The organism is Bacillus sp. CPT56D-587-MTF, from assembly GCF_058792335.1.
The window spans coordinates 1,349,958-1,406,973 of the sequence record NZ_JBYTEF010000001.1; the positions used below are offsets into that span (position 1 = coordinate 1,349,958).

The 57,016-nt window shown below is 34.7% G+C and carries 63 protein-coding genes and 8 pseudogenes (2 of these 71 only partly in view); 56 read left to right on the plus strand and 15 right to left on the minus strand.

The features are described 5' to 3' along the window. From flgK to AC3WVZ_RS07160, 20 genes are all read left to right on the plus strand, one after another. Window positions 1–365 carry the 3' end of a flagellar hook-associated protein FlgK gene (flgK, locus tag AC3WVZ_RS07065; RefSeq protein ID WP_001239715.1) on the plus strand. Its footprint begins 934 nt before the window's first position, so the window shows 365 of its 1,299 coding nt (coding positions 935–1,299); the start codon falls outside the window, past its left edge; its stop codon occupies window positions 363–365. Window positions 366–406: 41 nt separating this feature from the next. Continuing rightward, window positions 407–1,270 carry a flagellar hook-associated protein 3 gene (locus AC3WVZ_RS07070; protein WP_233936219.1) on the plus strand — a complete coding sequence of 288 codons (864 nt, stop codon included), beginning with the start codon at window positions 407–409 and terminating at the stop codon, window positions 1,268–1,270. Between the two features lie 19 nt (window positions 1,271–1,289). After that, complete coding sequence (locus tag AC3WVZ_RS07075) at window positions 1,290–2,672, plus strand: flagellar hook-associated protein 2 (RefSeq protein WP_059303962.1); 1,383 nt, start codon at window positions 1,290–1,292, stop codon at window positions 2,670–2,672. Window positions 2,673–2,694: 22 nt separating this feature from the next. Next, window positions 2,695–3,063, plus strand: a complete 369-nt coding sequence (locus AC3WVZ_RS07080) for a flagellar export chaperone FliS (protein WP_001149516.1) — start codon at window positions 2,695–2,697, stop codon at window positions 3,061–3,063. Continuing rightward, window positions 3,053–3,325: a hypothetical protein gene (locus AC3WVZ_RS07085; protein WP_001058088.1), complete on the plus strand. Its 273-nt coding sequence runs from the start codon at window positions 3,053–3,055 to the stop codon at window positions 3,323–3,325. Before AC3WVZ_RS07080 ends, AC3WVZ_RS07085 begins: the two co-directional genes overlap by 11 nt. Before the next feature lie 317 nt (window positions 3,326–3,642). After that, the gene (gene flgB / locus AC3WVZ_RS07090; protein ID WP_373687790.1) at window positions 3,643–4,101 is read left to right on the plus strand and encodes a flagellar basal body rod protein FlgB; all 459 of its coding nucleotides are present in this window, start codon (window positions 3,643–3,645) and stop codon (window positions 4,099–4,101) included. Between the two features lie 21 nt (window positions 4,102–4,122). Beyond that, window positions 4,123–4,536, plus strand: coding sequence for a flagellar basal body rod protein FlgC (gene flgC / locus AC3WVZ_RS07095; RefSeq protein WP_000484680.1), 414 nt, complete (start codon window positions 4,123–4,125; stop codon window positions 4,534–4,536). Window positions 4,537–4,552: 16 nt separating this feature from the next. Beyond that, entirely contained in the window at window positions 4,553–4,852 is a 300-nt protein-coding gene (gene fliE / locus AC3WVZ_RS07100) for a flagellar hook-basal body complex protein FliE (protein ID WP_000701670.1), read from the plus strand. Between the two features lie 22 nt (window positions 4,853–4,874). Further along, a complete protein-coding gene (locus tag AC3WVZ_RS07105; RefSeq protein WP_000413931.1) occupies window positions 4,875–6,449 on the plus strand; it encodes a flagellar M-ring protein FliF C-terminal domain-containing protein in 1,575 nt (524 codons plus the stop codon). A 13-nt stretch (window positions 6,450–6,462) separates the two neighbouring features. Beyond that, window positions 6,463–7,470, plus strand: a complete 1,008-nt coding sequence (locus AC3WVZ_RS07110; RefSeq protein WP_233936220.1) for a flagellar motor switch protein FliG — start codon at window positions 6,463–6,465, stop codon at window positions 7,468–7,470. Beyond that, window positions 7,457–8,146 (plus strand): FliH/SctL family protein, encoded by a 690-nt coding sequence (locus AC3WVZ_RS07115; RefSeq protein WP_000051695.1) that lies wholly within the window; start codon window positions 7,457–7,459, stop codon window positions 8,144–8,146. The genes AC3WVZ_RS07110 and AC3WVZ_RS07115 overlap by 14 nt, the downstream gene beginning before the upstream one ends. After that, window positions 8,143–9,447 (plus strand): flagellar protein export ATPase FliI, encoded by a 1,305-nt coding sequence (gene fliI, locus AC3WVZ_RS07120; protein WP_017672970.1) that lies wholly within the window; start codon window positions 8,143–8,145, stop codon window positions 9,445–9,447. Before AC3WVZ_RS07115 ends, fliI begins: the two co-directional genes overlap by 4 nt. A gap of 115 nt (window positions 9,448–9,562) precedes the next feature. After that, window positions 9,563–9,973, plus strand: coding sequence for a hypothetical protein (locus AC3WVZ_RS07125; RefSeq protein ID WP_000360859.1), 411 nt, complete (start codon window positions 9,563–9,565; stop codon window positions 9,971–9,973). A gap of 10 nt (window positions 9,974–9,983) precedes the next feature. Beyond that, window positions 9,984–11,093 (plus strand): flagellar hook-length control protein FliK, encoded by a 1,110-nt coding sequence (locus AC3WVZ_RS07130; RefSeq protein ID WP_000616450.1) that lies wholly within the window; start codon window positions 9,984–9,986, stop codon window positions 11,091–11,093. 3 nt (window positions 11,094–11,096) lie between these two features. Further along, complete coding sequence (locus tag AC3WVZ_RS07135; RefSeq protein WP_001143463.1) at window positions 11,097–11,675, plus strand: flagellar hook assembly protein FlgD; 579 nt, start codon at window positions 11,097–11,099, stop codon at window positions 11,673–11,675. Window positions 11,676–11,691: 16 nt separating this feature from the next. Beyond that, the gene (locus tag AC3WVZ_RS07140) at window positions 11,692–12,915 is read left to right on the plus strand and encodes a flagellar hook protein FlgE (protein ID WP_000588320.1); all 1,224 of its coding nucleotides are present in this window, start codon (window positions 11,692–11,694) and stop codon (window positions 12,913–12,915) included. 49 nt (window positions 12,916–12,964) lie between these two features. Next, complete coding sequence (locus tag AC3WVZ_RS07145) at window positions 12,965–13,300, plus strand: DUF3964 family protein (protein ID WP_086409076.1); 336 nt, start codon at window positions 12,965–12,967, stop codon at window positions 13,298–13,300. Window positions 13,301–13,514: 214 nt separating this feature from the next. After that, a complete protein-coding gene (locus tag AC3WVZ_RS07150; protein ID WP_000068301.1) occupies window positions 13,515–14,000 on the plus strand; it encodes a hypothetical protein in 486 nt (161 codons plus the stop codon). 123 nt (window positions 14,001–14,123) lie between these two features. Beyond that, window positions 14,124–15,032: a chemotaxis protein gene (locus AC3WVZ_RS07155; protein WP_000075943.1), complete on the plus strand. Its 909-nt coding sequence runs from the start codon at window positions 14,124–14,126 to the stop codon at window positions 15,030–15,032. A 722-nt stretch (window positions 15,033–15,754) separates the two neighbouring features. After that, window positions 15,755–16,702, plus strand: a complete 948-nt coding sequence (locus AC3WVZ_RS07160; RefSeq protein WP_049108342.1) for a DNA-binding domain-containing protein — start codon at window positions 15,755–15,757, stop codon at window positions 16,700–16,702. Between the two features lie 95 nt (window positions 16,703–16,797). Here AC3WVZ_RS07160 and AC3WVZ_RS07165 read toward each other — a convergent pair whose 3' ends face one another. Together AC3WVZ_RS07165 and AC3WVZ_RS07170 are read right to left on the minus strand one after the other, a co-directional pair. After that, window positions 16,798–17,598, minus strand: coding sequence for a flagellin N-terminal helical domain-containing protein (locus AC3WVZ_RS07165; RefSeq protein ID WP_233936222.1), 801 nt, complete (start codon window positions 17,596–17,598; stop codon window positions 16,798–16,800). Window positions 17,599–17,837: 239 nt separating this feature from the next. Beyond that, a complete protein-coding gene (locus tag AC3WVZ_RS07170) occupies window positions 17,838–18,983 on the minus strand; it encodes a flagellin N-terminal helical domain-containing protein (RefSeq protein WP_233936224.1) in 1,146 nt (381 codons plus the stop codon). Window positions 18,984–19,240: 257 nt separating this feature from the next. Between AC3WVZ_RS07170 and AC3WVZ_RS07175 the strand changes: the two genes are divergently transcribed. The 17 genes from AC3WVZ_RS07175 to AC3WVZ_RS07255 all read left to right on the plus strand — a co-directional run bounded on the left by AC3WVZ_RS07175 (window position 19,241) and on the right by AC3WVZ_RS07255 (window position 31,943). Then, a complete protein-coding gene (locus tag AC3WVZ_RS07175) occupies window positions 19,241–20,026 on the plus strand; it encodes a lytic transglycosylase domain-containing protein (RefSeq protein ID WP_048656977.1) in 786 nt (261 codons plus the stop codon). A 62-nt stretch (window positions 20,027–20,088) separates the two neighbouring features. Continuing rightward, window positions 20,089–20,313 (plus strand): flagellar motor switch protein FliN, encoded by a 225-nt coding sequence (locus AC3WVZ_RS07180; RefSeq protein WP_000775712.1) that lies wholly within the window; start codon window positions 20,089–20,091, stop codon window positions 20,311–20,313. A gap of 14 nt (window positions 20,314–20,327) precedes the next feature. After that, window positions 20,328–21,146, plus strand: a complete 819-nt coding sequence (fliM, locus tag AC3WVZ_RS07185; protein ID WP_233936225.1) for a flagellar motor switch protein FliM — start codon at window positions 20,328–20,330, stop codon at window positions 21,144–21,146. Between the two features lie 10 nt (window positions 21,147–21,156). Continuing rightward, complete coding sequence (gene fliN, locus AC3WVZ_RS07190) at window positions 21,157–21,516, plus strand: flagellar motor switch protein FliN (protein WP_000680010.1); 360 nt, start codon at window positions 21,157–21,159, stop codon at window positions 21,514–21,516. A gap of 12 nt (window positions 21,517–21,528) precedes the next feature. Further along, the gene (locus tag AC3WVZ_RS07195) at window positions 21,529–21,849 is read left to right on the plus strand and encodes a hypothetical protein (protein ID WP_000121178.1); all 321 of its coding nucleotides are present in this window, start codon (window positions 21,529–21,531) and stop codon (window positions 21,847–21,849) included. Then, the gene (locus AC3WVZ_RS07200; RefSeq protein ID WP_233936227.1) at window positions 21,846–22,604 is read left to right on the plus strand and encodes a flagellar type III secretion system pore protein FliP; all 759 of its coding nucleotides are present in this window, start codon (window positions 21,846–21,848) and stop codon (window positions 22,602–22,604) included. Before AC3WVZ_RS07195 ends, AC3WVZ_RS07200 begins: the two co-directional genes overlap by 4 nt. Before the next feature lie 33 nt (window positions 22,605–22,637). Then, window positions 22,638–22,913, plus strand: coding sequence for a flagellar biosynthetic protein FliQ (locus tag AC3WVZ_RS07205; protein ID WP_001098085.1), 276 nt, complete (start codon window positions 22,638–22,640; stop codon window positions 22,911–22,913). Between the two features lie 15 nt (window positions 22,914–22,928). Continuing rightward, the gene (locus AC3WVZ_RS07210) at window positions 22,929–23,690 is read left to right on the plus strand and encodes a flagellar biosynthetic protein FliR (RefSeq protein WP_233936228.1); all 762 of its coding nucleotides are present in this window, start codon (window positions 22,929–22,931) and stop codon (window positions 23,688–23,690) included. A 10-nt stretch (window positions 23,691–23,700) separates the two neighbouring features. Further along, a complete protein-coding gene (gene flhB, locus AC3WVZ_RS07215) occupies window positions 23,701–24,747 on the plus strand; it encodes a flagellar type III secretion system protein FlhB (protein WP_233936229.1) in 1,047 nt (348 codons plus the stop codon). A 23-nt stretch (window positions 24,748–24,770) separates the two neighbouring features. After that, on the plus strand, window positions 24,771–26,837 hold the full coding sequence (gene flhA / locus AC3WVZ_RS07220) for a flagellar biosynthesis protein FlhA (RefSeq protein WP_000472534.1): 2,067 nt from the start codon (window positions 24,771–24,773) through the stop codon (window positions 26,835–26,837). 14 nt (window positions 26,838–26,851) lie between these two features. Continuing rightward, the gene (gene flhF, locus AC3WVZ_RS07225; RefSeq protein WP_103622772.1) at window positions 26,852–28,162 is read left to right on the plus strand and encodes a flagellar biosynthesis GTPase FlhF; all 1,311 of its coding nucleotides are present in this window, start codon (window positions 26,852–26,854) and stop codon (window positions 28,160–28,162) included. 42 nt (window positions 28,163–28,204) lie between these two features. Further along, window positions 28,205–29,008 (plus strand): flagellar basal-body rod protein FlgG, encoded by an 804-nt coding sequence (locus AC3WVZ_RS07230; RefSeq protein ID WP_001013939.1) that lies wholly within the window; start codon window positions 28,205–28,207, stop codon window positions 29,006–29,008. A 117-nt stretch (window positions 29,009–29,125) separates the two neighbouring features. Further along, the gene (locus tag AC3WVZ_RS07235) at window positions 29,126–29,836 is read left to right on the plus strand and encodes an alanyl-tRNA editing protein (protein ID WP_000205380.1); all 711 of its coding nucleotides are present in this window, start codon (window positions 29,126–29,128) and stop codon (window positions 29,834–29,836) included. 17 nt (window positions 29,837–29,853) lie between these two features. Then, a complete protein-coding gene (locus AC3WVZ_RS07240; RefSeq protein WP_000343360.1) occupies window positions 29,854–30,690 on the plus strand; it encodes a TrmB family transcriptional regulator in 837 nt (278 codons plus the stop codon). After that, entirely contained in the window at window positions 30,683–31,408 is a 726-nt protein-coding gene (locus tag AC3WVZ_RS07245; RefSeq protein WP_048656975.1) for an AzlC family ABC transporter permease, read from the plus strand. The genes AC3WVZ_RS07240 and AC3WVZ_RS07245 overlap by 8 nt, the downstream gene beginning before the upstream one ends. Further along, a complete protein-coding gene (locus AC3WVZ_RS07250) occupies window positions 31,399–31,710 on the plus strand; it encodes an AzlD domain-containing protein (RefSeq protein WP_000425954.1) in 312 nt (103 codons plus the stop codon). The genes AC3WVZ_RS07245 and AC3WVZ_RS07250 overlap by 10 nt, the downstream gene beginning before the upstream one ends. 62 nt (window positions 31,711–31,772) lie before the next feature. Further along, entirely contained in the window at window positions 31,773–31,943 is a 171-nt protein-coding gene (locus AC3WVZ_RS07255) for a DUF3951 domain-containing protein (RefSeq protein WP_000602244.1), read from the plus strand. A 25-nt stretch (window positions 31,944–31,968) separates the two neighbouring features. On the opposite strand, the gene AC3WVZ_RS07260 is transcribed toward AC3WVZ_RS07255, so the two are convergent. The 5 genes from AC3WVZ_RS07260 to AC3WVZ_RS07280 all read right to left on the minus strand — a co-directional run bounded on the left by AC3WVZ_RS07260 (window position 31,969) and on the right by AC3WVZ_RS07280 (window position 34,917). Beyond that, the gene (locus AC3WVZ_RS07260; protein ID WP_100655241.1) at window positions 31,969–32,328 is read right to left on the minus strand and encodes a hypothetical protein; all 360 of its coding nucleotides are present in this window, start codon (window positions 32,326–32,328) and stop codon (window positions 31,969–31,971) included. Continuing rightward, window positions 32,329–32,934: a dienelactone hydrolase family protein gene (locus AC3WVZ_RS07265; protein WP_139019929.1), complete on the minus strand. Its 606-nt coding sequence runs from the start codon at window positions 32,932–32,934 to the stop codon at window positions 32,329–32,331. Window positions 32,935–32,936: 2 nt separating this feature from the next. Beyond that, window positions 32,937–33,272: an antibiotic biosynthesis monooxygenase family protein gene (locus AC3WVZ_RS07270; protein ID WP_063536049.1), complete on the minus strand. Its 336-nt coding sequence runs from the start codon at window positions 33,270–33,272 to the stop codon at window positions 32,937–32,939. A gap of 184 nt (window positions 33,273–33,456) precedes the next feature. Next, complete coding sequence (locus AC3WVZ_RS07275; RefSeq protein ID WP_001025734.1) at window positions 33,457–33,636, minus strand: H-type small acid-soluble spore protein; 180 nt, start codon at window positions 33,634–33,636, stop codon at window positions 33,457–33,459. A gap of 66 nt (window positions 33,637–33,702) precedes the next feature. After that, complete coding sequence (locus tag AC3WVZ_RS07280; RefSeq protein ID WP_000212380.1) at window positions 33,703–34,917, minus strand: transcriptional regulator; 1,215 nt, start codon at window positions 34,915–34,917, stop codon at window positions 33,703–33,705. A 119-nt stretch (window positions 34,918–35,036) separates the two neighbouring features. On the opposite strand from AC3WVZ_RS07280, the gene AC3WVZ_RS07285 reads away from it, so the two are divergent. Then, the gene (locus tag AC3WVZ_RS07285) at window positions 35,037–36,305 is read left to right on the plus strand and encodes an MFS transporter (RefSeq protein WP_063220006.1); all 1,269 of its coding nucleotides are present in this window, start codon (window positions 35,037–35,039) and stop codon (window positions 36,303–36,305) included. A 113-nt stretch (window positions 36,306–36,418) separates the two neighbouring features. Next, a complete protein-coding gene (locus AC3WVZ_RS07290) occupies window positions 36,419–36,943 on the plus strand; it encodes a COG3014 family protein (protein WP_000736443.1) in 525 nt (174 codons plus the stop codon). A gap of 40 nt (window positions 36,944–36,983) precedes the next feature. Here the strand turns inward: AC3WVZ_RS07290 and AC3WVZ_RS07295 are convergent, their stop codons facing one another. Beyond that, window positions 36,984–38,093, minus strand: coding sequence for a LysR substrate-binding domain-containing protein (locus AC3WVZ_RS07295; RefSeq protein ID WP_492310905.1), 1,110 nt, complete (start codon window positions 38,091–38,093; stop codon window positions 36,984–36,986). Window positions 38,094–38,195: 102 nt separating this feature from the next. On the opposite strand from AC3WVZ_RS07295, the pseudogene AC3WVZ_RS07300 reads away from it, so the two are divergent. From AC3WVZ_RS07300 to AC3WVZ_RS07310, 3 genes and pseudogenes are all read left to right on the plus strand, one after another. Further along, window positions 38,196–40,415, plus strand: a pseudogene (locus tag AC3WVZ_RS07300) (Tn3 family transposase); the annotation flags it as partial. A 107-nt stretch (window positions 40,416–40,522) separates the two neighbouring features. Beyond that, entirely contained in the window at window positions 40,523–40,768 is a 246-nt protein-coding gene (locus tag AC3WVZ_RS07305; protein WP_197234766.1) for a hypothetical protein, read from the plus strand. 231 nt (window positions 40,769–40,999) lie between these two features. Continuing rightward, a complete protein-coding gene (locus AC3WVZ_RS07310) occupies window positions 41,000–41,608 on the plus strand; it encodes a hypothetical protein (protein ID WP_233936231.1) in 609 nt (202 codons plus the stop codon). A 639-nt stretch (window positions 41,609–42,247) separates the two neighbouring features. Here the strand turns inward: AC3WVZ_RS07310 and AC3WVZ_RS07315 are convergent. The 3 genes and pseudogenes from AC3WVZ_RS07315 to AC3WVZ_RS07325 form a co-directional block, all read right to left on the minus strand. Further along, window positions 42,248–42,478 (minus strand): annotated as a pseudogene (locus tag AC3WVZ_RS07315) (transposase domain-containing protein); the annotation flags it as partial. 76 nt (window positions 42,479–42,554) lie between these two features. Then, window positions 42,555–44,159 (minus strand): collagen-like repeat preface domain-containing protein, encoded by a 1,605-nt coding sequence (locus tag AC3WVZ_RS07320; protein WP_233936232.1) that lies wholly within the window; start codon window positions 44,157–44,159, stop codon window positions 42,555–42,557. Window positions 44,160–44,191: 32 nt separating this feature from the next. After that, window positions 44,192–44,362 carry a hypothetical protein gene (locus AC3WVZ_RS07325; protein ID WP_176116729.1) on the minus strand — a complete coding sequence of 57 codons (171 nt, stop codon included), beginning with the start codon at window positions 44,360–44,362 and terminating at the stop codon, window positions 44,192–44,194. A 335-nt stretch (window positions 44,363–44,697) separates the two neighbouring features. Between AC3WVZ_RS07325 and AC3WVZ_RS07330 the strand changes: the two are divergent. Then, window positions 44,698–45,342, plus strand: a pseudogene (locus tag AC3WVZ_RS07330) (IS110 family transposase); the annotation flags it as partial. A 38-nt stretch (window positions 45,343–45,380) separates the two neighbouring features. Here AC3WVZ_RS07330 and AC3WVZ_RS07335 read toward each other — a convergent pair. Together AC3WVZ_RS07335 and AC3WVZ_RS07340 are read right to left on the minus strand one after the other, a co-directional pair. Next, window positions 45,381–45,684 (minus strand): annotated as a pseudogene (locus AC3WVZ_RS07335) (ATP-binding cassette domain-containing protein); the annotation flags it as partial. Window positions 45,685–45,759: 75 nt separating this feature from the next. Continuing rightward, complete coding sequence (locus AC3WVZ_RS07340; protein ID WP_078188090.1) at window positions 45,760–46,020, minus strand: DNA-binding protein; 261 nt, start codon at window positions 46,018–46,020, stop codon at window positions 45,760–45,762. A gap of 65 nt (window positions 46,021–46,085) precedes the next feature. Between AC3WVZ_RS07340 and AC3WVZ_RS07345 the strand changes: the two genes are divergently transcribed. From AC3WVZ_RS07345 to AC3WVZ_RS07370, 6 genes and pseudogenes are all read left to right on the plus strand, one after another. Then, a complete protein-coding gene (locus AC3WVZ_RS07345) occupies window positions 46,086–46,229 on the plus strand; it encodes a hypothetical protein (protein WP_176116727.1) in 144 nt (47 codons plus the stop codon). Window positions 46,230–46,322: 93 nt separating this feature from the next. Further along, window positions 46,323–47,756, plus strand: a complete 1,434-nt coding sequence (locus AC3WVZ_RS07350; protein WP_233936233.1) for an IS4 family transposase — start codon at window positions 46,323–46,325, stop codon at window positions 47,754–47,756. Window positions 47,757–48,169: 413 nt separating this feature from the next. After that, window positions 48,170–49,150 carry a CgeB family protein gene (locus AC3WVZ_RS07355; RefSeq protein ID WP_233936235.1) on the plus strand — a complete coding sequence of 327 codons (981 nt, stop codon included), beginning with the start codon at window positions 48,170–48,172 and terminating at the stop codon, window positions 49,148–49,150. 16 nt (window positions 49,151–49,166) lie between these two features. Then, window positions 49,167–49,370 (plus strand): annotated as a pseudogene (locus AC3WVZ_RS07360) (sulfotransferase family 2 domain-containing protein); the annotation flags it as partial. Window positions 49,371–49,474: 104 nt separating this feature from the next. Beyond that, the gene (locus AC3WVZ_RS07365) at window positions 49,475–50,182 is read left to right on the plus strand and encodes an IS6 family transposase (RefSeq protein ID WP_233936236.1); all 708 of its coding nucleotides are present in this window, start codon (window positions 49,475–49,477) and stop codon (window positions 50,180–50,182) included. Between the two features lie 63 nt (window positions 50,183–50,245). Next, window positions 50,246–50,542, plus strand: a pseudogene (locus tag AC3WVZ_RS07370) (Tn3 family transposase); the annotation flags it as partial. Between the two features lie 44 nt (window positions 50,543–50,586). Here AC3WVZ_RS07370 and AC3WVZ_RS07375 read toward each other — a convergent pair. Then, window positions 50,587–51,294 carry an IS6 family transposase gene (locus AC3WVZ_RS07375; protein WP_100910607.1) on the minus strand — a complete coding sequence of 236 codons (708 nt, stop codon included), beginning with the start codon at window positions 51,292–51,294 and terminating at the stop codon, window positions 50,587–50,589. A gap of 92 nt (window positions 51,295–51,386) precedes the next feature. Here AC3WVZ_RS07375 and AC3WVZ_RS07380 point away from each other — a divergent pair. The 4 genes and pseudogenes from AC3WVZ_RS07380 to AC3WVZ_RS07395 all read left to right on the plus strand — a co-directional run. Next, a pseudogene (locus AC3WVZ_RS07380) lies at window positions 51,387–51,815 on the plus strand (extracellular solute-binding protein); the annotation flags it as partial. A 12-nt stretch (window positions 51,816–51,827) separates the two neighbouring features. After that, complete coding sequence (locus AC3WVZ_RS07385; protein ID WP_205172289.1) at window positions 51,828–53,498, plus strand: ABC transporter permease; 1,671 nt, start codon at window positions 51,828–51,830, stop codon at window positions 53,496–53,498. After that, a pseudogene (locus AC3WVZ_RS07390) lies at window positions 53,495–54,758 on the plus strand (MBL fold metallo-hydrolase). Before AC3WVZ_RS07385 ends, AC3WVZ_RS07390 begins: the two are co-directional and overlap by 4 nt. 20 nt (window positions 54,759–54,778) lie before the next feature. Continuing rightward, complete coding sequence (locus AC3WVZ_RS07395; protein WP_000755313.1) at window positions 54,779–55,612, plus strand: hypothetical protein; 834 nt, start codon at window positions 54,779–54,781, stop codon at window positions 55,610–55,612. 49 nt (window positions 55,613–55,661) lie between these two features. Here the strand turns inward: AC3WVZ_RS07395 and AC3WVZ_RS07400 are convergent, their stop codons facing one another. Continuing rightward, on the minus strand, window positions 55,662–56,084 hold the full coding sequence (locus tag AC3WVZ_RS07400) for a YfmQ family protein (RefSeq protein WP_000214581.1): 423 nt from the start codon (window positions 56,082–56,084) through the stop codon (window positions 55,662–55,664). A 41-nt stretch (window positions 56,085–56,125) separates the two neighbouring features. Between AC3WVZ_RS07400 and AC3WVZ_RS07405 the strand changes: the two genes are divergently transcribed. From AC3WVZ_RS07405 to AC3WVZ_RS07415, 3 genes are all read left to right on the plus strand, one after another. Further along, complete coding sequence (locus AC3WVZ_RS07405) at window positions 56,126–56,242, plus strand: hypothetical protein (RefSeq protein ID WP_001987133.1); 117 nt, start codon at window positions 56,126–56,128, stop codon at window positions 56,240–56,242. A gap of 65 nt (window positions 56,243–56,307) precedes the next feature. Continuing rightward, entirely contained in the window at window positions 56,308–56,469 is a 162-nt protein-coding gene (locus AC3WVZ_RS07410; RefSeq protein WP_000108701.1) for a hypothetical protein, read from the plus strand. Window positions 56,470–56,646: 177 nt separating this feature from the next. Continuing rightward, window positions 56,647–57,016, plus strand: the 5' portion of a protein-coding gene (locus tag AC3WVZ_RS07415) for a serine hydrolase (RefSeq protein WP_001214670.1). Its footprint extends 722 nt past the window's final position; only the first 370 of its 1,092 coding nucleotides appear in the window; the start codon lies at window positions 56,647–56,649; the stop codon falls past the right edge of the window.

The following is a 57,016-nucleotide window of genomic DNA, read 5'->3' on the forward strand; positions in this document are numbered from 1 at the left end:
CGAAGGATATGAAGTTAAATCCAGAATTCCAAAAAGATGTTTCGAAAATGAAAATGTCTGCTGAAACAGCAAATAAACTAGCAGCAGTTACAGATGACGATTATAAAGAAGGGCTTTCTTATAAACAAGCATTAGACCAATTTATAGTTCGTGTTGCATCTGATAAAAGTGCAGTAAATGGTTATCAAAAAATTCATGGCGACTTACTAGAAGGTATTCAACAAGAAAAAATGAGCGTTGAAGGTGTAAATATGGAAGAGGAAATGGTAAATTTAATGGCCTTCCAAAAATATTTCGTCGCAAACTCTAAAGCTATTACTACGATGAATGAAGTGTTTGATAGTCTATTTTCGATTATTCGATAAGTGATAATAATTGATTGGAAATATATAAGGAGGAGATAGAAATGAGAGAATCTACATTTCAAAATGCAAACTGGGCAAAGAATCAGTTAATGGATTTGAATGTGCAACAACAATACCATAGAAACCAAGTAACTTCAGGAAAGAAAAATCTTCTTATGAGTGAAGATCCACTTGCAGCGAGTAAATCATTTGCGATTCAACATTCATTGGCGAATATTGAACAAATGCAAAAAGATTTAGCTGACTCAAAAAATGTATTAACACAAACTGAGAATACTTTACAAGGTATTTTTAAATCTTTAACGAGAGCAGATCAATTAACGGTACAGGCATTAAATGAGCCAAATGGTGAAAAAGAATTGAAAGCCATCGGTGCAGAGATTGATCAAATTTTAAAACAAGTTGTATATTTAGCGAATACGAAAGAGCAAGGTCGTTATATTTTCGGTGGTGATAGTGCAGAAAAGTCACCATTTACAGAAGATGGTACGTACCAGGGCGGAAAAAATGATGTGAACTGGCAATTAAATGATGGTTATGAATTAAAGGCATTTCGTAACGGAGAAGCATTATTATCCCCGGTTATAAAAACGTTAAAACAGATGAGCGAAGCGATGCAAAAAGGTGACCAAAAAGCGTTACAACCGTTATTAGGAGAAAATAAGAAAAACTTAGATGGCATCATTAACCGTACAACTGAAGTTGGTTCAACAATGAACACAATGGAGACGTTTAAAACAATTTTAAGTGAGCAAAATTTAGCGCTTCAAGAAAACCGTAAAGAAATTGAGGATGTTGATTTAGCGGTCGCAATTTCTGACTTGGCATATATAAATGCAACGTATGAAGCGACGCTTAAAGCGGTTAGTACGATGAGTAAAACGAGTATTTTAGACTACATGTAATCTATAAGGAGTGAGAAAAATGGCAGGAACAACGATGACAGGTATTGGTGGTAGACAACAAATTTGGAACCTCGGAAATAATATGATCGATACTTCTAACTTCGTCGAATTAGAAATGAATGCTTTAGATATGAGGAAAACACCATATACGAAAGAAAAGAATGACCTTACAAATGATAAACTACTATATACAAGTTTAAAATCAGAATTTAGTTCTTTTACACAAACTTTTAAAAACTTAGCGGCTTTTAAAGGAAATGAGAAAAAAGTAACGACAACACAAGACGGTTATATTAATGTAAAAGCTGATGGTGGTGCGATTGCAGGAACTTTTAATATGACGATTACACAGCTTGCACAGCGTCATCAAATAGCTTCAAATGAAATTAAAGATATAAATGCAAAGCTTCCTAAAGATGAAACATTAAAACTAGGTGGTAAAGAACTAAAAGTAACAACTGATATGACATATAAAGATTTAATTAATAAGATTAATGATGGAGATTATGGCGTATCAGCTTATACACTTGGAAATAAAATTTTCATGACCTCGAAAAAAGAGGGAACAGATGGACAGATTAAGTTTGAGGCGAACACATCTACACTATTTCAAGATATGGGTTTAGCTAAGGCGGATGGCACAGCGCTCAATACAATCAATGAAGCACAAAATGCTATGTATACTATTAATGGTATCAAAGGGGAAGGTTCTACTAATACAATTGAAGCTCTTCCTGGTGTGAAAATTGAGTTGTTAAAGGTAACTGAGCCAAAAGTAGAAGGAGCGCCAGATGCTGGTACAACAACAGATCCAAAAGCAAAAGGTATAGATCTGAAATTTACAGTAAGTGATTCAAACGTAACAGATGCATCGAATGTTATTAAAAAAATGGTAGCTGATTATAATAAAGCTGTTTCTACAGTAGATATCTTTGCTGGAAAAGGTGGAGCTTTCCAAGGTCAAGCTATTATGCAAAGTGTACGTCAGGCAATGAACAATGTCGTAACATTTTCTCAAGATGGCAATTATTTATTCACATTTGGTATTCAATTAAAGCAAGATGGAACGATGGAAGTTAATGATGAAAAATTAACACAAGCATTAAAAGAAAAACCCGATGCAGCGAAGCAATTTTTCTTTAGCTCTAACGGTTTAGGAAAAATGATGGAAGAACCGCTTGATAAACTATTCGGTGATAAAGGTGTGGTCGGCGAGAGAGTTAAAAACATTGACTCACGTGTAAGTGATTTAGATAAAAAGATTAAAGATATTGAGACGCAAAACTTGCAAAAGCAAGATGAAATTGTGAAGAAGTATCAAAAGCTAGAGAGTACATTGGCGGCGCTTGATAGCCAACTAAAAACAATTAAAGCAATGACAAAACAAAAAAGTGATGATTAATGAAAGTTGAGGAAGTGATCGTATGCAAGCATGGCAACGTTATATGCAAAATGATATTATGACGAGTAATCCGATTAAAAATACAATTTTTATTTATGAAAGATGTATTGTAGAGTTTCGTAATTTAGAAGAACTTTTACATACTTTTAAACTACAAGAAGGGGACGCACTTCTTGAAAAATTAGAACGTATTTTTGAAGAACTAAAACTTCAATTAAATCCTGAAATTACGAAAGATTTATATGATAGTCTCTATGGTTTATATGATTGGATTAGCATTCAAATTCAAACGATGAAAGTAACTCGTGAAGCGAAAGATATTGATGCAATTGTGAAAGTGTTACAAGATTTAATAGACGGTTACCGCGGAGCACTTGAAAATGAACAATGATATTTATCGGACGTTTGTCAGCTGTTTTAATGAAATCGGTGAATTGCAAGTGTCAGACAGAGAGTTTGCTGAGAAGAGTGAGATGTTAAATCGCTGGATGATGACATTGGATGAAGAAACGCGTGCGCAAGTTGCAGCAGAAGTAAGCCCGTTCATTATTAAGGCAGCTCAGCATATTCGGGATAAGCAAAAGATTTTGGAAGAAATGATTATGACAAATGATGGGCGAATGAAGGCTAATTCATTTTACGGTAAATATTAATAATAACGTTTGGAAACAGATTCCCCTTTTAAAAGGGGGTCTATTCCTTCGTTTACATAAAGAACTCCGCTGATTGAGGTTTCATTTTATGACTGTGATGAAAAAATAATAGTAATCTAAATAATAGAAAAATGGACTTTAGTTTGTAGTTTATATATTGAAATGTTCTATAGATTACTATGTGTATACAGTTTTTTGTATTCTTTTTTATATTTTTGTATTTTTCTAAAGACAACAATGAAAAAATGGAATAAAATATGTAAGGGTACATAATAGTAAATATTTTAATAAACGCATATAAGAAAATAAATAATGAAGTGAAACTTCTATCAGTGGATCATTACGTTAGAAAAGGAAGGGTGTGGAATATGCCAGATTTAGTGAGTGATGTAAGCCATTATATGAATTATTTAGTGACGAAACGAAATACTGTTTCTAGTAATATTGCAAATGCGAATACACCTGGCTATAAAGCACAAGATGTAACATTTGCTGAGCAGATGAATAAAAGTAGTGCCTTATATAAAAATAATGCGGCTGATTTAAAGAGCAATCCAGATTTATATCAAACGAATGAAATGCACTTACCGACAGTAAATACGAAAAATACATATGCAAAGATTCAAACAAAATCAATGCAAAGGAATAAAGACGGAAATAGTGTGGATGTAACGACAGAAATGCTAGATTTAATGAAAGCAAATCAGTTATACGGTATTTCAATAAACGCAATTAATACACAATATGCAATTAACCAAGCGGCACGCGGACGTTAAAAGTAGAAGGAGAGACAACGGATGTTTCAGGCAATTAATGCAAGTGGCTCAGGGCTAACGACAGCGAGAAAGTGGATGGAAGTTACTTCTAACAATATTGTAAATGCAAATACGACGGCGGCTCCGGGGGCAGATTTATATGAGCGTCGTAGTGTGGTGTTAGAATCAAACAATAGTTTTGCAAGTATGTTAGATGGGGCTCCTACTAATGGAGTAAAAATAAAAAGTATTGAAGCAGACAAAACGGAAAATTTAGTGTATGATCCGACGCATCCGCACGCAAATGAAGAAGGATATGTACGTTATCCAAATATTGATGTAACTGCTGAAATGACGAATGTAATGGTTGCTCAAAAAATGTATGAAGCGAATACGAGTGTATTAAATGCGAATAAAAAAATGCTTGATAAAGATTTAGAAATCGGCCGAGGATAAGGGGGAAAATCGTAATATGAAAATTCAACCAATGTTACATACACAACCATTTGGAGCAATTCAGTCAATTGGTGCACCGAAAACTTCTCAAACATCGGTAGCTCCGGAGAAAAAGTTTATTGATTTATTGGAAGATATGAATCAAACGCAAAACAATGCACAAACAGCAGTATATGATTTACTAACTAAAGGGGTAGGAGAAACACATGACGTTTTAATTCAGCAAAAGAAAGCTGAGTCTCAAATGAAAACGGCTGCTCTCGTACGTGATAATCTTATTGAAAATTATAAGTCACTAATTAATATGCAAATTTAGGAAAGTGGACGGGTGTGTTTAAATGGAAAAGATGAAAAATGTTATCCAATCGTTAAAAACGTGGCATAAGTTAGTAATCGGTGCTGCGCTTTTAGCGATTGTAACAGGAGCACTTTTATACTTCACCTTGCCAGATAAATATGTTGTTGTATATCAAAATTTAAATGATGCAGATAAACAAGAGATTACAGCAGAATTATCGAAGTTAGGTGTCGATTACCAATTAGCGGCCGATGGTTCAATTCGTGTGCAAAAGAATGATGCTCCATGGGTTCGAAAAGAAATGAATGGGATGGGCCTACCGTTTAATTCGAAAAGCGGTGAAGAAATTTTATTAGAAAGCTCTCTCGGTTCAAGTGAACAAGATAAAAAAATGAAGCAAATTGTCGGTACGAAGAAGCAATTGGAACAAGATATTGTAAGAAACTTTGCGACAGTTGAAACGGCAAATGTTCAAATTACATTGCCTGAAAAAGAGACGATTTTTGATGAAGAAAAAGCGAAAGGAACAGCGGCGATTACGGTTGGAGTGAAACGTGGACAATTGTTAACGGCTGATCAAGTTGCAGGTATACAGCAAATGATTAGTGCAGCGGTTCCTGGTGTGAAAGCAGAAGAAGTAAGTGTTATTGATAGTAAAAAAGGTGTTATCTCAAAAGGAGCAGATGAAGCACATTCTAGTAGTTCCTCTTCTTATGAGAAAGAAGTAGAGATGCAGCACCAACTTGAAGGTAAATTAAAGCAAGATATTGATGCAACGTTAATGACGATGTTTAAACCGAATGAATATAAAGTGAATACGAAAGTATCTGTAAACTACGATGAAGTTACACGTCAGTCAGAGAAGTATGGTGATAAAGGTGTACTTCGTAGTAAACAAGAGCAAGAAGAAAGCTCTACTGCGCAAGAAGGGGCAGATACGAAGCAAGGTGCTGGTATTACAGCGAACGGTGAAGTGCCAAACTACGGTACGAACAATAATCAAAATGGTAAAGTTGTCTACGATAATAAAAATGGCAACAAAATCGAAAACTATGAAATAGATAAAACAGTTGAAACAATTAAGAAACACCCAGAATTAACGAAAACAAATGTTGTTGTATGGGTAGATAATGATACGTTAGTAAAACGAAGAATTGATATGACAACTTTTAAAGAAGCAATTGGAACAGCGGCAGGACTTCAAGCTGATCCGAACGGTAACTTTATAAATGGTCAAGTTAACGTTGTAACTGTTCAGTTCGATCAGCCGAAAGCTGAAAAAGAGAAAGAGCCAGAAAAAAGTGGTATGAACTGGTGGTTATTCGGTGGAATTACAGCTGGCTTATTAGCAATCGGTGGTCTAGTATGGTTCTTATTAGCAAGACGTAAGAGAAAGAAAGAAGAAGAGGAATATGAAGAATACTTAGCAGAAGATGAAATTGCTGCAAGTAATGAAAGTATCTTGGAAATTCCTGAAGAAAAAATAGTGCCAGAGCCAAAACCTGAACCAGAAGAACCGAAAGAACCAACGTTAGATGAACAAGTGCAGGATGCTACGAAAGAACATGTAGAAGGTACTGCAAAAGTAATTAAAAAATGGTTAAACGGACAGTAAGGGAGGAACAACGATGTTAGATGAAATCTCCTCCAAAGAAAAAGCTGCCATCCTCATTCGTACATTAGACGAAGGGGTGGCAGCAAAAGTCATTGAATATATGACAGCTGAGGAAAAAGAAGTATTACTTCGTGAAATTGCGAAGTTTCGTGTATATAAACCAGAAACGTTAGAGAATGTACTAGGAGAGTTCTTATATGAACTAAATGTAAAAGAATTGAACTTAGTCACTCCAGATAAAGAGTATATTCGTCGTATATTTAAAAACATGCCAGAAGACGAACTGGAAAAATTATTGGAAGACCTTTGGTATAACAAAGATAATCCATTTGAATTCTTAAATTCACTTACAGATTTAGAACCACTTCTTACAGTGCTTAATGATGAGTCACCACAAACAATTGCAATTATCGCTTCTTATATTAAACCGCAACTTGCGTCTCAATTAATTGAGAGATTGCCAGATCATAAGCGAGTAGAAACGGTAATGGGGATTGCGAAACTAGAACAAGTTGATGGTGAATTAATTAATCAAATTGGTGAGTTGTTAAAAACGAAATTGAATAATATGGCATTTAGTGCAATTAATAAAACTGATGGCTTGAAAACAATCGTAAACATTTTAAATAATGTTTCACGAGGCGTTGAAAAAACAGTCTTTCAAAAACTGGATGAAGTCGATTATGAGTTATCTGAGAAAATTAAAGAAAATATGTTTGTCTTTGAAGACTTACTTGGTCTTGAAGATCTTGCGCTTCGCCGTGTATTAGAAGAAATTACAGATAACGGTGTTCTTGCGAAAGCACTTAAAATTGCAAAAGAAGAAATTAAAGAGAAATTATTTACATGTATGTCTTCAAACCGTAAAGAGATGATTCTAGAAGAATTAGATGGCTTAGGACCGCTTAATAAGATGACGGATGCTGAAAAAGCGCAGCAAACGATCACTGGTACAGTGAAAAAGCTAGAGAAAGAAGGAAGAATTATCGTTCAAAGAGGTGAAGAGGATGTCCTTATTTAAAAACAGAATTCCGAAGAATTCTGTTTCTTTTTCTGAAGAAACGTATGAATTACAATTTCCAAAACCAGCTTCAGTCCAAATAGAAGAGGAAGAATTACAAGCAGATCATGCAGAGCTTCGCGCCCAGCAAGAATCATTACATATGGAAATGAATCAGCTAAGGCAAGAGCAGCAAATGCTAGAACGAGAGCGTCAGCAGTTATTACAAGATAAAGAACAATTTCAAATGCATATTCATGAACAAATGGAACAGATGGAAGCAGCGCGTGTGCAGTTTCAAAAAGAACAACAAGAAATAGCATATGAATGGACAGAGTTATTATGGGATCAATCATTTCATTTAGCAGAAAAAATCGTGAATCAAGCGGTAGATTCACGATTGCTTGATGTGCTACCTATTTTAACTGGCATCGTGCAAACATTGCCAACTTCGTTTGAAAAATTAATCATTACAGTACATCCAGAAACGTTTGAACGTATTCAAGAAGAGAAGGAGAATACGAAAGAATATTGGTTACTACAATTAGTAGAATGGAAATATGATTTCTCCCTGCAGTTTGGTGAATTTGTTCTGGAAGAAGAGAAAGAGTTCTTTGAATTTAAATTTGCACCTATATTTGCGAAACTTCGTCAGAAATGGGAAGAAGAGAAGTTATTTGAGGAGCAAAATGTATGAGCCGCCTGTTAATGAATGAGAACGAAAAATGGAATAAGTTCATTGAAACACCGCTGTATACGAAAGTAGGCAAAGTTCATAGTGTACAAGAACAGTTTTTCGTAGCAAAAGGGCCGAAAGCGAAGATCGGAGATGTTTGCTTCGTTGGAGAACATAACGTCTTATGTGAAGTGATTGCTATTGAAAAAGAAAATAATATGCTACTTCCATTTGAACAGACAGAAAAAGTATGTTATGGAGATTCAGTGACACTAGTTTCAGAGGATGTTGTTGTACCACGTGGTAATCACTTGCTCGGAAAAGTGTTAAGTGCAAATGGTGAAGTGTTAAATGAGAAAGCTGAAAACATTCCATTACAGAAAATAAAACTAGATGCACCGCCTATACATGCATTTGAACGTGAAGAGATTACCGATGTATTTGAAACAGGAATAAAATCAATTGATTCTATGCTAACAATTGGTATCGGTCAAAAGATTGGTATTTTTGCTGGGTCAGGTGTTGGTAAATCTACTTTACTTGGAATGATAGCAAAAAATGCAAAAGCTGATATAAACGTTATTAGTTTAGTAGGAGAACGTGGCCGGGAAGTAAAAGACTTTATTCGAAAAGAGTTAGGCGAGGAAGGTATGCGAAAAAGCGTCGTTGTTGTAGCGACGTCAGATGAAAGTCATCTTATGCAACTTCGTGCAGCGAAACTCGCAACGTCTATTGCTGAATACTTCCGTGATCAAGGTAATAACGTATTACTTATGATGGACTCTGTTACTCGTTTTGCCGATGCACGAAGAAGTGTTGATATTGCTGTTAAAGAGTTACCGATTGGTGGTAAAACACTATTAATGGAAAGTTATATGAAGAAGCTGTTAGAGCGGTCCGGTAAAACACAAAAGGGATCTATAACAGGTATTTATACGGTGCTTGTTGATGGGGACGATTTAAATGGTCCTGTACCAGATTTAGCACGTGGTATTTTAGATGGACATATCGTATTAAAGCGTGAGCTTGCAACGCTTAGTCATTATCCTGCAATTTCAGTATTAGATTCAGTAAGTAGGATTATGGAAGAAATCGTTTCACCACATCATTGGCAACTTGCAAATGAAATGAGAAAGATTTTATCAATTTATAAAGAAAATGAATTGTATTTTAAGTTAGGAACGATTCAAGAAAATGAAGAAAATGCTTATATTTTTGAATGTAAAAATAAAGTAGAAGGCATAAATACATTTTTAAAGCAAGGCCGATCGGATAGTTTCCCATTTGATGATATCGTTGAAGCGATACACCATATAGTATAAGGCCTCTGCCCAAGAGGTCTTATTTTTTTGTTTTTTAATATTTCACAGATTTTTTTGAAAAAAACTATATAATAGAAAAAGAGAACGTTATAATAGGAAGGGGCTATGAAAACAGGTGGATAAACAGCAGTACGACACAATAAAATTGCAAATAAATCAAGAAAAAGAGCATATTTTAAAAGAAGTGTATGAATTAACAGCTGAAAAAAGAAAAATAGAACAAAAAAAAGAATATGATTTATATGTTGTGAAATCGCGTAGTAAAGTCGTACAAACTGGGCAACGTATTATGGCTGGCATGCTTTCTTCACATACGTTTTCACCTGAAAGAATAGAAGAATGGAATCGAAAAATTAAAAAAACAGAAGGTTTTATTCAAAAAAATGAAAGCCTTTTAGAGCAAGTAAAAGAAAAAGAACGTGTCATTGATGAGATGTATCAAGAAGATTGCAGAAAGCTTGCGAAAGCACAAGAAAAGCTGGAAGAAAAAATGCTTCTGGATTTGAAAATGTGTATGAATGGATGAGGTGAATGTAGTGATACAGTCTGTATTACCGGTGCAACAAAGTTTACCTCCGCAAAAAGAAAAAGGGCTAGAAGTACAATCGAAAAATGAAGATTCTTCATTCGATCGTACGATGAGAATCGAAAATAAAAAGCAGCCGAAAACGGAGAAAACGAAACGAGAAGAAGCACCAAAAGAAGAGAAAAAAGAATATAACCTTTCTAAACCATCGGTAACGAAAGAAGAACCAATTGTAAAGAAAGAAGAAAAAAAAGAGACAGAACAGTTGTTATTAGCTGTATCTGAGCAAATGGTTGCAATTGAGCAATTACATGTGCAGCCGGAATTGTTATATCAATACATACAAAAAATACAAGAGCTATATAAAGAATATGGCAATATTAAACTTAATGAATTACCTGCAGCTGAATTACAACAATTACAAGAACTTCTTTCAAATATGAATATCAAAAATGCTATATGTTTAGAAGATACAATGCAAATGGTATTAGACAAAATGAAGATGCCAGAGCAAACGATGCAAGCATTGAAGGTTGTAGAAACAGAAACTTGTAATATTGCAAAGGAACAAGAAGAGTCTAAAGAGGTAGATCTTCCGAAACTTGAGAGCGATGATGCAAAGGTAGAGTTGCCAGAAGTTGATGCATTAAACGATTCGAGCTCTGCAGGTGCAGAATTATTAAATAAAACGACGAGTACCGAACAAGTAGGGAAATCAAATAGTGGTGCTGAGAAAGTTTCATTACCTGACTTAGGAAAGAAAATGGAAGCGCAAGTAGAAGCGCTGCAAAAATTTGTAGTGAAACAAGAACGTGTTTTATTCCAGTTAAATCCAGAAAAACTTGGTACATTAACAGTGTTTATGAAAAAACACGGAGATCAAATTGACGTTCACGTAGAAATGGAAAAACACGATGCGAAAAAACGTGTTGAAATCATTTTTGATGAATTGAGATTAAAGTTAAAAGAAAAAGAAATCAATATTCAAATTAGCTATTCAGATAAAGATGAAAATCGTAAAGAACAGCGAGAACAAGAGCAAAGGCAAAAACAAAAATTAGCAAATACAAATCATGAAAAACAACAATCAACAGAATTTGCGGGATTATTGGAGGAATAAAGCGTGCCAACAGTTGGATTAAATACAACGAGTACAAATCATATTCCGTTACAAGCAGGAGCGCAAAAAAGTAATGTACCTGTTAATGGTGTACAATCGCCAGTGCAACAAAGTAATGGAGTTTCAGCAGGAGCGCAAAAGACTCCTGGGGTAATGGGGAAAGATGATTTCCTAAAATTATTTTTATCAAGTTTCCAACATCAAGATCCATTTAATGCGATGGATATGAATCAAATGATGAATCAGACAGCGCAGTTATCTCTTATGGAACAAGTACAGAATATGACGAAAGCAGTAGATAAGCTGCAATCAACGATGTATTCAACAGCACTTGATGGTGGAATGAAGTTTTTAGGGAAATACGTAAGAGGTGTTGACGGCGAAGGAAACAAAGTAACTGGTCAAGTAGAGACAGTTCGCCTTGCAGAAAATAACGATGTGCAGCTCGTTATTAATAATAAAGTTGTATCTCTTCGTTTCGTTGAGAGAGTGTCTGATAAACCGATTGGAGAAACGAATCCAGAAGACGCAAAGAAAGACGATCAAAAAGTAACTGAAGAAGTAAAAACTACAAATTCATAAGGAGTGTCCATACGTTATGATTAAAGCGTTATATACAAGTATCACAGGAATGAATGCAACACAAAATGCATTAAGTGTAACTTCAAATAATATTGCCAATGCACAAACAGTAGGTTATAAAAAACAAAAAGCAATGTTTGATGATTTACTATATAACAATTCGATTGGTGCAAAAGGTGACGGTAAATACGCCGGAACAAATCCGAAAAGTATTGGTAATGGTGTGAAAATGAGTGGTACAGTTACGGATTATAGTGATGGTACAATTACGTTAACAGGTGGCAAAACACAAGCCGCAATGGAAGGTAATGGTTTCTTCGTTGTAGGTGATTCAAAAGGCGGAAATATGGAATTTACTCGTAAAGGTACGTTTGGGATATCTTCAGATTACTATATTACGAATACTGAAGGTCAATACGTGTTTGCATACCCTGCAAATGAGGCAACTGGTGAAGTTGATTTATCTGGAATTCCAGGACCGTTGCAAATTCCAATGGGAACAGCAATTGGTGGTATTCGAACATCGAAAGGGACAATTAAAGGGAATATTCCAACTGGTGAAAAACAAATTACACAAGATTTACCTGTATATGATAATGCGGGAAATACATGGACAATGCGTGTAGAGTTTAAACAAACGAGTGAACATAACTATACATATAAAGTACAAATGCGCAATGACTCGAAAAAAGAAACAGAGTTTAAAGATGTTCCAGGTGCAGGTGGTAATATGACATTTGATGCTGTTGGAAATCCAAATCCGAAAGAGCAAGGAGCCAATATTCCATTTGATGGCGGCTCTATAAAATTAGATTTAAGCCATTTAACCAATCATCCAACAGATAAAACATTATCAGTAACAGACGTAGATGGTAGAGCAGCAGCAACGGTTAAAGATTGCTTCATTGCTGACGGTGGATACGTAATGGTAAAATATTCTGATGGAAGTATGAAATCTGCAGGTCAATTAGCTGTTGCGATGTTCCCGAACGAAGGCGGACTAATGAAAACAGGTAATGGTAACTATACAGCAACGAATACAACAGGTATTTTAGCTCTTGGTGCATCTGGTCAAAACGGTGCAGGTAAAGTACGCGGTGGTGCACAAGAAGGTGCAAACGTAGATTTATCTGTAGAATTCGTTGACTTAATGTTATACCAACGCGGATTCCAAGGAAATGCGAAAGTAATTAAAGTTTCAGATGAAGTATTAAATGAAGTTGTAAACTTAATTCGATAATATATCGTAAGGAAAAAATGTAATGGAGTAGAAAGGGTTTTTTATTCGTATGACAAGACAAGAGCGAATTTTACAATTGCCTTTTTTCGAAAATAAACGTGAACTTGCCGAGCAAGTATTAAAAATAGAACGAGAAGAGCATGTATATTTACCAGATCAATTTGAAATTAAGCAAGTGCCTCCGTATTCATTTGGTGAAAAACAAGCAATCATTGGCCGTATCCATGAGTTTTATTTCATAAGTGTTGGTAGCGATAGCGTTTGGAAGTATCAACTGTTTAAGGATGAGATGAAGTGTCGTGAGTTTTTTGTTATGTTGCCAAATATTACGAATCAGCAAATAGCGTTTTGGTTTAATAACATAGAGTTATTGAAAGGTTCTTAAAAGCACTTTTTAGGTTTTGAGAGAGGACCTGGCGATGTTTTGGAGCGGTTAGTGCCTAATAGAGTCCCGACCGATGTGTAAGACCAGAGATATGTAGAGTTACTAGAGTAGTATGGTAGTGTAAGAAGTGGTAATATAAAAGAGTTTTAAGTTAATTTAAGGTAGTTGTAGTATACAATTAGACTGAATTTCTATAAAAGGAGAGGTGAGGAGGATGGCGCAAAATAAGTATCGCGTTACATTCATTTCGCCGAGTGAGGTTGAGCAGCGGACTGTAATGGCGGCGAATAGTTTGCCAGATTTAATTCGTAAAGTAGAAAGTATTATCGCAGATCCAAACGGTTATTTTGTGAATGATAAAAAAAATAATTGTTATTTTAAAGTGATTAAAGAAAATGTTACGTTTATTCAATATGAGTTACTATTTTCGGATAAGGAAATTCATATTGAAAAATTAAAACATATAGCACCGGTAGTATTAAAGCGATTATTCGAAAAAATAAATGACCCGGAATTATATGCACTCGCGCTACTTGATGTTGATATAGCAACGAAAGAATATGTGCTAGCAGAAATGAATTCTGAGCTGAGAATAAGAGTAGAGACCGAGCTTTCGAAAAAATGGGAAGCAATGCCGACGGAAATTGTAGGAGCACAAGAAGTGTTATTAGAGGCACTTGCTTCGTTTATACAAGATTAATTGTTTTTTAATAAAATGAATCGTTCGACTATCTATATTTTTTATATAGGTAGTTGACTTTTTCGCTTTTATAAAGCTTAATAATTAGATATACGGAATTAATGGAAGGGGAGCGACACCTTTATGTCACAAGCACAAAGTATTTTATTAGAAAGCGGAACAAATGAATTAGAGATTGTTACGTACACTGTTGGTGAAAACCTATTTAGTATTAATGTAATGAAAGTACGTGAAATCATTAATCCATTCCCTGTTACAACTGTGCCAGAATCTCATCATGCAGTTGAAGGTGTTGTTCAAGTACGTGGTGAAATTTTACCTGTTATTAACTTGGCAATGGCTCTTAATTTAAAGTCAACAAAGCCACTTGATCAAACGAAATTTATCATCTCAGAATTAAACCAAATGAAAGTCATTTTCCGCGTTGATGAAGTGCATCGTATTCAACGTATTTCGTGGGAACAAATTGATGAACCAGCTTCATTATCTATGGGACTAGAAGAAACGACATCTGGTATTGTAAAACTAGATGGCAAAATCATCTTACTATTAGATTATGAAAAAATTGTATGTGAAATTAGCGGCACTGGTTATGACAATAAATCAATTGCAGGGTTAGAACAAAAAACAGATCGAGCTGAAAAAGTAATTTATATTGCAGAAGATTCAGCGATGCTTCGCCAAATATTAGAAGAAACATTATCATCAGCTGGATATACGAAAATGAACTTCTTCAGCAATGGTGCAGAAGCGTTAGCACAAATTGAAAAATTAGCGAAAGAGCAAGGTGAAAAAATGTTTGAACATATTCACCTGCTAATTACGGATATTGAAATGCCAAAAATGGATGGACATCATTTAACGAAAGTGGTTAAGGATAGTGAAGTAATGAATCGTTTACCAGTCATTATTTTCTCTTCATTAATTACAAATGAATTATTCCATAAAGGTGAAGCTGTAGGAGCAAATGCTCAAGTAAGTAAGCCAGATATTCAAGAGCTAATTGGTTTAGTTGATAAGTTAGTGCTTTAAAAACTTCTATTTAGCCAGAATAGAAGCTCTAGCTAAGTGTTGAGCGGTCAGTGCTTAATAGAGCCCTATGCGATGTTGAGATATAGGTAACTAGAAGAGCTGGTGTATAACATTTTTCTATTTAGTAGGAATAGAGGAAGTACTTATGTAAGGAAGTTTTCAGTGCTTAATAGAGTCTCATGCGATGTGAGTTCAGAGGTATGAAGTAGTTTTAGGTAAGAAGAAGTGAGACTTCGATTGAGGATTTGAAGACTGGGTTTATAACTCTATTCTGTTAGAGAGAGGAAGGAATTAGCCAATGCTACATATGGCTAATTCCTTTTTAGTATTCTATACTTTAAGCTGGTAGAAAAATGAAAGGTTTCTGGGGTGTTTGGTGCTGTATGTATGAAAATTCTTCATTTGAAGATTTTTGATTTAAAAATATAAGCAAACGCATTTTCAATGGTTATTTTATTAATATTTCGTGGTAGCGCAAATTTTTTCGGTGAAAAAATATTCAAAATACCATATAATATAATTAAATGTAATTAATATGCAATTTTGCATATTAATAAAAAACATTTTCCAAATTTTTATACTTTCTATACATTTTTGTATGTTTATTATTTGACAGATAATTTCGAACTGTTATAATATGGATATGTAAAAATTGCTATTTTCTTAAAAGACATGGGAGTCAGATGAGAATTGTGAAAGGATGAGGGGGAGTGGCACAGATTATGTATCACCACACAGCAATTAATGTATTAGGTCTTTTACAAAACATGTCAAATAATAAAATGAACGATATGCAACTAGAGGTGGAATTTAAAAAAATAGAAAAAGAATTCCAAGTAAAGTATGAAGAATTAGTTGATTTACATAATAGAATGGTATTATTTCAAATAGATATAGAAAAAAATGGCGGGATGCGAGCATATGAAAAATCAGCAATTACATGGCTGAAGTCTGAACTAGAGCTACTGTATGAAGTGTATCAATTTTGTCAACGTCACGGTTTAAACATTTTAAATATTTCAAAATACGTAAGTAAAAATGAACTAAATCTTTTTCCAAAAACAGAAAGTCAATTGCAAAATACGTATTATAAATTGAAAAAACGTGAAATACCGTTTGAAAATATTGAAAAACAAAAACCAGGACGAAAGCGAAAATATATACCAGTAAAAGAAACAATCGTTGCAAGAAAACAAAAAAATGAGTACGAATTAAAAGAAGAAATCCAGCATAAAGAGGATGAAAAAAATCTTGTAACAGTTATATCTGGTATCGTTGATAACTTTGAAACAATTAATCAATGTAGTGAAAGGAAAGAAGACGAACTACATCAGTTTATGGAAGGTATTTATAAGCTTTCTAGCATGGCAGCAGGGCGTTCTAGAGAAGCAAAGAATACACGTAGCTTAGAAGGTGAATTGCAGTCGTTACAACTAGAAAATGAAAGGCTAAAACGAGAGAAAGAAGAGCTTGTACAAGATATTAAAGGTATGACGCAGCTTTTAATTCATTTCATTACAAGTTCTGATATCGATCAAATTCGTAAATTACCAACTTTCGTACAAGATTGTAAAATGGAATTACATAAACTAGGGCTATATAATGCACAAGACGGTAAAATGAAAATAATGGTTGACCGTAGCGGACAAGTTATGACGGTAACACAGTAATAAAATTTGGGTACAAAATAAAAGGGAGATACATAGTTTATATGTATTTCCCTTTTGTTTTGTATGGAATCGTTCCAAAAATGGAAGATTAATTTTTATGATTGTAGTAGTTTAAAGACCATTTTCGGAATTTGGTTCGCTTGTGAAACCATACTAATTGCAACTTCAGTCAATAATTTGAACTTTAAAAAATCACTCATCTCCTGCGCCATGTCTGCATCTTCAATTCGTGATGCAGCATCTGTTAACGCCATACTTTGGTTATTTAAATTTTCAATATTAAACTGTAAACGATTTATCATTGCACCAAGGTCGGCACGATGAAGTGACACACTTTGCAAAGCCTCTTCAATTTTAAGGAGCGCCGCTCTGGCTTCTTGTTCTGTTGAAATCTTGATGTCGTGTTGTGTAGGAGAAGGAGGAATATGTTTCGTCATATTTATCGTATGATCGATATCGTCTAATGTAATAGGGCGGTTTTGACCGTCAAATACAGATAAATCATTAAACTCAGTCGTCTCGCCAATATAGCCAATTTGTTCTGTTAAAGACTGAAACTCTTTATTCAGCGAATGACGGTTTTTATTTGAATTTGTACCGTTCGCAGATTGAACGGCTAAATCACGCATACGCTGTAAAATATTTGTCACAGTTTGAAGGGCAGCTTCCGCCGTGCGAAGCATCGATATCGCATCCTCATTATTACGAATCGCCACGCGCATACCACTTGCTCTCGCATGCATACGAGTCACAACTGCAACATTAGCGGGATTATCCGAAGCGTTGTTCAACTTCTTATCAGTCGCCAAATGCTCCATTGCAACATTCATACGCTTCTCATTCTCATACAACGACTGCCTAGCATTCATACTCAAAACATTCGTACCAATACGCATAATAGACACTCCTTATAGATTGATATAGTCAGTGTTCTAAAGCTAATAAAAGGTCATGAAAAAATAAAAAGGCTTATGCTTATTTGCTATTTGTGTTTTAGCATAAGAGGGGATCAAGATAAGCACTAACCGCTTCTATGCACTGCAGATGCTCTCTTCCATCAAAAAAAAGAAGTTTTTATAAAAAATAAACCTCTCCGCAAGCAGAGAGGTTTATTCAGGAAACTAACTCAAATGGCTTATTGTAATAATTTAGAAACCATTTGTGGAGTTTGGTTTGCTTGAGAAAGCATGCTGATTCCAGCTTCGTTCAAGATTTTGAACTTAGTCATTTCAGACATTTCTTTCGCCATGTCAGCGTCTTCGATTTGAGAAGCAGCTGCAGCCATAGAAGAAGACTGGCTCTTCAGGTTATTTACGTTAAAGTCAAGACGGTTTAATGTAGCACCAAGAGTTGCACGGTTAGAAGCAATTGACTCAAGAGCTGAATCAATTGCTTTGATAGCTCCAGAAGCATTTTGTACTCCTTTTTCAATTTCGTCTCCTACTTTAGGAGCAACAAATGCTGTACCAATTGCCTTAGCTTTGTCTAAAGTTGTATCTTTAGCATATTCTGCAATTGCATTATCAACGGCTTCGGTCTGTGCCTTAGACATTAGAGGTTTAACTTTTTCATATGCCCCCTTAAATGCATCAACAGCGTTTTTAATTTCTCCTGCAGTAGAACCAGTGCCCGGAGTTGTTGGAGCTGTTAGTTTTGAGAATGCTTCTTTTGCTGTAGTAATATCCGCTTGAACAGCCTTGATATCATCATCAGTAAGTTTAACTTTAGTAGTTTCTGTTGTGCTTAACCCAGAAATTGTAATTTCGTCAATTTTCAATGCTTTAGTAGAAGAATCAGCTAAATTGATGTTAATTTGTTTAGTTGTGTCTGCATTATCTAGAGTTTGAATAGCAATAGTTTTGTTTTCGCCATTTAATAATTTTTTGTCATTAAACTCTGTATTTTTAGAAATGTAATCGATTTGTTCTTTTAATGCAGAAAATTCTTTATCTAGTGCTTTTTGGTTGTCATCAGTATTCGTACCATTTGCAGATTGGTTAGCAAGGTCACGCATACGAAGTAAGATGTTAGATACTGAGTTCATTGCTGAGTCAGCTGTACGGATTAAAGACATACCGTCTTGTGTGTTGTTAGCTGCTACTCCTAATCCACTTTCACGAGCACGCATACGAGTTGCGATTGCAAGACCTGCTGCATCGTCAGAAGCGTTGTTGATACGTTTACCGCTTGATAAACGGTCCGTAGCGTTGCTCATTTTAGCTTGGTTTTGGCGCATGTACTCTTGAGTACGCATGCTGTTAATGTTTGTATTAATTCTCATGTTAAGAAACCCCCATTTTTTTATATTGACTTTTCTGCAAATTGAAAAACGGTAATATACGAAAAAATCAATTTCGAGATTTATTGTAATCCTTGCCACAACGGGTGTCAACTAAAAATTCGAATTAATAAATATAAAAAAATAACAGTTTAACAATATATTCATTTTTTTATTACATAATTATTAAAAGGATTATTGCAAACTTTAAAAAAAAACTCTAATATTAGATTATCTTTGTTTACCGAAAAGGTGATATTATGATAGTTGGAAATATAGTAAAAGAAGTGCTTGCATATAAAAAAGGGCAAATTCAGCAAAAGCTAAGTAGTCCACAAGCATTCGTTAGTAGTCGTTTTCAAGAGAAGTTGCAGAGTGAGCCTGCGAAGGAGACGAAAGAAACTACGCAGCCGGCAAAAGTAGAAGATATGAGTCAGCCGGTACAATCTACGAAAATAGAAGCGGTTGTTAATAAACCCGTAGAAACTATTAATAAAGTAGAGGAAGCGAGTAAGTCTGAAGAAAAGGCTGAAACGAAGAAAGCAGATGAAGTGCAAGTTGCGCAAAAAGAGTTTGAACGACGTTTCCCAGAAACGAAAAATGAGGCTGTTGATACGTGGGAATTAACGAAGAAGTATAATATTCAAAAAATACGTTCTTCCAATGAAGGGAAGTATGAGGATATTATTGATCGTGTAAGTCGTACATATGGAATTCCGAAAACGTTAATTCAAAAAATGATTGAAGTAGAGTCTAATTTTAATCCGAAAACGGTATCACATGCAGGTGCGATGGGTCTTATGCAGCTTATGCCAGCGAATGTGAAGGAGATGGGTGTGAAGAATCCATTTTCACCAGCTGAAAGTATTGAAGGTGGCGTGAAAGAGTTAAGCGGTTATTTAAAGAAAAATAACGGCGACTTAGTATTGGCGCTTGCTTCTTATAATGCTGGTCCTGGTAATGTGAGAAAGTACGGAGGCGTACCGCCATTTAAAGAAACGCAAGGATATATTAAAAAAATATTAAATATCGACGTTTCAAAATAAGAAGTTTCATATATAGAGAGAACATGAAATTTTCGTGAACATGATATGGGAGTTGGCTAGATTTGAAATTACAAGATGATATTCCGTTAACAATTTATTTTGAAATCGGAAATACGAAAAAGAAAATTGAAGATCTGCTTCATATTACGAAAGGTACATTGTATCGTCTTGAAAATTCAACGAAAAATACGGTGCGTCTTATGCTTGAGAATGAAGAGATTGGAACCGGAAAGATTTTGACGAAGAATGGAAAGATGTACGTTGAAATCGTTGAATTGAAAAGGTAGGGAAGGGGATTGTCATGAGTGGCGAAAAATTAAGCCAAGAGCAAATTGATGCCCTGCTGAAGGCGGTAAATGAAGGCGAGGAAATGCCAGCTTTCGCACAAGAAGCAGGAAAGCAAGAGAAATTTCAAGAGTATGATTTTAATAGACCAGAGAAGTTCGGTGTTGAGCATTTACGTAGTTTGCAAGCGATTGCTTCTACGTTTGGGAAACAGACGTCACAGACGTTATCAGCGCGTATGCGTATTCCAATTGAACTAGAGCCTTCAACGGTTGAGCAAGTTCCATTTACGAGTGAGTATGTGGAGAAAATGCCGAAAGATTATTATTTATATTGCGTGATTGATCTCGGTTTGCCAGAGCTTGGAGAAATTGTTATTGAGATTGAACCGAAATTTGTAACGACAGAAACAGATCCGAATGCATTAAAGATTACGACAGCGAGCGATATCATTTCATTACTTAACGTAAATATGAAAACAGAGTTTTGGAATACGACGGTGCGTATCGGAATTCCATTCTTATCTGTTGAAGAAATTATGGATAAGTTAACGTCTGAAAATATTGTCGAACATTCTTCAGACAAGCGTAAAAAGTATACGTCTGAAGTGGAAATGAAAGTAAATCAAGTGTACAAACCTGTTCACGTTGCAATTGGTGAGCAGAAAATGACAATGAGTGAGATTGAACAAATTGAAGAAGGCGATATTATTCCGCTTCATACGAAAGTTTCGGATGAATTACTTGGTTATGTAGATGGAAAGCATAAATTTAATTGTTTTATTGGAAAAGATGGAACGCGTAAGGCGCTCCTATTTAAAAGTTTTGTAGAGTAGGAGGATCCATATGAAGCATGAAGTATCTCCCGTGTCATTAATGGGATTAGAAGATTTTGCAGGAAAGCGAAATGAAGCAGGCAAAGCACATATCGATACTGTTTCAGATATTTCGATTGAACTTGGTGTAAAGCTTGGAAAGTCATCTATTACGCTTGGTGATGTAAAGCAGTTAAAAGTTGGCGATGTTCTTGAAGTAGAGAAAAACTTAGGACATAAAGTAGATGTGTATTTAAGTAATATGAAAGTCGGTATCGGTGAAGCAATCGTAATGGACGAGAAATTCGGTATTATCATTTCTGAAATTGAAGCTGATAAAAAACAAGCGGCGCTTATGAAAGCGCAAAGTCAAATGCAAGATAAAGAGTAGAGGAGGAGTCATATGTCGTATATGACGACCTTATTTCAAGTCGTTTTACTGTTTGGTGCGCTCGGTTACGGTGCATATTATATGACGAAAAAGACGCGCAAACAGCAGTTTTTTAAGCAGGGTGAAAATGGCCATATTCAAGTAAAAGACGGCGTGTATTTAAATCATCAAACGAGTGCCTTTTTATTTGAAGTGGACGGAAAGCAAGTGTTCACTGTTATTAGTAATAACGGTGTGCAGTCTGTGCAATTAACCGGAACAGGAAATCAGTTTCAACAAGCACTAGAAGACGCGGTGAAGACTGAAACGAAAAAAGTAGAGGATCCATCATGAGAATAAAGAAACAGTTATCATTATTAGCCGTTATTTTCGTATTTTCTATCGTTTTTTCAATTATTTTTGTAAATCCAGCGTATGCGGCCCCGAACGGTTTTATTAATTTCGAAAATGGAAAAGAGTTTACGAGTAATTCAAGTGTACAACTATTTGCGCTCGTTACCCTTTTATCATTATCTTCTTCTATCGTTCTATTATTTACACATTTTACTTATTTTATGATCGTTCTAGGGATTACACGTCAAGGACTTGGGGTAATGAATTTACCACCAAACCAAGTGTTTGTTGGACTTGCATTATTTTTATCACTCTTTACGATGCAGCCTGTACTCGGGCAACTGAAGAGCGATGTGTGGGATCCGATGACGAAAGAGAAAATAACAGTAAGCCAAGCTGCGGAAACGACAGCTCCTATTATGAAAGAATATATGTCAAAGCATACGTATAAGCATGATTTAAAAATGATGCTGAAAGTACGCGGAGAAGAGTTGCCAAAAGATTTGAAAGATCTTTCCTTATTTACACTCGTACCATCCTTTACGTTAACGCAAATTCAAAAGGGTTTACTAACAGGGATGTTCATTTATTTAGCGTTTGTATTTATAGATTTGATTATTAGTACACTTTTAATGTACCTCGGGATGATGATGGTACCGCCGATGATTTTAAGTTTACCGTTTAAAATACTCGTTTTCGTATATTTAGGTGGATATACAAAAATCGTCGACATTATGTTTAAAACGGTCGCCTGAAGCGTTTGATGCTATGTGATAGGAGTCATATAAATGAATACGTCACCAATTATAGATATTTTTCAAACCTTTTTTTATAAAGGGGTTATGATTTTAATGCCGGTTGCCGGCGTAAGCATGATTGTCGTTATTATCATCGCTGTCATTATGGCGATGATGCAAATTCAAGAGCAAACGCTGACGTTTTTACCGAAAATGGCGAGTATTGTGCTCGTTATTATCATTTTAGGTCCGTGGATGTTTCAAGAGTTAACGACGCTTATTTTAGATTTATTTGATAAAATCCCATCGCTATTGCGTTCGTACTAAGATAGGTGAACTGAAATGAATATGGAATTATGGGCGGCGACGTTTTTTGCGTTTTGCCGCATTACTTCATTTTTATATTTTTTACCGTTTTTCTCAGGTCGATCCATTCCAGCAATGGCGAAGGGTACAGTTGGACTTGCTCTTTCAATTACAGTGGCTGATCAAGTGGATGTCTCTCACATCAAGACAGTTTGGGACGTTGCAGCTTATGCAGGAACGCAAATTGTAATTGGATTATCACTTTCAAAAATCGTAGAAATGCTGTGGAACATTCCGAAAATGGCCGGGCATATTTTAGACTTTGATATCGGTTTATCACAAGCAAGTTTGTTTGATGTAAATGCGGGCTCACAGTCTACTTTACTATCAACCATTTTTGATATATTTTTTCTCATTATTTTTATTTCACTTGGCGGCATTAATTATTTCGTTGCCACGATTTTAAAGTCGTTTCAATATACAGAGGCGATTTCAAAATTGTTGACGACTAGTTTCTTAGATAGTCTACTCGCAACGCTATTATTTGCGATCACATCAGCGGTTGAAATTGCTCTTCCGCTTATGGGAAGTTTATTCATCATTAACTTTGTTCTAATTTTAATTGCAAAAAACGCTCCGCAATTAAACGTTTTTATGAATGCATATGTAATTAAAATTACATGTGGTATTTTGTTTATTGCGATGAGTGTACCGATGCTCGGTTATGTGTTTAAAAATATGACGGATGTATTACTTGAAGAATATACGAAACTATTTAACTTTTTCTTAACGAAGTAGGGGGACGCGCATGGCAAAGGATAATAAAACAGAAAAGGCCACCCCGCAGAAGCGTAAAAAATCGCGTGAAGAAGGGAATATTGCCCGGAGTAAAGATTTAAATAATTTATTTTCCATTCTCGTATTAGCAGTTGTCGTTTATTTCTTCGGAGATTGGCTAGGGTATGAGATTGCGAATTCCGTAGCGGTGCTGTTTGATCAAATTGGAAAAAATACAGATTCAACCGAGTATTTTTATTTAATGGGGATTTTATTACTGAAAGTATCGGCTCCGATATTAATACTCGTATACGCTTTTCATTTATTCAATTATATGATTCAAGTCGGGTTCCTATTTTCTTCTAAAGTCATTAAACCGAAAGCATCACGTATTAATCCGAAAAACTATTTTACGAGACTGTTTAGTCGTAAAAGTTTAGTAGATATTTTGAAATCACTGTTTTATATGGGATTAATCGGTTACGTCGCTTACGTTCTTTTTAAAAAGAATTTAGAGAAAATCGTGAGCATGATTGGATTTAACTGGACTGCGTCACTTACTGAAATTATTAGGGAAATTAAATTTATTTTCTTAGCAATTTTAATTATTTTAATCGTTCTTTATATTATTGATTTCATTTATCAAAAATGGGAGTACGAGCAAGATATTAAGATGAAAAAAGAAGAAGTGAAACAAGAGCATAAAGATAATGAAGGGGACCCGCAAGTTAAAGGGAAACGAAAAAACTTTATGCATGCAATCTTGCAAGGAACAATTGCGAAGAAGATGGATGGCGCAACGTTTATTGTAAACAACCCGACTCATATTTCGGTCGTACTTCGTTACAATAAACACGTTGATGCAGCACCAATTGTCGTTGCAAAAGGGGAAGATGAGCTCGTATTATATATACGAACGCTTGCCCGTGAACAAGAAATACCAATGGTGGAAAACCGTCCGCTTGCTCGTTCTTTATATTATCAAGTCGAGGAAGATATGGCGATTCCAGAAGATTTATATGTAGCTGTAATTGAAGTTATGCGCTATTTAATTCAGACGAACGAACTTGAAGTATAATAGCGCGTTTGGAGGAGATCTCTTTGTTTAAGATAGATTCTGCAAGAACCTATTTTTCTATCTTTTTAGCAGCGTCATTCGTAGTGGCGCTCTTAATTCCACTTCCACCATTTATACTTGATATCATTATCGTTTTTCTACTAAGTATGTCAGTACTTATTTATATGCGAGCGACAAGTATTAACGAGTGGGATGAATTAAAGTCATTTCCGACGATGTTGTTATTAATCGGGATTTTCCGCGTATCGATTAACGTTTCGACGACGCGAGCGATTTTGACAGACGGAAATGCCGGTCATGTTATTGAAGAGTTCGGCCAGTTCGTAATTGGCGGAAACTTATTAATTGGTATCGTTATTTTTACAGTATTAATCATATTCCAGTTTATCGTTGCAAACGGTGCATCGCGTACAGCTGAAGTAGCAGCTCGTTTTACACTTGATTCTTTACCAGGGAAACAAATGTCTATCGATGCTGATTTAAACCAGCGTATTATTTCAGAAAAAGATGCACAAGCAAAACGAAAAAAATTAAATATGGAAACAGAGTTTTACGGAGCGATGGATGGTGCCGGGAAGTTCATTAAAGGGGACGTTATTTTCGGGATTGTCATTTTATTCGTAAACATTATTTTCGGTTTAATTGTCGGAATGATGCAGCAAGGAATGAGCTTTGCAGATGCGGCTCTTCATTATACACAGTTAACTGTCGGTGACGGAATCGTAAACCAAATTGGATCGCTTATGCTTGCGATTTCAACTGGTATTATCGTAACGCGTGTATTTGATGGTTCACCGGATACGGTAACGGAAGGAATCTTTAAAGAGTTATTAGCACATGAAGTTGTTGTATATGCGCTCGGTGGTTTGTTTATCGCAATGGGTATTTTTACTCCGCTACCGTTTCTACCATTCGCACTCGTTGGCGGAACGATTATCTTCTTAGGCATTCGTAATAAAAATCGAATAAAGAAAGAAAAAGAAGACGAGCTTCAAAAAGAAATAGAAATGATTCAAGGCGAAGATGAGCAACTGCAACAAGTGGAAGATTCATTTGGAGTATTTACGGATAAATATCCAATTATAGTAGAACTCGGTTTAGATTTAGCAGCACTTGTAAAGCAGAAAATTAACGGGGAAACAGCGCGTGATAAAGTTGTTCTTATGAGGAAGTCAATTATTACTGACCTTGGTATTAACGTTCCTGGAATTAACTTTAAAGATAATACGAGCTTTAGGCCACGCGGACGTTACATTATTCGAATTAAAGGTGCGAAGGCGGCTGAAGGTGTTTTAAAATCAGGTTATTTATTAGCACTGAAAACACCAAACGTAATGGCTGATTTAGATGCAGAGCCAGCGAAAGATCCAATTTTCGGTGAAGATGGATATTGGATTTTAGAGCATATGGTGCAAGATGCACAAATGAAAGGCTATCAAGTGTTAGAGCCACTTAGCATATTAATTACACATTTAGATGTTGTCGTTAGACGTAATCTTCACGAATTAATTCAGCGCCAACATGTAAAAGATTTAATTAATTCGCTTGAAAATGATAATGGCGTTCTATTAGAAGAGATTAAGAAGAAAGAAATTGATTTATCACTCGTTCAAAATGTTATTAAACAACTTCTAAAAGAAGGTATTTCTATTCGTGATTTACCAACAATTATTGAAGGTATTATTGACGGCAAAGAAATTTATCAAAACCACGTTGACGGTGTGACATCATTTGTTCGTGAATGTATTTCAAAAGTTATTTGTGAAAATGCGAAAAATCCAGACGGAAAAATATATGCAGCGCTCTTCTCTGATTCAATTGAGTTAGATGCGGATGTTGTGAATAATTCATATCAAGGTTACTTATTAAACTGGGATTTAGATTTAGAAACACGTGTCGTTGAGCAAGTGCAGCGCGTCTTTAAACAAGCACGTTTAATGGGAAGAGAACCAGTGTTATTAACACGTAGAAAAGATTTTAGATTTGCGATTGTAAGACTGCTAGAACGTTATCAAGTGGAAGCACAAGTACTTTGTATTAGCGAATTAGCACCAGAAATTGTTGTGGATCAAATTGCCTATATTGAATAGTAGGGGGTGAAGTAATGGAAAGTACAGAAAAGAAAGAAGCGTTAATGCGAATAAAAGCAGCTTCGAAAAATGAATTGTATCGAAAGTTATTTGACCAATATGGTACAGATTATTATTACGTTGTCGATGAAAGTGTAAAACGAAATATACCGTTTTTCTGGAAAAAGGATTATGAAATGTTAGTTGCTTTTCCAGAAGAAAAACAGGAAGAAGTGAATGAAGGTACAGCACAATTTCATGAACAGTTAATGGATGTCGTGAATGATCCTTCAGAACAAATTGTGAAGGCGAATGGAATTCAATCAGTACTGCACAATTTAGAAAACGTAACGACTTCTATGTCATACGCGGCAATGCAAACAGGAAATAGTGAAGAATGGGCAAGAAAAAAAGAAAAACTATTAAAGCTGTTTGAAAAAGGGATTGTCGTGGTGAAACAGACGAAAGAAACGGAAGTACCGAAAAAGAAAAAAGTTGTGAAACAAGTCGTTCCACTAAAGAAAGAAGAAGTAGTTCCAAAGAAAGAAAATCAAGAATCTGTACCGTTTATTATTCAAAAAGTAATTCGGATGCTAGAACAAAACGATGTAGAACAATATTTCATTTATGCATATGCTGAAAAGTTAAAAATAAAGTTTGAAAATGCAACGATGATTACGGAAGAAGAAGTTATTAGGTACATATTGGAAGATATGAAATCTCATTTCAATACGGAAAACGTCTTTGAAAAAGAAGTACAAACAATTGCATTAATCGGTCCAACTGGTGTTGGTAAAACGACGACGCTTGCGAAAATGGCATGGCAATTTCACGGTAAGAACAAAACAGTTGGTTTTATAACGACAGATCATTCGCGCATAGGGACAGTGCAGCAATTGCAAGATAACGTAAAGACAATTGGATCGGAAGTAATTGCTGTACGTGATGAAGCTGCAATGACAAGAGCGCTTACGTATTTTAAAGAAGAAGCACGCGTCGATTATATTTTAATTGATACAGCAGGGAAAAATTATCGTACGTCAGAAACAGTGGAAGAAATGATTGAAACGATGGGACAAGTAGAACCAGATTATATTTGTTTAACGTTATCAGCTTCAATGAAAAGTAAAGATATGATTGAAATTATTACAAACTTTAAAGATATTCATATAGATGGTATTGTGTTTACGAAATTTGATGAAACAGCAAGTAGTGGCGAATTGTTGAAAATTCCAGCAGTATCATCAGCTCCTATTGTATTAATGACAGATGGCCAAGACATAAAGAAAAATATACATATCGCTACAGCTGAACATTTAGCAAAACAAATGTTACAAACATCGTAGAAAAGAGGTGAAGAATAAGGCGCTTGCCTTATTCAAACGAATATGAACGGTCTTTATATAGGTTCTATGGGCATGATGAATTACATGCAGCGCATTAATGTTCATTCGAATAACGTTGCAAATGCTCAAACGACAGGATTTAAAGCAGAAAATATGACGTCTAAAGTATTTGATGTACAAGACACATATCGCCGCGGAGATGGGGCGGTAACAAATATCGGTTCGGTCGATTATGCTGTAGTACCAGCTGCAACACATGTGAATTTAGTACAAGGAAATATACAAATGACAAATAGCGCTACAGATTTCTTTTTAGATGACGGCGCAGCCGGCACAACATCATTTTTCGTTACTTCTAAAAATGATGAAACGTTTTTAACGAGAGATGGTAGTTTCACATTAAATAGTGATCGTTATTTACAAACATCTTCAGGTGCTTATGTTATGGATGTCAATAATGAGCGTATTCGTATTCCTGAAAATGTTGAGTTCTTCGTATCTAATAATGGAGAAATTTATAGAGAAGTTAACGATGGAACTTTGCAAAAACCAGATATTAAGAGAATAGTAATTGCACAGTTACAAACAAAAACAGTAGATGCAGAAACGAATGCTCGTCTCGTGCAACGTGAAAATAAAAGCTTTACACTAGCAGAAGGAAACATTGCTAATTTACCGAACGGAACAGGAATAGTAAAAAATCATATGCTAGAAAATTCAAATGTAGATATGACGAAAGAGATGGCCGATCTTATGACAGATCAAAAGATGATTCAAGCATCACAGCGCGTTATGACGTCATTTGATAAAATTTATGAAAAAGAAGCAAATGAAATATTGAGATAGTGGACTCCTAATAAAGGGGTCTTTTATTATTTTTAAATTTCAGAATTATCAATTGACTTTGTGGAGCTTCTTTTTTATATTAGTAGGTATAACTATAACTACTAAAGAGGTGAGAGTATGACAACGGCATTATATTTAGAAGATGCATACAAAACGAGTTGCGAAACAGAAGTGATAAAAGTAGAAGGGAATAAAGTATTTGTAAAGGAAACAGTTTTTTATCCAACTGGTGGAGGGCAAGAATGTGATACGGGTGTCATTGTACAAGATGGGTCTGTATTTGAAGTTGAAAAAGTAAAGAAGGAGCAAGGAGAAATAGTTCACTATATAAAAGATGAAGCTCAAGTAAAATTAGGTCCAGTTAAATTAGAGATAAATTGGGAAAGACGTCATAATTTAATGCGTCATCACTCTTTACTGCATCTTATCGGAGCTGTTGTTTATGAAAAGTATGGAGCTCTATGCACCGGAAATCAAATTTATCCTGATAAAGCACGTATCGATTTTAATGAGTTACAAGAGTTATCGAGCGTGGAAGTAGAAGAAATTGTTGAGGAAGTGAATAAACTTATTAAGCAAAATAAAGAAATTTCCACTCGTTATATGAGCCGCGAAGAAGCAGAAAATGCTGTAGGAATGATTAAAACAGCAATAAATCTCCTGCCAACTACTATCCAAGAAATCCGCATTGTTACAATTGAAAATTTAGACGAACAAGCTTGTGGAGGCACACATGTGAAAAATACGAGTGAAATAGGAACACTTGTTATTGATAAAGTAAAAAGTAAAGGGAAGCAAAATCGTCGTTTTGAAGTAAGGGCGATTTAGATTGTGAGGGGTTACCGATGGATGAAATTATAAAGGAGTTACAAAAGTTAGGATTTTCCCAGTATGAATGTAAAGCGTATATTGGATTGTTAAAACATTCCCCAGTAACAGGCTATGAAGTGAGTAAACAAACAGGAGTACCTCGTTCTATGATTTACGAGGTACTCGGTAAGTTAATGGATAAAGGAGCGGTGCATATTGTACCTTCTGAACCAGTTAAATATGTACCAGTACCAGCTACCGAATTAATGAATCGAATGCGAAAAGACTTTGAAAAGTCCTTTGAATTTTTAGATGAGAAACTAAATTGTTTAGAACAAGAGCGACAAATAGATGTAATTTCGCATATTCGCTCAAATGATCGTGTTTTAAAAGAAATATGCAATATAATTAGTAGAGCTAAGGAAGAATTATGGATTTCTGTATGGGAAGATCAAGTGCATGAAATTGAGCCATACATTCATCAAAAGGAAGAGGAAGGCGTACATATATTTTCAATCTTATTTGGAGCTCCAGAAACAAAAATAGGAGCGACGTTTCATCATAATTATATGACGCCCCACGTCGTTGAAAAGAGAATGGGTGGTCATTTAACTGTTATTGCTCGTGATGGAGAGGAAGTATTAATTGCGAACTTCTCAAATGATAGCACTTCATGGGCCGTTACAACGTATGACCCAGCGCTAGTTCTCGTTGCGACAGAGTATGTGCGGCACGATATTATGGTTGAAGAAATCACAAAGGAATTTGGAGCTGATAAGTTAGATACGTTATGGCGTGAAAATATAGATTTAGTTCATGTCGTAACAGGAAAACGAACTTTAGAAGGAATGGAGGATGATAGAGATGAGTAAAGCTCAGGCACATGTAGCTTTGCAGAGCGATGATACATTTCAGCAAGGAGTAAAAGATTGTTTACCAACTGTATTTGGTTATTTGAGCATCGGTATAGCAGCTGGTGTAATTGCAAAAACAGCAGGTTTTTCTATCATTGAAATTGCATTTATGTCCACTTTAATTTATGCAGGTTCTGCCCAATTTATATTAGCTGGTATGTATGCAGCCGGTGCTCCTGCTTCCGCAATTATTTTTACTGTATTTTTTGTTAATTTACGCCATTTATTAATGAGCGCAGCGCTTGCACCGTACTTTACGAAAATTCCTCTATTTAAAAACTTAATCATCGGTTCGCAAATTACAGATGAAACTTTCGGCGTTGCAGTGCAGCATGCAGCGCAAAAAGGATATTTAGGTGAAAGATGGATGATTGGGCTTAACGTAACAGCGTATTTAAATTGGATACTTGCTACCATTATTGGTGGGCTATTTGGTGAGTGGATACCAGATCCACATACATATGGGATGGATTATGCATTACCAGCGATGTTTATCGGATTATTTGTTCTTCAGCTCATAAGTAGTAAACCAAAACTAGTAATTCATTTAAGTGTTGCAATTGTATCGATTATTATCGCATACGTTTCACACCTATTTATGCCAGATAGTATAGCGGTTATTATCGCAACATTACTAGCTGCGACGATTGGAGTGGTGATTGAAAAATGGAAATGAGATTAGATGTATTATTACTTTTACTAGCAGCAGGAGCTGTTACACTCGTGCCACGTATTTTACCTCTACTCGTATTTAGCAAACTACAAATTCCTGAATGGGGTTTAAAATGGTTAAATTACATACCAATTGCGATATTAGCAGCGCTTTTAGCACAAGTTTTATTTATGCATGAGACGATGCAGTGGGATTACCTTATCGCAGCAATTCCAACATTTCTTGTAGCGATATATACTCGTAGTTTATTAGGTACAGTATTAACGGGAGTGGTTGTGATTATTTTGTTACGTTTCTTTTTCTAAAAAGGATTACGCTCATATAATAGCGAAAAGTGTAATAACATGAAAAATATAGGGGTGGTGTTATGATACTTTTAACGATAGGAGCAATTTTGTTAACGTTGTTTATTTTCTTTATTATCGGTTTCGTTACGTTTATGATGTTTGTTGATAAGGCGACACCTCAAATATATTATACACCTTGTGAATCAGTGACAGTGAAAACTAAAGGTAAACATAGAAGGAAGAAAAGTTGAAAGTTGGCTTTTCTTCCTTCTTCTATTACATCCCCGAAATAACTAACAACAATAATCCAAATAAAAAACTAGTCAAGGAAAGAAAACCGATACATATGGAGAATACACGATTATTTTCCCATTCACGCCAGAAAGTTATAAAACCTAAAATACAAAGGAAAAACCAAATGGGTAGGAATAGGAACTCACTAATTTTCTTTGGAAGTAACGCATAAAAAGTTGATAAATATAAAATCCAATTTGTAAAAAATAAAATGCAAACGATAATAGATTGTAAGTAGAGGCGGTTGAAAAATATCCCTTTTTTTACGGTTATAAAAATGATAGTTAGCGCTGAGATAAAGGAAATGAGTATGAAAATAAGTAAGAGTAATGTAAGTGTCATTTACATCTCCTTTATAAGAGTGTTTTTTACAAGAAATGAATCTATTAAATTGTATGCTTGTTTTGTAGAGTGCTCGTTATATTTTTCAGTGTACGGATTTAGAAATCCATGCTCACCGTGTAGTTGTTTTATTTTTAATAAAGGGTTATTCTGTTGCTGCAATGTTTGAATGAAAGAGGATACTGAAAAACTAGCTTCTTTTTCAGGGAATATAAGTAGTGTAGCGCATGTAGGCTTTATGTGAACATAGTCGCGTATACGAGAACCGTAACATCCGATAATAAAATTTATTTTCGGATCGTTACTACATAGCCATGAGATGGTAGCTCCAACACTAAAGCCGATAAGTCCAATATGTGTATAACTACTAGAAAGATGAGAAATGAATTCTTCAATTTGCTTTTTTCCATCATCAAATCCAATATGATTTACAAAATGTTCATATGCTTTTTCTTCATCATGATAATGAAATGCATGTTGCGATTGTAGAAGGTTAGGACAGAATACATCTATATGAGATGAAGTAAAGTGCTGGATAACGTGATGCATATGGTCGTTCACACCATATATTTCATGAACAATAACGAGAGCTAATTTTTCTTTCATAGTTATATTGTGCCTCTTTGAAACTTAAATTCTTTCTCAACAAGGCAAATACGCAGATGGAAGTTTTCATACCATTGCTCACGACCTCTTTTTTTCGCTTCTTTATGTAAGGTGTTCTTCTTCCAATTTTCAATCGCATCAAGTGATTCCCAATAAGAAATTGTTATTCCGAGTCCAGAATTACCTCTTGCACTTTCTACACTTAAAAATCCAGGTTGTTGCTTTGCAAGTTTCTCCATTTCTTCGGCAACGGTATTATAGTCTGTTGTATCATTTGATAAATTAGAAGTGAATATAACTGCATAATAAGGCTTGTTTTTTTCTAAAGTAGATGCCATTATTTTTCCTCCTTAATGTATAGTACGAATGATTAATCCATAGTTTGTATTTTAGCAGGTCACAAAAAGAAAAGAAGTAGAAAATTCTTATTTTTTCAGCTCATGTAAAATAAAGGGTTGAAGAAATTTATAATAAGTAATCTGAAAGAAGAAAAATGCCACTTCAAAAGAGAAGTGGCATTTCTTATATTTCCTCTAAGCTATTAACTGGAACAGTTAATTCGCGTCCTGGGTTTTTTACTTCATATATGCGGGCGGTTTCATTGCTTTCATCGACGTGTTGAATCATAACAGGCATGCCTTGAAAACTGACATTGGCTTGCTCTGCTGACACAGAAAGCTCTATTGCACGTTGTATATTCATTTATATTCCTCCCATCATTATTATCTTTGCTAAAAAAGAGGAATAATATACCATTTAGAGACATTCTTAAAGTTTTTGTATTATTTGTAATGTTTCTTTAATAAATGAAGTGAAGATGGAATCAGGATAGGACTGTACGATTTCATATGCTTCTGTTACTTCTTCAAGAGCTCTTTTTTTATCATTAAGTTTCACATAACAAAGAGCGCGATATGCCCCAGCTGTTGTAAGTCGTGCGTGATCAAGTGGATGGTTTATATAATCTGGTATGATAGCGCGTTGCAATGTTTTTAAAGCTTCTTCGTATTGTTTTAAACCATACAAAGCTTTTCCTTTTTCAAGATAATATGATCCATCATCTTGAAAAATTGGCTCATCTTTTAATTTTTCTCGAAATTGTTCTAAATGTTCTAATGCAACTGTATATTCATTAGCAATTGTGTTGTAGTAGAAAGCTTTTAAAAGATCAATAACCGCCGCAGAGAAATTATCTTCTGTAAAAATGGCGAATTGCTCTGATTTTTTTATGTAATGTAAATATTGTTCTTTATCAGCCGTGATTACTTTTTGATAAGATAAAATACGATAAAATTCATCTGTTTTATAATACACTTGATGCTTTTTTGAAAATGCAAGTGCATCTAAAATGACACTTTCACATTGTTCGTAATCACCACATGCAAGAAAAATAATTGCTTCATATAAATATAATTCGATATGTATAATGAGATCCATTTCTAAATGTTTCTCTTCATAGTCATTTCGGATACTAGCTATAAGTTGTAAACATTCAGCATATTTTTTACGTGTGAATATCGTAAAGGATAATTTTAATTTTGTTTCCGTACTATCCCGGTATAACGTATATTTCTCAAAAATAGAAGTAGCCTTTTCAACGTAATATTCAATATTGTAATCTTTCATTTTAGCCGCAGCTGTTACAAACTGTTTATATAAACGAGCAGTATTCAAAGTGGGAGGTAGCTCTTTTTGAACGATCGGTAGTAAAACCTCATATACTTCATCGTACTTGTTTGCTTTTATTAGTTTCTCCGTTTGTTGAATGAGTTCTACAATTTCTACATCATCATCTTCTAATAAAAAACTTGTTTCACATTCAAGTTTGTCAGCGATATATTGTAGTGTTTTCATAGAAGGTGTAGCTTTTCCATTTTCAATTTGACTTAGCATACTTTTTGTGAGTTCTGAACCTGCTAGATCAGTTTGAGTAAGCTTTTTTTCTTTTCGTAACGTTTTAATTTTTTCACCGAGAGTAGCCATATAATTGCTCCTTTATAGTTAGAAAGTTAAATGTCATTAAACTTTTTGTTGTAAAAATTGGAAAGTTAATTATATAATAAGTTTAACACAATTTAACTTTTAAGGGGAGAGTGTCAAAAATGGGGGATATAAGTATAGGACAACATGATTCAAGAATGAAGATTGCAACGAGAAATATTATTTTAATGATGATTGGGAAAATGACGTCTTTGCTAGGAGCCGGTATTTATACGTTTGCAATGGGATTATACGTATTAAAGACAACGGGTTCAGGAATGGGGTTTGCAACTACGCTTATTTGTGGATCGATTCCAAGGCTAATCTGTGGACCAATTGCTGGTGCTGTAGCTGACCGCGTCAATCGAAAATGGCTTGTCATCGGTACCGATTTGTTAAGTAGTTTAACAATGTTTATTATGTTTATCCTTGCAACTACTTTTGGGCCATCACTTCTGTTTATTTATGTTTCAGCAGCATTATTATCAATTTGTGCGAGTTTTTACTCTGTTTCATTAACTTCATCTATTCCAAGTTTAGTAGATGAAGGACGTATTCAAAAAGCGAGTGCTTTGAACCAGACGGCAGCATCTTTATCAAATATTTTAGCACCGATTATTGGCGGGGTTGTATTTGGTTTCTTTTCAATTAAATCGTTTTTCCTATTGAATAGCATTACATTCTTTTTAGCGGTTGTTGTGCAATTATTTATCGTATTTGATTTATACAAAAAAGAAATGGCTGAAAGTAAAGAGCATTTCTTGACGAGTATAAAAGAAGGGTTTTCATATGTAAAAAGACAGCATGAAATATATGGTTTAATGAAAATTGCAGTAGGGGTAAACTTTTTTGCGAGTGCACTTTTCGTTTCACTTCCATATATTATTGTTCAAAATTTGCATCTATCTTCGAAGCAACTCGGTGTTGTAGAGGGAATGTTAGCAGTTGGGATGTTAATTGGTGCAATTGCGTTATCAGTACGTAAAGAAGTGAATAATCCCTTTCGTTCTGTTTATATTGGGTTGCTTTTATTTGCGGGCTTGAGTTTATGTACAGTGTTTCCATTAGTAGTCACCATCCCGAAAGTAGCAAGTTTTATTTACTATATCGCTTTTATGATGTTAACTGGTATATCAATGATGGTTGTAAATATCCCGATGCAAGTACATTTGCAAAAGACGACAGATCCAAGTTATTTAGGACGCGTTTTCGGTTTACTTGAAACAATTTCTACTGCAATCGCACCGCTCGGTATGATTGTGTATGGATTATTATTAGATATGTTGCCAACTAGCATTGTTATGATGACATTAGGCGTAGGTTTATTGTTAGTTGTATTAGTTGGAGTAAAGAAGCATGTAATGAAAAAGCAAGTGGATGTGTCTGTCTAAAAGGAAATGTGACTTAATAAAATAAAAATGACTAAATTAGTATTTTAGTTTTTGAAACTCTTTTTCATGTATGTTAAAGTAAAGTGAGCTTGCAAAGAAAAGGAGACAACAGCATGAAAAAATTAAGTTTTGTTATGCTTTTTCTATTAGTCGTAATGGCTGGATGTAGCAATTATGACACATATATTGAAACAGGTATGCAATCATTGAAAGATGAAAAGTATAGTGATGCAACAATGTGGTTCGAAAAAGCAGAAAAAGAGAAATCAGGAAATGAAGCGAAATCATATAAAGAAGTTGCTGAGAGAATGGATCACGGAGCAACAGCATTAAAAGACGGTAAGTATTTAGAAGCGAAAGACATTGCAAATGAAGTGTTACAAAAGAAAAAAGATGATGAACTTGAAAAAGCTGTAACATCAAATGCAGAGAATATGCTTCAAAAAGCAAAAGATGTGGAAGAGAAAGTAAATGAAAGAGTGGCAAAGCGTAGAAAGGTAGAAGAAGAAGGAATCGATAAACTTATTAAAGCTGTCGATAGTATAGATGAAGTGAAAGAAAAAGAGAAGAAAGTATCAGAAGCATTAGATAAGGCTGAAGAGGCGCAAGCAAAAATTGAGGCAAAGAAAAATAAATAGATTTATAGTTTAAAAGGCTGTCGTGCATAACGACAGCCTTTTAATTTTTTGTTGTAAATGAAGTGATGCTTTGTAGTAAAAAAGAAATGATTTTAGAATTCCATCTGTCCTCATGATGAATCGTATAAATATTACGCTGAAATTCAAATTCAGGGATTGGTATATAGCATAGCTCATTTCGTTGTATTTCTTGCTCGATAGCAAGTTTAGAAATAAAGGCAATTCCATTACCATATTTTAAAATTTGTTTCATCGTTTCTAATGAGTCTAATTCAATTTCAGATTGGAATGTAATGTTGTGCGCCAACGTCCATTGTGTAAGTAAATCTCTCGTTGTAGATGGATTACGATGCAATAGTATGCGTTCCTTTTCGATATTTTGTAACGATACATTGTCTTTCTTTGTACTGGCAGTATGTAACCATTGTGTTTTGTTTTCTACACGCATACCAGTTTCATCAAAATGGACAACAGGAGACTGCAGAATCTTTTCCTTTACTTCTTTTATGAATGGCTGCAATTGAGAAGCGAAAGCCTGTGTATGATTTACCAGGGTTCCTTCGCTTATAGAATGTCCAAAACAATCCTGAAAGAATTCTTTTGTTCGCTTCAAAGAAATGCATTGATAATGCGTTAAATAGGGAATCAGTCTTTTTATATTTGGACCATATTGAACAGGACGAGATACTGTCGAAGGAAATTGGGCTTCTTGGATAGAATGGCAATGTGGGCATTCTTTCTGTTCTACTTTATGTTCTGTCACTTCGATCTGAATAGGTGGTAAGTCATACACTTGGCGAATGCGATACCCTTTTACAGGCTCGTGGTTCAAGGAAGTATGACAACAAGTACAATATGTAGGAGAATGTGTAATCGTATGATCTGGAGTCGCTGTCAAACCAAGAGTATGTCCCTTGTGGCCCAACTGGCCACCCGTTTGACGATGAGACGGTTTGCGCAAACTTTTTGTAACGGGCTTACCCAAACCATCTGTAGAAGGTGGCTTATGACTATTTTTGGAGTTTTTTTTTGAAGCATTTTCTAGTTCTTGTATACGTTTTTCTAACTTAGAAAATGTTTCTTCAAATAAAGAAATAACAGCTTCAGGTCCTTTTTTATATGTATCTAAAATAATTTTTCGATCGACCATAAGATTCACCTCCCCTGTTTGATATACTCAGTATTTACAAATGGGAGGCATATGAAACTAGTAAAATTTAAAAAAGACACCGAAAGGTGGCTGAGTAGTTACTCTAAAATTAAACACTTTGCATCAGAAGCACTAGCTTTAGATGCATCAGAAATAAAAGACTTTCATATGGCTAAAAGGTATATGTTGTTATTGTCTGTTATTTATCGTTCACAAATTGTAACAAGAGATAATTTAATAGATATGTTTTTAAAAAGGATTGCTAGGATACATAAAAGAGGAAAAGAAGAATTAGCTCTTTTACGAGAACAGCAACGTTCTATAAGTGAAAACCTTATTTCTATATTGAGTGAAGTTTTACATACAACTCATACGTATGATGATACGAACATGATAGGAAGTAAAATAACGGAGTTATTTGAAGAAAAAGGCGGTATCGATTCTTTGCAACAAGATTGCTTAGCCATTTCTGCGTATAACAGGAATAATTATCTTCCTTTATTAGAAAAGTTCTATAACAGTCACAGAAAGACTCTATTTCGATTGATTTCATTATTAGAATTGGATTCAACGACTCAGGATGATTCTCTTATAAAAGCCTTACAATTTTTGTTGCTAAATGAAAATCGGAGAGTAGAACAACTTCCTACTAATCTTGATTTATCATTCGCAAACGAGCAATGGAGACAAACTCTTCGAGTTGGAAAAGACTCTAATTTATTGTATCGTAAACGTCTGGAACTTTGTATATTTTCCTATTTGGCTTCCGAATTAAAGACAGGTGACGTAAGTGTACAAGGTTCTGAAAAATTCGCTGATTATAGGAAACAGTTATTACCTTGGGAAGAATGCGAACCGATAGTTAAGGAGTATTGTGAAGAACTTAATTTCCCTTCATCTCCTATTAATTTTGTTAAACAACTAAAACACAAATTAACTTCTGTTGCCAATACGGTAGATTTAAATTATCCAAATAACGGACAAGTGATTATAACAGAAGATGGTGAACCTATTTTAAAACGATTAGCACGAAGAAATGTATCTACAAGTAGTAAATTATTAGAAAAAGAAATTATACAACGTTTACCAGAGCGAACCGTATTAGATATACTTTGTAATGTAGAACATTGGACTCATTGGACAAGACATTTTGGTCCTTTATCCGGATCTGATCCTAAATTAGAAAATCCTACGGAACGTTATATTGTTACTACATTCGGATATGGATGTAATTTAGGACCAACGCAAACAGCCAAACATATGCGTAATACGATGACGGCTCACATGCTTTCTTTTGTGAATCGTAGACATATTCATATTCCGAAATTAAATACGGCACTTCAGGATGTTTTAAATCAATATAATACATTTAGTCTACCAAAACTATGGGGAACGGGAAAAGTAGCTTCAGCTGATGGAACGAAACATGATATGTATATAGAAAATTTAGTATCAGAATACCACATCCGTTATGGCGGATATGGAGGACTTGCCTATCATCATGTTGCGGATAATTATATCGCCCTTTTTAGTCATTTTATCCCCTGTGGTGTTTGGGAAGCGGTATATATTATTGATGGGCTATTAAAAAATAAATCTGATATTCAACCCGATACTCTTCATGCGGATACACAAGGACAATCGACACCTGTATTTGCCTTATCCTATCTATTAGGAATTCATCTTATGCCTAGAATTCGCAATTGGAAAGATTTAAAATTTTTCCGTCCAGATAAGCATACAAACTACAAACATATAGACCCTTTATTTAAAGATGTAATTGATTGGGGAGTGATTGAAACACATTGGAAAGACTTATTCCAAGTGGTTGTTTCAATTAAAAAGGGAAAAATTTTACCTTCAACGCTTCTTAGAAAATTAAGTAGTAACAGTAAGAAAAATCGATTATATCAAGCATTTCGAGAGCTTGGAAGAGTGATTCGAACAATCTTTCTTCTTCAATATATTTCAGATATGAAATTACGTGAACAAATTACAGCTAGTACGAATAAAGTAGAAGCTTATAATGGTTTTTCAAAGTGGTTGTTCTTTGGTGGCGATGGTATTATTACGGAAAACGATCCAATTGAACAGGAAAAACGTATTAAATACAACGATTTAATCACCAATTCCGTAATTTTTCAAAATGTAGTGGATATCACTATGATTTTATGGCAACTAAAAAAAGAAGGTTATCGCTTTGCACGCCAAGATTTAGAAACACTAAGTCCTTATATGACTAGACATATAAAACGTTTTGGGGATTATGTAATTGATTTAAAGAAAGTTCCTCAACCAATAGAAGAAACGATCCCTATATAAGCTCAATAGGTCATAGTTGGAAATAAAAGTAAGCCTATGACCTATTTTTACACGTATCTCGGCTGTACCCCATTATTGGTGATCTATTCAATGCAATTTTAACACGTATGTTTGGTGGAAATATAACAGGATATACGAACTTATCCCCATTATTCCAACAAGGTACACTACTCCATGGAATGGCTAGCGCATTTGAGGTATTTTATTTATGGTATTTAGGTTTAATTTGGATGGGATTACGAACAGTGGCCGGATTAAGTAAAGTAAAATCCTCTATTCCAGTTGTTGTCATCTTTTTGATACAAGCGGCGTTTATTACTTTTGGCACCATGATGGTATCAAAGTTCATGTAATCTAAAGTATATGTTATGCTCTACTTGAATATATCCAGGTAGAGCATATATTTTTAGTGTATATCATTTAAGGGGATAGAAATCTATACGAATACATTTGAATCCTTTGGGTGGATAACGAATCGTTTATCCTAACAGGTGAAAACTGCAGCCAATGTCCCCAAAAAGCAGTGTTACTATAATTTTTAAGTGCTTAGCTATGTTGACAGAATAGAAAGGGTTGTATGTAAGATGGTATATGTAGAGCTAACCCCTTCGTTTCAGGGGAGTTTTCGTTCTGATTTATGTAAAGTATTGCGCTACTATTTAGAAGACACGAAATATGCATGTGTGACAGAAGATACATCGATTGTGACAGATTCATTTGTGGAGATATTGATGGTATATTTTCAAGGTTCCCCTGTATTTTTTAAGTGGGAGAAGATGGGTTTTGAAATGGACCGTATCTCGTGTAAGCAGGTATTGCAAAAAATTGAACATGCCATGCGCCAAAGAAGTTCTACGTTAAAACATAGAAATCATTTTTATCGTTTACTACGAGAGGTAGGCCTGCAAGAAGATATACCACAAGACTTTTTATGTATGAAGAAAAGAATATTAGAATTGGAAATGCTAAAACAACAGCGAGAGACAAAGAAAAAAGGCCGTCTTGTTTCGGGGCGACAAATCAAATTGTTACAAGTTTTGTGGAAGAAAACATTTCATCGAACTTTAGAGGTATCAAAGGACATGACACAAGGAGAAGTAGATGAGTTATTTCGTCGTATACATAAAAAACGGTGCAAGTTAGCTCGGATGTCGGAAGAAAATAATTCTGGTGACATATCAAAGATCTTTTGATATGCGAAATTGCATATTTTGTTCTTTCTCTACTCATGTATAATGAGATGAATACAGAAGGTAAGATTTTTAATAAGGGGAGCAATAGGGTATGTCAATTGCAATCGCAGTCTTAACATTTATTGGGGGAGTTGCTCCATTAGTGACACAATTGTTAAAAGTATTTATGTAGTATATCTTTTCTAACATGTTGAAAAAGAGGTAAATACCCACGGCGTTAGTTATGGGTATCTACCTCTTTTCGTATTGAGAAAGTCACCTTTTAAATTCGGGACGACAAACAATATAAGTAATTCCCGTCCCAATTCTAAGGTAATACGCTGCAATAGGAAAGAAATCCCTATTGAAAATCAAGGGCAAATACGAGAAAAAATAAAAAAAGATTGAGTGAGTTCACTCAACCTTAAGAAGGAGACAAATGACAGATTATCACAAAGCTTATTAAATAGTATAACTCATATTGTCAGAAAATTAAATTCATTATTTGTATATCAAATGCCGTTTCTGTTGCAAAGTTTTACACTACCCTAAAAATATAGAATTAAAATACAAATAGGAAGAATAAATCGTATGAAATATACAAGATGAGGTATAGGCTATTCATAATTTTTGATCGTTTTTAAACTTTGCAACAGAACCCTCATCTAAATGCCAAACAGGGTGTGTCGCTTTGTTTTTCTTTTTCCAGATTTGATAAATCAAATTGCCATATTCATGAACTCAACGCATGATGGTCGTAGGATGAACGGATATGCCACGTTCTTTCAAGATTTCAGAAACATCACGATAGCTTAAAGAAAAACGACAATAATAGCCGACGGCTACCAAGATAATGTTTCTCTCGAATTGTTTTCCTTTAAAATATCCCATATGGTATGCTCCTCATCTCATTTTTTCTACAGTCTAGCTCAGCTCCAAAAACTTTGCAACAGAATCGTTCTAGGTCTTATATTCTAACTCCGACTCCTCTTGGAGATGTTTCTACAGGTATAGTCATTAATACAGAATTTGTATTTCCGTTTATTACTGATACATTATTTGAACCAAGATTTACAACATAAAGTAAATTTGTTAACAAATTTACTCCCACTCCTTGTGGAGTTGTTCCTACAGGTATAGTTGCTACTACAGAATTTGTATTTCCGTTTATTACTGATACGTCATTTGAGTTAAAATTTGTTACATAAATTAAATTTGTTAATGAATTTACTCCACCTTCTCGTGGAGATGATCCTACAGGTATAGTTGCTACTACAGAATTTGTATTTCCATCTATCACTGATACATTATCTGAAATGACATTTACAACATAAATTAGATTTGTTGATAAATTTACTCCCACTCCTTGTGGAGATGATCCTACAGGTATAGTTGCTACTACAGAATTTGTATTTCCGTCTATCACTGATACATTATCTGAAATAGAATTTGCAATATAGATTAAATTTGTTGATGAATTTACTCCGACTTCTTGTGGGAATGATCCTACAGGTATAGTCATTAATACAGAATTTGTATTTCCATCTATCATTGATACATTTGCTAAACTAGAATTTGTTACATACATCAAATTTGTTGATAAATTTACTCCCGCTCCTATCGGGGATGATCCTACAGGTATAGTTGCTACTACAGTGTTTGTGCTCCCGTTTATCACCGATACATTATTTGAACCGACATTTGTTACATAAATCAAATTTGTTAATGAATTTATTCCTACTTCTACTGGCGATGTTCCTACAGATATAGTTGCTACTACAGTGTTTGTGCTCCCATTTATTACCGATACATTATTTGAACCGACATTTGTTACATAAATTGTACCGATATTCAGACTTACTGGTGGACCAGTCGGTCCAGTATCTCCAGTAGACCCAGTAACTCCAGTCGGTCCAGTATCTCCAGTAGGCCCAGTAGGCCCAGTAGGCCCAGTAGGCCCAGTAGGCCCAGTAGACCCAGTAGACCCAGTAACTCCAGTAGACCCAGTAACTCCAATAGACCCAGTAACTCCAGTCGGTCCAGTATCTCCAGTATCTCCAGTAGACCCAGTAACTCCAGTAGACCCAGTAACTCCAGTCGGTCCAGTAGGCCCCGCACCGCCGCCAACATTATCAGCAGTTGTCAGAACGAGAGCAGATAAAATATTTAAAATTTGATTTCGTACGACATTTGTCATGATAAATTCAGATATCGTAATAGATAAAGTTGTATACAAAGATTGCAGCATAACGGCTACTTCAGAAGATTGTGAAGGAGTCGCCGAAACTAAGCGGTTGTTAACTGAAAGGAGAAGAAACATACTATACCGTGTAGCATCTCGTCCTTGCTGTGTAGGGAATTGATTCAGTAAAAAATTATATAAATTTAGCAGAACCGTGCGCAAAGCAGCATTATTTGCTGGAGTAGGGTTGTTCAGATATGTGTTCACTGCGACTTGCATTTGTTCGATCAAAGCAAGCAGTTGTGCTTCTTGTTCCGGTGTAATAGGAATAGTAGGTACCATCTCCGGCGAAATTGGAAGGTTATCAAATATATTGTTTTCGTTATTCATGAAAATTTCCTCCTTTTGTAAAATGAAATACACTACTTTTTCATTACGTATGCTTGGTTCGGCAAAAGCGTCGGATTCGCAAAATAGTTGATGATGACGGCCGTTTGTAAATTTTGAAACAGTGTAAGCAACTCTGCCTCTTGCGCCGGTGTAATGGGTATGGTTAGTACGAGCATGGGTGAAACGTAATGTTCATTGGTCATAAGGTCATACCTCCTGTATATTAATATTTAAGCCCTATAAATAAAAATACTTGGACGTCTCAAGATATTTCTAGATAATAATTTTAGGATCATTTGGGACAATTCTTTTACCTCCTGTGGATTTACCACATTTGAGGAGTGTTTCTCAGTAAACGTGCGGGCCTCCCTACTCGCAGGCTGAGCAGCCTGACCCTCGAACCTAGATGATAGTAGCTCTAGGGCGTCTTTCGATTCAGGACTAGCTCTCATACACGAGGTTATTGAGCGGCGTACACACTAGAGGATATCTCGAGACGTCCAAGAAATGATTCTAATATAGAAGGGAGGTCTCTTACATGAGATTATTTGTTGGTTTAGATGTAAGTTCGTTTGATATGAAAGCTTGCTTTTTAAATGGTGACGGAGAAAAACTGGATTCTTTTTCGGTCAGTAATGACCTACCAGGAGCTACTATACTCAAAGAAAAATTATTACAGTGTGTTGCAGGTAAAGAGGTCGACATCCTTAAGATTGGTTTAGAATCCACCTCTGTTTACAGCTTTCATCCTTCTATGTTTCTTCACCATGATATAGATTTACAGCGTTTTGGAGCAAAAGTATTTCTCCTAAACCCAAAGCAAATCGCAAATTTTAAGAAAAGCTATTCTGACATGAATAAAACCGATGAGATTGATGCCTTTGTCATTGCTGATTACTTACGATTTGACCGTAATCAAATGTCTATCGTAAAAGAAAGCCAGTACGTGGCACTGCAGCAATTAACAAAATCACGCTACCAACTCGTCAAAATGTTAGCGAAAGAAAAACAACACTTTCTTCAACACCTAAGTGTTAAATATAATACATTTTCACAAGAAGTGGATTCTTCTGTATTTGGTACCGCTACGATGGAACTCTTCCTTGAAAAATTTAGTTTAGAGGATCTTGCCAATATGTCTTTGGAAGAACTCGCTGAGTTCCTACAGGAAAAAAGCAGAAACTTATTAGCAGGTGTAGCGATTTTATTAAAAAGATTATAGACAACTTCTAAGGCACGCTTACGACGTTCTGCGTTCTTCACGCCACCGTATACGAGCAGAAGCTCAACATTTTCCACCGCAGAGAGACGCGGCAGTCAATTAAAATGCTGGAATACAAAGCCGATATATTTCATTACGAATTAAAGCGAGCTTTGACTCGTCTGCTATTAAGATATTCACATCATTCAGCATATATTCGCCTTCTGTTGGACGATCTAAATAACCAATAATATTCATAAGCGTTAACTTACCGGAACCAGAAGGTCCCATAATCGAAACAAACTCACCACTCTGAATCGTTAAAGGCGCACGGCAACATCGCCATCAAGCTAAGGAAACTGAGATACCCCAAAACCGAAAAAATGGGGTATCTCCTTTTTATATATCTAGTTCTATTTCTTTGTTCATACAACAAAATTTATACTTTTTTCCGCTATTACAGGAGCAATTCTCATAAATGTTTTCTGGCCGTTTATAATCTTTGAGGGCTCTTTTTAAATCTGATATATCTTCATTGAATTCCAATCCCACGATATAGTAGAAATTATGTGCATCACAAATGGTAGCTACTTTATGTGCCTTTTCTTTAGACGAAACCTTTACAATGATTGGATGTTCTTTCGAACCTAATGGGTACATAGTTGTTTTCCTCTTTTCTTTTTATCTCTATTGTATAAAATGTAAAGAAAAATGGAGGAGAATTTATGAAGAAATTATCAAATTTTAAAGAATTTCGTTTACTTGCAAAGGAATTACAACATGTATTTTCATCAAACTTTTTAACACATTTAGCGAAAGAAACACAGTTTGTTCAACGTACAAGTAAATTTAAAGCACAAGGGGTATGACACATGCCCATCAACTTAAGGCTTTTTACTACCCCAAAGTACAAAAAAACGTTATTCTTTCTTAATAATCTATGAGAAAGGGTGACGTTTTTTATGAATCTCTTGCTTCAAGAGGAGTTACAACCATTTGCAGAAGAATTACAGCGCTATATCACACCTGATTTTTTGGAAGAACTAGCAAGAGAGATGAAATTTGTAAAAAGAAAACGCAAATTTTCAGGGGCAGATTTAGCTACCATTTGTATTTGGATTAGCCAAAGGGTGGCCAGTGATTCTTTAGTCCGATTATGTAGTAGGCTTCATGCAGTTACAGGTACTGTACTTAGCCCGGAGGGCTTAAATAAACGATTTAATGAAAAATCAGTGTTATTTTTAAAACATATCTTTTCTTTGTTATTACAACAAAAAATCTGTGAACAGACTCACATTTCTAATCAACTTCTTGCTCATTTTCAACGCATTCGCATCATGGATGCCACCATGTTTCAGGTACCTAATACGTTGGAGCATATATACCCTGGTTCAGGTGGATGTGCGCAAACAGCTGGAATCAAAATTCAATTAGAATATGATTTACATAGTGGACAATTTCTTAATTTTCAAGTGGGGCCTGGAAAAAATAATGATAAAACATTCGGCACAGAATGTTTAGATACGTTACGACCAGGCGATTTATGTATTCGTGATTTAGGGTATTTTTCATTAGAGGATTTAGATCAAATGGATCAACGGGGAACATATTTTATTTCACGCTTAAAGTTAAATTCAAATGTATATATCAAAAATCCTAATCCTACATTTTTTCATAATGGTGCACTCAAAAAACAGACAGAATATGTAAAAATCAACTTGCAAATGATGATGGAGCGCTTGTTACCTGGTGAAACTTATGAAGTAGGTAATGTTTATGTAGGAGATCAAAAAGTTTTGTTTGCCCGACTCGTTCTGTATCGTCTAACAGAAAAACAATTACGAGAACGACGAAAAAAACAAATGGAAAGTGAAAAGAAAAAAGGAAAACCATATTCGAAAAAAAGTAAAATATTATCTGGGTTGAATGTATATGTAACTAACACTCCGTGGGAGTGGGTTTCGATGAAGCAAGTCCATGAACTATACTCTTTACGTTGGCAGATAGAAATAGTTTTTAAAACGTGGAAATCATTGTTTCATATAGATCATTGTCGCACTGTTAAACAAGAACGAATAGAGTGCCATTTATACGGGAAACTGATTGCTATTTTCTTATGTTCTTCTACCATGTTTAAAATGCGCCAACTTTTGTTACAGAAGAAGCAAAAAGAATTAAGTGAATATAAAGCGATTGGAATGATTCAAGATCATCTATTTCTCCTCTATCAAGCCATACAAAACACCCAAGAGATAACAAAGTTTCTGGTTCACCTGTTCCACCTTCTAGAGAAAAACGGGCGGAAATCTCACAGATATGAGAAGAAAACTGTCTTTGATATCATGGGTGTCCATTATGAGTATAGTATAGCTAGAGCACAAAAGAAAGCTGCATAATTTAAAAAACAAAACTCGTTAGAGTTTATTTCGCATGCGGATTTTTAAGAACAATCAATCTGTTGAACAGTTTATAACCCTTTTGAAGGGAATTTCAGTTTATTTGTTCTCTTAAGTTGATGGGCATGACCTCACCATACCATTTCGTCTAAATTGTACGTTTAGACACAATTTGGACGAAACTAACCAATTCTCTATACATTAAGAAGACGAAACACTTGCGCTTTTTAGAAAGAGAACAAAAATAATAAAATTTTAGTCTTACATTTCATTATGCAACATATATATAATATGGGAGGTTCCTGTTCCTCCCGTTGCACCTATGAAAAGTAGAGCCATATTTATACGTATATAAATATGGCTCTACTTTTATTATTTTTGTACATAATATAATTTTGAAAAAGGTGATACATATGAATCTTTTAAATGCAAATGTTTTATTTGTTCAATCTGGTATTCCTTTTTATTATCCATCAATAGAAATGTCTATATATAATGCTCTTCAAAAAGTAGTACAAGTCGTTACAATGGTTTCCAGTAAAGAGGTTATAAAAACAGCAATCAAAACAAAACCGGATTTTATTCTTGTTCTACACGGCTTACATCCAGATTTCAATCATGATGTCATTCCTATGTTAAATCATTATGGATATAAAACAGGAATATGGTTAACAGATGATCCGTATTATTCCGATCTTACACAACACGTTGTGCCTCAGTATGACTATGTATTTACACCGGATACTGGAATCATCGACTTTTATCAGGAATTAGGCTGTAGTCATGTATATTATGTCCCTCTAGCCTCTGATTCAAGTGTATATAAACCGAATCTTGAATACTTCTCTTATAAGTACGATATAAGTTTTTTAGGTACCGCATTTGAAAATCGCTTGTCTTTTATTGATTCAATTGCAGACTATCTAAAGCAAAAAAACACATGTATTGTAGGATATGGTTGGGAGAAACTTAAACATTATGAATCATTAAAAGATAAAATTAAGTTACTACCATTTGCAACGTATGAGGAGAGTTTACAGTATTATACTTCCTCTAAAATTAATGTAAATATGCATCGCTCCACACAGGATCAAACATTAAATCGTAACTCTTTACAAATTGAAGCGCATTCTATTAATAATCGTACATTTGAAATTGCAAGTTCATGTGCGTTTCAATTAACAGATGTACGGTGTAACCTTGCGGCACATTACACACTAGGTACGGAAATAGAAACGTTTCATTCTCCTACAGAATTTATTACAAAATCAGAGTATTATTTAAAACATGAAAAAGAACGGTTGCAAATTGCAATGAATGGATATAAAAGAACATTACGAGAACATACTTATAATCATCGGATACGTCAATTATTGGATCACATTAATATATAAAAAGGAGAAAACCGTGATGTCAAATTCAAATGCATCTAACGTTATAATTGCACAAGGACGTATACCACATTTTCAAAAAGATTTCCCTCTCATTTTATTTTGGAGTCAAAAAAGTGGTTGTACCTCCCTTGCACATTGGTTTTTTTATCAGATTAATGAATTAAAAACTGCATTCAAATATCATTCTTTTATTCATAATTACGAGTATGAGGTATATAAAGTAGCACCCACCGGTTCTGGTGCAAAGAATATAATACTTGTGCAATGAATTTTTAAATCTTGGACATACTGATACTATTACTCTACAAAGGGGATGTGATCAGTATGAAAAAGGACAATTTGTTTAAATGGAAGCATTATCAACCAGATATCATTCTATTAACTGTTCGTTGGTACCTGCGGTACAATCTAAGTTTTCGAGATTTGGTGGAAATGATGGAAGAACGAGGATTAACCTTATCCCATACAACGATTATGCGTTGGGTCCATCAATACGGACCGGAACTAGATAAACGGATCCGACGTCATCTGAAACAAACAAATGATTCATGGCGAGTGGATGAAACATATATAAAAGTAAAAGGGCAATGGATGTATTTATACCGTGCGGTTGATTCTGAAGGAAATACGATTGACTTCTATCTCAGTAAATCTAGAAACCATACGGCTGCAAAGCGATTCTTCAAGAAGGCTTTGCGGTCTTTTCATGTTTCAAAACCTCGTGCAATCACAGTTGATAAAAATCCCGCCTATCCCATTGCTATCAGAGGGTTGAAGAAAAAGAAAAAAATGCCGTTAGACATTCAAATTAGGCAGATAAAATATCTAAATAACATCGTAGAGCAAGACCATCATTTCATTAAAAAACGTATACGCTCTATGTTAGGACTTAAATCTTTTCGCACAGCCACATGTATTCTTGCAGGAGTAGAAGCCATGCATATGATAAAAAAAGAACAGATTGATTTACGGGATCAGTCTGTTCAAAATCAAAAACAATTCATTCATCAATTATTTGGATTAACAGCGTAAAGAACGGTTCCGGTAGGAATCCTCATTGGTTTTTGGAATGTATCCCTTATTTGCACCAGAACCAATTTTGGGAAACTTCGTTTCAAAACGGAGCAAGACCAACAAATTTGGAATGAATGTAGTAGACTACTCACCAACTGTATTATTTACTACAATGCAAGTATATTATCAACTATATTAACGAAATCTCAAAATAAAGGTATTGAGATGAATATATTAAAGTATATTTCACCAGTTGCTTGGCAACATATTAATTTTTATGGACGATATGAATTTAGCAACTCACCCACAGTAATAAATTTGGAAACAATCTTGGAAAGTATCAATGAAGAAGAAATGTTGGTTCTGGTGCAACAATAGTGGAATGTGAAAAAAGAATAGAAGATTCCTAACGGAATGGAACTTTATGCTGTTAAACCAAAGAGTTCATTGATAAGATATATCTGCTTTTGGACAGACTTCTCCCCTTGGAGAGTTTGTCCTTTTTTGATCATATGCATAGCTTCTATTCCAGTAATCATTTTTATAGCTGTAGGGAATGATTTCAATCCTAGCATATTCCGAATCCGTTTTTTGATAAACCGATGATCTTGCTCAATGATATTGTTTAAGTATTTTTTTACACGAAGTGGTATACCGTGTGGTATACACTTTTCTTCCTTTAGTTCACGTACTGCAACAGGATAGGCTTTATCGCCATCAGCAGTTATCGAACGAGGTTTTGTGGCATGAACAGAAGCCAAGGCTTTCTTTAGAAAACGTTTGGCAGCCTTCGCATCTCTTTTACGACTTAAATAAAAATCAATCGTGTTTCCTTCAGAATCAATCGCGCGATATAAGTACATTTTCTCTCCTTTGATTTTGATGTATGTTTCATCCACACGCCAAGAATCATTGGTTGGTTTCAAATGTTTTCGAATACGCTCATTTAATTCTGGTCCATATTGATGCACCCATCGCATAATTGTTGTATGTACTAAGAATAATCCTCTTTCCTCCATCATTTCCACTAAATCACGAAGACTTAAGTTGTACCGCAGGTACCAACGTACGGTTAATACAATGATATCAGGCTGATACTGTTTCCATTTGAATATATTTTCTTTTTCCATACTGATCACACACCTTTTTTTAGTAATAGCACCAGTATTGCCAAGTTTGAAAGAGCATTTTCAAATCATTTCGCTTTTTTGCACCAGAACCTTTATTTGAGCAGCTTAAGAAAAATGAAGTTACAGTAGCAGGAGCAAATCAGGAAGCGTTAGACCCAGTTGTAACAGGTGCGAAAGATATGGTCATTGCGGGTGTTGATTATATGACGTATAGCGCAAAAGCAAAGGGTGAACCTGTTGATATCGTATATCCAAAAAGCGGAACAGTTATTAGCCCACGTGCAGCTGGGATTATGAAGGATAGTAAAAATGTTGAAGGTGCAAAAGAGTTTATTGATTATTTATTATCCGATGATGTACAAAAACAAGTTTCTAAAGCGTATTTATTGCCTGGTAGAACAGATATAAAAGCTGAAAATAGACCAAATGTAGAAGAGATTCCAGTATTAAATATTGATTGGAAAACAGTTGAGAAAGAGCAAGATGAAATAGGAAAACAATTTAAGAAAGTATTTCAATAAGATGGTGATTCCATGGTAAATCGATTCGTATCAGTAAGACAAGTTGGAATGACGGTAGCGTTATTACTTGTGGCGATGTTAATCGTCATTCCACTTTTTCTTATTTTATTTTCTAGTGTATATGAAAATAGCAGTTGGAACTTTTTAAAGCCTTTTGAAGTGATGCAGAGTGGTGGATTAGCGGGGATTTTTCTAAATTCGATGCTTCTAGGTGTACTCGTTGTAATAGGTGCTACAATATTTGCATTTCCATTGGCATTTATTATGAGCAAAACAGATGTAGGAAAGTATAGTAAGTTAGATATTGTTTTTATGATTCCATTTATGACACCGCCGTATATTGGATCGATGGGCTGGATTTTGTTCATGCAACCTAACGGCTATTTTGAACAATTTTTCCCGATGCTAAAGACAGTTTCATCATCGTTTTTTAGTTTAGGAGGTATGGTATTAATTATGAGTCTGCATTTATTCCCATTCCTTTATTTCATGCTGAAAAACACGTTACTTCAGATTGGGAGTAGTAAAGAAGAAGCTGCAGCAGTTCATGGCGGAAGTTTTTTCTATCGTTTAAGAAAAATAATATTGCCGTTATTAGTATCAAGTTATGTAATGGGTGCTTTACTCATTTTCGTAAAGACGATTGCTGAATTTGGAACACCGGCTACATTCGGACGTAGAATAGGATTCCACGTGTTAACATCAGAAATCCATAAATTTATTTCGAGTTGGCCAATTGATTTTAGTAGTGCAACAGCATTATCTTCTTTATTACTTAGTGCTTGTATGCTCATTTGGTATATGCAAAATGTATTGAATCGAAAGTATTCATATGCAATAGTTAGTGGAAAAGGTGTGAAATCTAAAAGATATACTTTGTCTATATTTACGCGCGTTGTAGCATGGATGTATGTAATTGGTTTATTAATCGTATCAATTGGAATTCCATACTTTTCTATACTTATTGCTTCTTTGTCAAAATTAAGAGGCGGCGGTTTACATGTAAATAATTTTACAACAAGCCATTATGAGGCATTGTTTACAATGGGATCTCCAGGATTAGAGGCTTTATGGAATAGTTTTCTTTTTTCACTCGTAACAGCGATTATTGCGGTAATGATTGGAGTCTTTTTGGCACTTATGATTCGAAAGGGGAAAAAAACCTCTGAAAAATGGCTTGATATGTGCGGTATGTTACCGAATATGGTACCAGGAATTATTATGGTTGTAGGTCTTATTCTATTTTGGAATTCACCATATATGCCTATGTCAATTTATAATACACCAATCATGGTTATCATAACGTATGTTGTTCTGTTTTTACCTTACACGGTGCAATATGTAAAATCATCACTCGGACAAATTGATGATTCTCTCATGCAGGCAGGAAGTGTTTTTTCTGGAAATTATATTTATATTTTTAGAAAAATAATATTGCCTCTTATTATCCCAGGTATTCTTGCTGGATGGGCGATGACATTTACAATTTCGATAAGAGAGTTAGTAGCATCGCTTCTCGTATTACCTCCATCAGTAGAAACGTCAGCAACGTTTATTTTTGCCCAATTTGAACAGGGTGAAGTATCTATAGGCATGGCGATGGCTGTTGTTTCTGTTGGACTTACAACAATATGCTTATTACTGCTACAACATATGGAGCAAAAACGAAAAGGGGTAGTATGATGAGAGTGGAAGTATGGGGAGGAGCAGGAGAATACGGTCGCTCCTGCTATTTTGTAAAAAATAAAGAGACGAAAATAGTATTTGATTGTGGTATTAATCGATCTTATGAGGATAGTTATCCAAAAATAGAGAGAGAAGCTGTTCCATTTTTAGATGCGGTATTTTTATCACATATTCATGAAGATCATACGATGGGTTTACCTTTATTAGCGAAGTATGGCTATAAGAAAAAAATTTGGACGACTCGTTATACGAAGGAGCAACTGCCGTTATATTATGAAAAATGGAGAAACTATAATGCGATGCAAGGGTGGAATTTACCTTATAGCGACCAACATATAAAAGATTTAAATTATGTATGTATTGATGAGATTAGTAATCCAAATGAATGGATACAAATTACTCCTACATTGCGGTTTCAATGGGGATATAGTGGGCATGTATTAGGAGCTGTTTGGTTTTTAGTTGATATGTGTAATACATACGGTATTTTATTCAGGCGACTATTCAGCAGATTCTAATATACTACGAGCTAATTTACCTGAGAAATTGGGCTACAATATAAAAATCGCAATTGTGGATGCCGCTTATCACACAGAGGATGTTTCGCAAAATGAACGTGTAAACGAACTATGTGCAGAAATTGAACGAGTTATGCAAAATAAAGGAATAGCATTATTACCGCTTCCACAACTTGGTAGGGCGCAAGATATAGTATTGTATTTATATGAACGATATAAAGAATTTCCGCTTATAGTGGATAAAGAAATTTTGGCTGGATTTGAAGAGATGTTCGTATATAAAGATTGGATAAAAAATAATGAAGAATTTAAATGGATTATGGAGAGTTTAAAAAGAAACATAATAGTGATGGATAATGACATTAGTATGCAAAATAGTTACGGAATAGTTGTAATGAGTGATGCGAATATGCAAACGAAACGAGCGCAGTTATATTATGAACAACTTCGGAATGAAAAGCGAAATGCCGTTATTTTTACTGGGCATATTGCGAAAGGGAGTTTTGCAGAAAAAGTTATGAAAGAGCATGTAAGGAATACATGTAGGGTGAATCGAGTTGCGTATAAAGTTCACCAAAGTATAAGAGACGTTAAAGAGATGTTAAATACATTATTACCAGAACATACGGTGCTAGTGCACGCTTTGAAAGAGGATACGGATCGATTACAACAAAAGCTAAGTACAGCAGGATATGAAAATGTATATTCACTTGCAATGGAACGTATAGAAGTCATTTGAAATGTAAAGGGGATAGGTATATGAAAAAAGTATTTGTATTCGTAAGCATTTTCTTTTGTTGTTTCCTTTATAACGTTAAGGAAGGGTTTGCAGCTAGTCCAATGAAACCTAGTTTTGAAGTGAAGTTATTATTGAAGCCAGAACAAGTATTAGGTGATAACAAAGAGATGAAGCAAGAGGTACTAGAACATTTCCAGGCTGGTACAAAATATGAAAGAATACAAGTGCAATTTTTAGATACTGCGAATAAAAGTTTAAGCGAGGAAGGTTGGTTTGCTAGAATTCGAAAGAAAGAATTTAGTAAAGATTTTGAACTAACATATAAAAAAAGATATCCTATTCCAAATGGTGTAATTCAAGATGCACTAGAAGTAGCTAAAAAAGAAGGATTCGATAGTAATACGGATAGTTATGAGGCGGAAATAGATTGGGGATTTGAGAAGAAAACATTAAGCATTTCAAATAAGAAAAGTTACAGTGCTAAAGGATATGGAATACTTGATTTACCAAATAAACAAGCTGCTCAAAACATGTTAATAGAAAAATTACCAGGGAAAATGAACAAATGGTTGTATACAAATTGGGGAGAAGAGATGTTAAAGAATTCCCGTATTTACGGTCCTGTATTAATGAAACGATATACAGGAGAGTTTGAAAACATAAAAGCAAATATTGAAATTTGGCCATTAAGTAATATAGGAAAATTAGAAGATGACTTCGTAATAGAAGTGTCATTTAAAACAAATGAAGAAAGTATTGCGACAAAACAAAGGGAATTATTAATGGCGAGTTTAGAGAAAAAAGGCTGGTTGTTACCGAAAGATAGTTTGAAGACAGAGCTTATTTTTCAGTAAATAGTAAAAAGGAATCCATATGCCATGGATTCCTTTTTATATATGAGTATTAAGCTAAATCAGCTGACACGAACATATCACTATTTTGAAGGTTTTTAGAGCGTAAACTATACGCAACTACCTTCTTTTTATATTGTTTTACAACATCAACATGCTCTTCATGACTATAAATATAAAATGTAAAATCTTTTTTACCACGTTTTGCATTGATAATTAAAGGAGTGCCTTCATTATGGGGTGGTGCATAATAGCGATCTAAAAATAAACCTTCGTTAAAATCATGAATAATTTTTGATTTCTGTTCGCCTACTAAGTTATTTCCGTTCATTGTAACAGTCACATTCTCTTCTTCGAGTTGTGGATGTGTTTCAAAGCGACTAATAATGGATTCAATAACAGAGTTAGGAAGGCTAGAAACGATAATTTTAAATGCTCCAAATACAACTAACATTACAATAAACCAAGTCGTCATAGTATATCATCCCCTTTATTCTATTTAATAATATAACTCATATGGTAATAGTACATATGGTGAAGTTTTGTATAATTTGTGAAAAATATGCCATTTTCACGAACGAAATGTTAGAAAAATCAATTTTGTTACAAAAAGTTGAAATCGAAGTATTTTAAAAGAAAAAGGTTTATAATAAAAATATAACTAATAACCACATTACTAATTATAAGGAAGTGTAACTATGAGTACTGTAGCAATCGTATATGGTATTATTCTTTCCACAATTATTGTTTTGTTTTTTGTTGGGGTTTCACGTTATATTCATAAATGGAAAGAAGGCGTTGCGAAATTAAATCACATTGAAGAAGAACTTAGTGATTTAATGTTACATCATGGTAAGTAAACATTTATTTTTTAACTAAAAAATGTGAAGGATATCACAAAGTATGCTTTCCTAATGAAGGCATGTTTTTTTGTTGTTTAAGAAAAGAAGTGTTTTTGTATAAATAATCTAATTATTACTTAAAAAGGGAAATTTATTTAGTATAATATATAATATGTTTATTTTAGGGGGAGTATCATGAGGGGATTAAAAGTTGTTGGAATTATAGCTGGAATTACTATAGTAGGCTGTATAGCTTTCTTTTCAGTGAAGGAATATGTCAATTCCAAAGAAGACTCTAATTATGTGCTAAATTACATAAAAGAACATAAGGATGATAAAACAACTTCTTTAATTGTTAAAAGAAATGGTGAAACATTGACATCAATAAATGAAAAAGAAAAACTACCGCTAGCAAGTATGTCGAAAATCATTATAGCAATTGAATATGCTAAGCAAGTAGATGAAGGGAAAATAAGAAAAGACGAGCAAATTTCATTGAAAGAATTAGAAAAATACTATGTGAAAAATACTGATGGTGGTGCACACCCTGCATGGCTAGATGATG

Coding starts and splice junctions, on each gene's coding strand:
- AC3WVZ_RS07075 (WP_059303962.1), top strand. CDS start 1,290: ATGGCAGGAACAACGATGACAGGTATTGGTGGTAGACAACAAATTTGG.
- AC3WVZ_RS07145 (WP_086409076.1), top strand. CDS start 12,965: ATGACAAGACAAGAGCGAATTTTACAATTGCCTTTTTTCGAAAATAAA.
- AC3WVZ_RS07405 (WP_001987133.1), top strand. CDS start 56,126: ATGGTAATAGTACATATGGTGAAGTTTTGTATAATTTGTGAAAAATAT.
- AC3WVZ_RS07245 (WP_048656975.1), top strand. CDS start 30,683: ATGAGTAAAGCTCAGGCACATGTAGCTTTGCAGAGCGATGATACATTT.
- AC3WVZ_RS07400 (WP_000214581.1), bottom strand. CDS start 56,084: ATGACGACTTGGTTTATTGTAATGTTAGTTGTATTTGGAGCATTTAAA.
- AC3WVZ_RS07265 (WP_139019929.1), bottom strand. CDS start 32,934: ATGAAAGAAAAATTAGCTCTCGTTATTGTTCATGAAATATATGGTGTG.
- AC3WVZ_RS07355 (WP_233936235.1), top strand. CDS start 48,170: ATGAATCTTTTAAATGCAAATGTTTTATTTGTTCAATCTGGTATTCCT.
- AC3WVZ_RS07275 (WP_001025734.1), bottom strand. CDS start 33,636: ATGAATATACAACGTGCAATAGAGCTTTCTGTGTCAGCAGAGCAAGCC.
- AC3WVZ_RS07155 (WP_000075943.1), top strand. CDS start 14,124: ATGTCACAAGCACAAAGTATTTTATTAGAAAGCGGAACAAATGAATTA.
- AC3WVZ_RS07310 (WP_233936231.1), top strand. CDS start 41,000: ATGGTATATGTAGAGCTAACCCCTTCGTTTCAGGGGAGTTTTCGTTCT.
- AC3WVZ_RS07365 (WP_233936236.1), top strand. CDS start 49,475: ATGAAAAAGGACAATTTGTTTAAATGGAAGCATTATCAACCAGATATC.
- fliM (WP_233936225.1), top strand. CDS start 20,328: ATGAGTGGCGAAAAATTAAGCCAAGAGCAAATTGATGCCCTGCTGAAG.
- AC3WVZ_RS07150 (WP_000068301.1), top strand. CDS start 13,515: ATGGCGCAAAATAAGTATCGCGTTACATTCATTTCGCCGAGTGAGGTT.
- AC3WVZ_RS07375 (WP_100910607.1), bottom strand. CDS start 51,294: ATGGAAAAAGAAAATATATTCAAATGGAAACAGTATCAGCCTGATATC.
- AC3WVZ_RS07270 (WP_063536049.1), bottom strand. CDS start 33,272: ATGGCATCTACTTTAGAAAAAAACAAGCCTTATTATGCAGTTATATTC.
- AC3WVZ_RS07085 (WP_001058088.1), top strand. CDS start 3,053: ATGAACAATGATATTTATCGGACGTTTGTCAGCTGTTTTAATGAAATC.
- AC3WVZ_RS07235 (WP_000205380.1), top strand. CDS start 29,126: ATGACAACGGCATTATATTTAGAAGATGCATACAAAACGAGTTGCGAA.
- AC3WVZ_RS07115 (WP_000051695.1), top strand. CDS start 7,457: ATGTCCTTATTTAAAAACAGAATTCCGAAGAATTCTGTTTCTTTTTCT.
- AC3WVZ_RS07070 (WP_233936219.1), top strand. CDS start 407: ATGAGAGAATCTACATTTCAAAATGCAAACTGGGCAAAGAATCAGTTA.
- AC3WVZ_RS07350 (WP_233936233.1), top strand. CDS start 46,323: ATGAATCTCTTGCTTCAAGAGGAGTTACAACCATTTGCAGAAGAATTA.
- AC3WVZ_RS07280 (WP_000212380.1), bottom strand. CDS start 34,917: ATGGCTACTCTCGGTGAAAAAATTAAAACGTTACGAAAAGAAAAAAAG.
- flhB (WP_233936229.1), top strand. CDS start 23,701: ATGGCAAAGGATAATAAAACAGAAAAGGCCACCCCGCAGAAGCGTAAA.
- AC3WVZ_RS07325 (WP_176116729.1), bottom strand. CDS start 44,362: ATGACCAATGAACATTACGTTTCACCCATGCTCGTACTAACCATACCC.
- AC3WVZ_RS07165 (WP_233936222.1), bottom strand. CDS start 17,598: ATGCGTATTGGTACGAATGTTTTGAGTATGAATGCTAGGCAGTCGTTG.
- AC3WVZ_RS07175 (WP_048656977.1), top strand. CDS start 19,241: ATGATAGTTGGAAATATAGTAAAAGAAGTGCTTGCATATAAAAAAGGG.
- AC3WVZ_RS07205 (WP_001098085.1), top strand. CDS start 22,638: ATGAATACGTCACCAATTATAGATATTTTTCAAACCTTTTTTTATAAA.
- AC3WVZ_RS07160 (WP_049108342.1), top strand. CDS start 15,755: ATGTATCACCACACAGCAATTAATGTATTAGGTCTTTTACAAAACATG.
- AC3WVZ_RS07170 (WP_233936224.1), bottom strand. CDS start 18,983: ATGAGAATTAATACAAACATTAACAGCATGCGTACTCAAGAGTACATG.
- fliI (WP_017672970.1), top strand. CDS start 8,143: ATGAGCCGCCTGTTAATGAATGAGAACGAAAAATGGAATAAGTTCATT.
- AC3WVZ_RS07305 (WP_197234766.1), top strand. CDS start 40,523: ATGTTTGGTGGAAATATAACAGGATATACGAACTTATCCCCATTATTC.
- AC3WVZ_RS07260 (WP_100655241.1), bottom strand. CDS start 32,328: ATGACACTTACATTACTCTTACTTATTTTCATACTCATTTCCTTTATC.
- AC3WVZ_RS07295 (WP_492310905.1), bottom strand. CDS start 38,093: ATGGTCGATCGAAAAATTATTTTAGATACATATAAAAAAGGACCTGAA.
- AC3WVZ_RS07200 (WP_233936227.1), top strand. CDS start 21,846: ATGAGAATAAAGAAACAGTTATCATTATTAGCCGTTATTTTCGTATTT.
- AC3WVZ_RS07410 (WP_000108701.1), top strand. CDS start 56,308: ATGAGTACTGTAGCAATCGTATATGGTATTATTCTTTCCACAATTATT.
- AC3WVZ_RS07345 (WP_176116727.1), top strand. CDS start 46,086: ATGAAGAAATTATCAAATTTTAAAGAATTTCGTTTACTTGCAAAGGAA.
- AC3WVZ_RS07320 (WP_233936232.1), bottom strand. CDS start 44,159: ATGAATAACGAAAACAATATATTTGATAACCTTCCAATTTCGCCGGAG.
- AC3WVZ_RS07255 (WP_000602244.1), top strand. CDS start 31,773: ATGATACTTTTAACGATAGGAGCAATTTTGTTAACGTTGTTTATTTTC.
- AC3WVZ_RS07210 (WP_233936228.1), top strand. CDS start 22,929: ATGAATATGGAATTATGGGCGGCGACGTTTTTTGCGTTTTGCCGCATT.
- AC3WVZ_RS07290 (WP_000736443.1), top strand. CDS start 36,419: ATGAAAAAATTAAGTTTTGTTATGCTTTTTCTATTAGTCGTAATGGCT.
- AC3WVZ_RS07105 (WP_000413931.1), top strand. CDS start 4,875: ATGGAAAAGATGAAAAATGTTATCCAATCGTTAAAAACGTGGCATAAG.
- AC3WVZ_RS07395 (WP_000755313.1), top strand. CDS start 54,779: ATGAAAAAAGTATTTGTATTCGTAAGCATTTTCTTTTGTTGTTTCCTT.
- fliE (WP_000701670.1), top strand. CDS start 4,553: ATGAAAATTCAACCAATGTTACATACACAACCATTTGGAGCAATTCAG.
- fliN (WP_000680010.1), top strand. CDS start 21,157: ATGAAGCATGAAGTATCTCCCGTGTCATTAATGGGATTAGAAGATTTT.
- AC3WVZ_RS07340 (WP_078188090.1), bottom strand. CDS start 46,020: ATGTACCCATTAGGTTCGAAAGAACATCCAATCATTGTAAAGGTTTCG.
- AC3WVZ_RS07285 (WP_063220006.1), top strand. CDS start 35,037: ATGGGGGATATAAGTATAGGACAACATGATTCAAGAATGAAGATTGCA.
- AC3WVZ_RS07140 (WP_000588320.1), top strand. CDS start 11,692: ATGATTAAAGCGTTATATACAAGTATCACAGGAATGAATGCAACACAA.
- flhF (WP_103622772.1), top strand. CDS start 26,852: ATGGAAAGTACAGAAAAGAAAGAAGCGTTAATGCGAATAAAAGCAGCT.
- AC3WVZ_RS07110 (WP_233936220.1), top strand. CDS start 6,463: ATGTTAGATGAAATCTCCTCCAAAGAAAAAGCTGCCATCCTCATTCGT.
- AC3WVZ_RS07240 (WP_000343360.1), top strand. CDS start 29,854: ATGGATGAAATTATAAAGGAGTTACAAAAGTTAGGATTTTCCCAGTAT.
- AC3WVZ_RS07385 (WP_205172289.1), top strand. CDS start 51,828: ATGGTAAATCGATTCGTATCAGTAAGACAAGTTGGAATGACGGTAGCG.
- AC3WVZ_RS07250 (WP_000425954.1), top strand. CDS start 31,399: ATGGAAATGAGATTAGATGTATTATTACTTTTACTAGCAGCAGGAGCT.
- AC3WVZ_RS07230 (WP_001013939.1), top strand. CDS start 28,205: ATGAACGGTCTTTATATAGGTTCTATGGGCATGATGAATTACATGCAG.
- flgC (WP_000484680.1), top strand. CDS start 4,123: ATGTTTCAGGCAATTAATGCAAGTGGCTCAGGGCTAACGACAGCGAGA.
- AC3WVZ_RS07080 (WP_001149516.1), top strand. CDS start 2,695: ATGCAAGCATGGCAACGTTATATGCAAAATGATATTATGACGAGTAAT.
- AC3WVZ_RS07195 (WP_000121178.1), top strand. CDS start 21,529: ATGTCGTATATGACGACCTTATTTCAAGTCGTTTTACTGTTTGGTGCG.